At 59.9% G+C, this 50,860-nt stretch carries 43 protein-coding genes and 4 pseudogenes; 19 read left to right on the top strand and 28 right to left on the bottom strand.

Translation table 11 applies throughout. From position 1 onward, the window contains the following. Window positions 1-408 (top strand): annotated as a pseudogene (locus AB4Z52_RS29980) (acetate/propionate family kinase); the annotation flags it as partial. A 451-nt stretch (window positions 409-859) separates the two neighbouring features. On the opposite strand, the gene AB4Z52_RS29975 reads toward AB4Z52_RS29980, so the two are convergent. The 5 genes from AB4Z52_RS29975 to AB4Z52_RS29955 all read right to left on the bottom strand — a co-directional run bounded on the left by AB4Z52_RS29975 (window position 860) and on the right by AB4Z52_RS29955 (window position 7,161). Beyond that, window positions 860-2,668: a methyl-accepting chemotaxis protein gene (locus tag AB4Z52_RS29975; RefSeq protein WP_442221523.1), complete on the bottom strand. Its 1,809-nt coding sequence runs from the start codon at window positions 2,666-2,668 to the stop codon at window positions 860-862. Between the two features lie 11 nt (window positions 2,669-2,679). Continuing rightward, window positions 2,680-3,669 carry a cytochrome-c peroxidase gene (locus AB4Z52_RS29970; protein ID WP_442221522.1) on the bottom strand — a complete coding sequence of 330 codons (990 nt, stop codon included), beginning with the start codon at window positions 3,667-3,669 and terminating at the stop codon, window positions 2,680-2,682. A 600-nt stretch (window positions 3,670-4,269) separates the two neighbouring features. Then, window positions 4,270-5,301, bottom strand: a complete 1,032-nt coding sequence (locus AB4Z52_RS29965; protein ID WP_442221521.1) for an aldo/keto reductase — start codon at window positions 5,299-5,301, stop codon at window positions 4,270-4,272. An 81-nt stretch (window positions 5,302-5,382) separates the two neighbouring features. After that, window positions 5,383-6,207: an aldo/keto reductase gene (locus AB4Z52_RS29960; protein WP_442221520.1), complete on the bottom strand. Its 825-nt coding sequence runs from the start codon at window positions 6,205-6,207 to the stop codon at window positions 5,383-5,385. 57 nt (window positions 6,208-6,264) lie between these two features. Continuing rightward, window positions 6,265-7,161, bottom strand: a complete 897-nt coding sequence (locus AB4Z52_RS29955) for an NAD-dependent epimerase/dehydratase family protein (protein WP_442221519.1) — start codon at window positions 7,159-7,161, stop codon at window positions 6,265-6,267. On the opposite strand from AB4Z52_RS29955, the gene AB4Z52_RS29950 reads away from it, so the two are divergent. Next, window positions 7,154-7,321 (top strand): hypothetical protein, encoded by a 168-nt coding sequence (locus AB4Z52_RS29950; RefSeq protein ID WP_442221518.1) that lies wholly within the window; start codon window positions 7,154-7,156, stop codon window positions 7,319-7,321. The genes AB4Z52_RS29955 and AB4Z52_RS29950 overlap by 8 nt on opposite strands. Before the next feature lie 81 nt (window positions 7,322-7,402). Here AB4Z52_RS29950 and AB4Z52_RS29945 read toward each other — a convergent pair whose 3' ends face one another. The 3 genes from AB4Z52_RS29945 to AB4Z52_RS29935 form a co-directional block, all read right to left on the bottom strand. Then, complete coding sequence (locus tag AB4Z52_RS29945; protein WP_442221517.1) at window positions 7,403-8,308, bottom strand: LysR family transcriptional regulator; 906 nt, start codon at window positions 8,306-8,308, stop codon at window positions 7,403-7,405. 297 nt (window positions 8,309-8,605) lie between these two features. Next, a complete protein-coding gene (locus AB4Z52_RS29940; protein ID WP_442221516.1) occupies window positions 8,606-9,991 on the bottom strand; it encodes a sensor histidine kinase in 1,386 nt (461 codons plus the stop codon). After that, entirely contained in the window at window positions 9,969-10,652 is a 684-nt protein-coding gene (locus AB4Z52_RS29935; RefSeq protein WP_442221515.1) for a response regulator transcription factor, read from the bottom strand. Before AB4Z52_RS29935 ends, AB4Z52_RS29940 begins: the two co-directional genes overlap by 23 nt. Window positions 10,653-10,898: 246 nt before the next feature. On the opposite strand from AB4Z52_RS29935, the gene AB4Z52_RS29930 reads away from it, so the two are divergent. The 10 genes and pseudogenes from AB4Z52_RS29930 to AB4Z52_RS29885 form a co-directional block, all read left to right on the top strand. Then, window positions 10,899-11,588 (top strand): response regulator transcription factor, encoded by a 690-nt coding sequence (locus tag AB4Z52_RS29930; protein ID WP_442221514.1) that lies wholly within the window; start codon window positions 10,899-10,901, stop codon window positions 11,586-11,588. 194 nt (window positions 11,589-11,782) lie between these two features. Continuing rightward, entirely contained in the window at window positions 11,783-12,925 is a 1,143-nt protein-coding gene (locus tag AB4Z52_RS29925) for an efflux RND transporter periplasmic adaptor subunit (protein WP_442221513.1), read from the top strand. Further along, window positions 12,922-16,086: an efflux RND transporter permease subunit gene (locus tag AB4Z52_RS29920; RefSeq protein ID WP_442221512.1), complete on the top strand. Its 3,165-nt coding sequence runs from the start codon at window positions 12,922-12,924 to the stop codon at window positions 16,084-16,086. The genes AB4Z52_RS29925 and AB4Z52_RS29920 overlap by 4 nt, the downstream gene beginning before the upstream one ends. Next, entirely contained in the window at window positions 16,070-17,512 is a 1,443-nt protein-coding gene (locus tag AB4Z52_RS29915) for a hypothetical protein (protein WP_442221511.1), read from the top strand. The genes AB4Z52_RS29920 and AB4Z52_RS29915 overlap by 17 nt, the downstream gene beginning before the upstream one ends. Then, entirely contained in the window at window positions 17,509-18,240 is a 732-nt protein-coding gene (locus AB4Z52_RS29910) for an ABC transporter ATP-binding protein (RefSeq protein ID WP_442221510.1), read from the top strand. Before AB4Z52_RS29915 ends, AB4Z52_RS29910 begins: the two co-directional genes overlap by 4 nt. A gap of 188 nt (window positions 18,241-18,428) precedes the next feature. Further along, window positions 18,429-19,031 carry a hypothetical protein gene (locus AB4Z52_RS29905; protein WP_442221509.1) on the top strand — a complete coding sequence of 201 codons (603 nt, stop codon included), beginning with the start codon at window positions 18,429-18,431 and terminating at the stop codon, window positions 19,029-19,031. A 1-nt stretch (window position 19,032) separates the two neighbouring features. Further along, on the top strand, window positions 19,033-19,695 hold the full coding sequence (locus AB4Z52_RS29900) for an ABC transporter ATP-binding protein (protein ID WP_442221508.1): 663 nt from the start codon (window positions 19,033-19,035) through the stop codon (window positions 19,693-19,695). Continuing rightward, window positions 19,688-20,359, top strand: coding sequence for an ABC transporter ATP-binding protein (locus tag AB4Z52_RS29895; RefSeq protein WP_442221507.1), 672 nt, complete (start codon window positions 19,688-19,690; stop codon window positions 20,357-20,359). Before AB4Z52_RS29900 ends, AB4Z52_RS29895 begins: the two co-directional genes overlap by 8 nt. Then, complete coding sequence (locus tag AB4Z52_RS29890) at window positions 20,356-23,010, top strand: FtsX-like permease family protein (protein WP_442221506.1); 2,655 nt, start codon at window positions 20,356-20,358, stop codon at window positions 23,008-23,010. Before AB4Z52_RS29895 ends, AB4Z52_RS29890 begins: the two co-directional genes overlap by 4 nt. 612 nt (window positions 23,011-23,622) lie before the next feature. Continuing rightward, window positions 23,623-23,802, top strand: a pseudogene (locus tag AB4Z52_RS29885) (hypothetical protein); the annotation flags it as partial. Window positions 23,803-23,998: 196 nt separating this feature from the next. Here AB4Z52_RS29885 and AB4Z52_RS29880 read toward each other — a convergent pair. After that, a complete protein-coding gene (locus AB4Z52_RS29880) occupies window positions 23,999-25,324 on the bottom strand; it encodes an NAD(P)/FAD-dependent oxidoreductase (protein WP_442221505.1) in 1,326 nt (441 codons plus the stop codon). A 238-nt stretch (window positions 25,325-25,562) separates the two neighbouring features. Between AB4Z52_RS29880 and AB4Z52_RS29875 the strand changes: the two genes are divergently transcribed. Then, window positions 25,563-26,039, top strand: coding sequence for an Lrp/AsnC family transcriptional regulator (locus tag AB4Z52_RS29875; RefSeq protein WP_442221504.1), 477 nt, complete (start codon window positions 25,563-25,565; stop codon window positions 26,037-26,039). 18 nt (window positions 26,040-26,057) lie between these two features. Here the strand turns inward: AB4Z52_RS29875 and AB4Z52_RS29870 are convergent, their stop codons facing one another. The 7 genes from AB4Z52_RS29870 to AB4Z52_RS29840 all read right to left on the bottom strand — a co-directional run bounded on the left by AB4Z52_RS29870 (window position 26,058) and on the right by AB4Z52_RS29840 (window position 34,492). After that, a complete protein-coding gene (locus AB4Z52_RS29870) occupies window positions 26,058-27,719 on the bottom strand; it encodes an ABC transporter ATP-binding protein (protein ID WP_442221503.1) in 1,662 nt (553 codons plus the stop codon). Further along, a complete protein-coding gene (locus AB4Z52_RS29865; protein ID WP_442221502.1) occupies window positions 27,719-28,561 on the bottom strand; it encodes an ABC transporter permease in 843 nt (280 codons plus the stop codon). The genes AB4Z52_RS29870 and AB4Z52_RS29865 overlap by 1 nt, the downstream gene beginning before the upstream one ends. A gap of 2 nt (window positions 28,562-28,563) precedes the next feature. Next, window positions 28,564-29,514 (bottom strand): ABC transporter permease, encoded by a 951-nt coding sequence (locus AB4Z52_RS29860; RefSeq protein ID WP_442221501.1) that lies wholly within the window; start codon window positions 29,512-29,514, stop codon window positions 28,564-28,566. A gap of 94 nt (window positions 29,515-29,608) precedes the next feature. Beyond that, on the bottom strand, window positions 29,609-31,222 hold the full coding sequence (locus tag AB4Z52_RS29855; RefSeq protein ID WP_442221500.1) for an ABC transporter substrate-binding protein: 1,614 nt from the start codon (window positions 31,220-31,222) through the stop codon (window positions 29,609-29,611). Between the two features lie 66 nt (window positions 31,223-31,288). Next, entirely contained in the window at window positions 31,289-32,035 is a 747-nt protein-coding gene (locus AB4Z52_RS29850; protein ID WP_442221499.1) for an HAD-IA family hydrolase, read from the bottom strand. 235 nt (window positions 32,036-32,270) lie between these two features. After that, window positions 32,271-33,644, bottom strand: coding sequence for an aspartate aminotransferase family protein (locus AB4Z52_RS29845; RefSeq protein WP_442221498.1), 1,374 nt, complete (start codon window positions 33,642-33,644; stop codon window positions 32,271-32,273). A gap of 14 nt (window positions 33,645-33,658) precedes the next feature. Next, a complete protein-coding gene (locus AB4Z52_RS29840; protein ID WP_442221497.1) occupies window positions 33,659-34,492 on the bottom strand; it encodes a GNAT family N-acetyltransferase in 834 nt (277 codons plus the stop codon). A 334-nt stretch (window positions 34,493-34,826) separates the two neighbouring features. Between AB4Z52_RS29840 and AB4Z52_RS29835 the strand changes: the two genes are divergently transcribed. Further along, window positions 34,827-35,495: a haloacid dehalogenase type II gene (locus AB4Z52_RS29835; RefSeq protein ID WP_442221496.1), complete on the top strand. Its 669-nt coding sequence runs from the start codon at window positions 34,827-34,829 to the stop codon at window positions 35,493-35,495. A gap of 12 nt (window positions 35,496-35,507) precedes the next feature. Next, a complete protein-coding gene (locus AB4Z52_RS29830; RefSeq protein ID WP_442221526.1) occupies window positions 35,508-36,785 on the top strand; it encodes an NAD(P)/FAD-dependent oxidoreductase in 1,278 nt (425 codons plus the stop codon). A gap of 70 nt (window positions 36,786-36,855) precedes the next feature. Here AB4Z52_RS29830 and AB4Z52_RS29825 read toward each other — a convergent pair whose 3' ends face one another. The 10 genes from AB4Z52_RS29825 to AB4Z52_RS29780 form a co-directional block, all read right to left on the bottom strand. Next, complete coding sequence (locus tag AB4Z52_RS29825) at window positions 36,856-38,313, bottom strand: NAD-dependent succinate-semialdehyde dehydrogenase (RefSeq protein ID WP_442221495.1); 1,458 nt, start codon at window positions 38,311-38,313, stop codon at window positions 36,856-36,858. A gap of 16 nt (window positions 38,314-38,329) precedes the next feature. Next, on the bottom strand, window positions 38,330-39,373 hold the full coding sequence (locus tag AB4Z52_RS29820) for a tartrate dehydrogenase (RefSeq protein WP_442221494.1): 1,044 nt from the start codon (window positions 39,371-39,373) through the stop codon (window positions 38,330-38,332). 11 nt (window positions 39,374-39,384) lie between these two features. Next, window positions 39,385-40,848: an aldehyde dehydrogenase family protein gene (locus AB4Z52_RS29815; protein WP_442221493.1), complete on the bottom strand. Its 1,464-nt coding sequence runs from the start codon at window positions 40,846-40,848 to the stop codon at window positions 39,385-39,387. Window positions 40,849-40,978: 130 nt separating this feature from the next. Beyond that, window positions 40,979-41,851 carry a LysR family transcriptional regulator gene (locus tag AB4Z52_RS29810; RefSeq protein ID WP_442221492.1) on the bottom strand — a complete coding sequence of 291 codons (873 nt, stop codon included), beginning with the start codon at window positions 41,849-41,851 and terminating at the stop codon, window positions 40,979-40,981. A 29-nt stretch (window positions 41,852-41,880) separates the two neighbouring features. After that, a complete protein-coding gene (locus tag AB4Z52_RS29805; RefSeq protein ID WP_442221491.1) occupies window positions 41,881-42,039 on the bottom strand; it encodes a hypothetical protein in 159 nt (52 codons plus the stop codon). A 60-nt stretch (window positions 42,040-42,099) separates the two neighbouring features. Continuing rightward, a complete protein-coding gene (locus AB4Z52_RS29800; protein WP_442221490.1) occupies window positions 42,100-42,564 on the bottom strand; it encodes a GNAT family N-acetyltransferase in 465 nt (154 codons plus the stop codon). A 5-nt stretch (window positions 42,565-42,569) separates the two neighbouring features. Continuing rightward, the gene (locus AB4Z52_RS29795) at window positions 42,570-42,923 is read right to left on the bottom strand and encodes a cupin domain-containing protein (protein ID WP_442221489.1); all 354 of its coding nucleotides are present in this window, start codon (window positions 42,921-42,923) and stop codon (window positions 42,570-42,572) included. A 24-nt stretch (window positions 42,924-42,947) separates the two neighbouring features. Further along, window positions 42,948-43,871 carry a 2-hydroxyacid dehydrogenase gene (locus AB4Z52_RS29790; protein WP_442221488.1) on the bottom strand — a complete coding sequence of 308 codons (924 nt, stop codon included), beginning with the start codon at window positions 43,869-43,871 and terminating at the stop codon, window positions 42,948-42,950. 111 nt (window positions 43,872-43,982) lie between these two features. Beyond that, window positions 43,983-45,116: an acetylornithine deacetylase gene (argE, locus tag AB4Z52_RS29785; protein ID WP_442221525.1), complete on the bottom strand. Its 1,134-nt coding sequence runs from the start codon at window positions 45,114-45,116 to the stop codon at window positions 43,983-43,985. 9 nt (window positions 45,117-45,125) lie between these two features. After that, window positions 45,126-46,454, bottom strand: coding sequence for an NAD(P)/FAD-dependent oxidoreductase (locus AB4Z52_RS29780; RefSeq protein ID WP_442221487.1), 1,329 nt, complete (start codon window positions 46,452-46,454; stop codon window positions 45,126-45,128). A gap of 281 nt (window positions 46,455-46,735) precedes the next feature. Between AB4Z52_RS29780 and AB4Z52_RS29775 the strand changes: the two genes are divergently transcribed. Further along, entirely contained in the window at window positions 46,736-47,632 is an 897-nt protein-coding gene (locus AB4Z52_RS29775; protein WP_442221524.1) for a GNAT family N-acetyltransferase, read from the top strand. A gap of 232 nt (window positions 47,633-47,864) precedes the next feature. On the opposite strand, the pseudogene AB4Z52_RS29770 reads toward AB4Z52_RS29775, so the two are convergent. Together AB4Z52_RS29770 and AB4Z52_RS29765 are read right to left on the bottom strand one after the other, a co-directional pair. Then, window positions 47,865-47,964 (bottom strand): annotated as a pseudogene (locus tag AB4Z52_RS29770) (LysR family transcriptional regulator); the annotation flags it as partial. A gap of 142 nt (window positions 47,965-48,106) precedes the next feature. Beyond that, the gene (locus AB4Z52_RS29765) at window positions 48,107-48,862 is read right to left on the bottom strand and encodes an IclR family transcriptional regulator domain-containing protein (RefSeq protein WP_442221486.1); all 756 of its coding nucleotides are present in this window, start codon (window positions 48,860-48,862) and stop codon (window positions 48,107-48,109) included. 129 nt (window positions 48,863-48,991) lie between these two features. On the opposite strand from AB4Z52_RS29765, the gene AB4Z52_RS29760 reads away from it, so the two are divergent. The 3 genes and pseudogenes from AB4Z52_RS29760 to AB4Z52_RS29750 form a co-directional block, all read left to right on the top strand. Continuing rightward, window positions 48,992-49,843, top strand: a complete 852-nt coding sequence (locus AB4Z52_RS29760) for a CoA transferase subunit A (protein ID WP_442221485.1) — start codon at window positions 48,992-48,994, stop codon at window positions 49,841-49,843. 1 nt (window position 49,844) lies between these two features. Next, entirely contained in the window at window positions 49,845-50,615 is a 771-nt protein-coding gene (locus AB4Z52_RS29755) for a CoA-transferase subunit beta (RefSeq protein WP_442221484.1), read from the top strand. Further along, a pseudogene (locus tag AB4Z52_RS29750) lies at window positions 50,615-50,860 on the top strand (3-oxoadipyl-CoA thiolase); the annotation flags it as partial. The gene AB4Z52_RS29755 and the pseudogene AB4Z52_RS29750, both read left to right, overlap by 1 nt.

Genomic DNA, 50,860 nt, shown 5'->3' with positions numbered 1-50,860 from the left:
ACGCTGCAAAGCGTGGAGGATATGCTCTACCACCGCTCCGGTCTGCTTGGTGTTTCTGGCATCAGCGCCGATACCCGCGATCTGCTGATGAGCCAACGACCGGAAGCGCGAGAGGCGGTCGACCTTTTCGTTTTGCGCATTGCCGGCGAGATCGGCCGCATGACGATGACGCTCGGCGGCCTTGCCGCCGTCGTCTTCACCGCTGGGATAGGCGAGCACCAGTCGGACATACGCGCCGCCATCTGCAACCGCCTGCAATGGCTCGGCCTTTCCATCGACGGCAGTGCGAATGCCGCCAATGCGCCTGTCATCAGCACATCGGCAAGTGCCATCACAGCCTTCGTCATTCCAACCGACGAGGAGCAGGTGATCGCCGATGAAGCCCTAGCGATTTTGGCCGGCGAGTGATTGAGATCACAATCACCCCGCTCCATCGGCGCTAGTCTCACAGTCAACCACATCAAATTGGAGCGGTCTCATGGAAAAGGCGGCAGATGTGATTGACCTTTTCCGCAACAAACTTGAGGAACATTACGCTATGTCCGCCAATATGGCGAGGACATGCCGGAAATCAGCAAGTGAAAATGGCCCTATAACAGCAATGGGTACCGCTTGCCCTGAACATTGTCTTGTCCAGTATGCGGTCGCGTAACCGGCCTTCATATCAGGACTAGCCCGACAATCAGCACCCAACGTGCCTTCATATTCAAGCCCAAACCGGCTCTTTTGCGCACAACGTGACCCCGGAGAAATTACCGGCATCCAAATTCTTTAAAAAAACGACCAGAGGAGTCTCATGATCAAATGCAAAACGACACCATTCGGGTTGAGCGCCTTAAGTCAACAGCCGTCGACCTTTTTAGGCGGCAGTACGCAATGCGGCTCTCCTGGGAGCCGCAGGGCTTGCCAATTCGAACTGTGAAACTAGTTCGCGCAGTCGCTCTGCCTCGCTTGCGAGTGTTCCGCTTGCTGCCGTCGTTTCCTCGACCATGGCCGCGTTCTGTTGCGTCACCTGATCCATCTGGTGCATCGCCTGATTGACCTCCGAGAGATTAGCTGACTGTTCGCGGGAGGATGCAGCGAGCTCATCCATGAATTTATTGATATCCACGACATATCTGCCGATATCGCCAAGGGCCACGCCGGTTTGATTGACGAGTTGGACGCCGCTTACGACCTTGCCCGAAGAGCTGCCGATGAGCTCCTTGATTTCCTTGGCGGCTTGAGCAGAGCGCTGGGCAAGTTCACGGACTTCCTGCGCAACGACTGCAAAACCCTTGCCTGCCTCACCGGCGCGGGCGGCCTCCACGCCTGCATTGAGCGCCAGAAGGTTCGTCTGAAAGGCGATCTGGTCGATCACGCCGATGATATTGTTGATCTGCTTGGAGGACTCCTCGATCTCCCCCATCGCAACGACGGTTTGGGCGACCACTTTGCCGGACGTCTCTGCGCTGCGGTTAGCCTGATCGGCGACCGCGCGAGCCTCATCAGCGATTTGGGAGGATTGGGCAACCTTGGCGGTCACCGCACTCAAGGAGGCGGCGGTTTCCTCAAGTGTTGCTGCCTGGCGTTCCGTTCGAGCGGACAACTCGTTCGAGCCGAGGCTGATCTCACGCGTTCGCGAATTGATGGTCGCAACGCTTGCGGACACGGACAGCAGCGTGTTTGCGAGTTGATCGACGGAGCTGTTGAAGTCGTGCCGCAACGGCTCGAATTCCGGCGCGAACTGCTCTTGGAGATTGACTGCGAGATCGCCGGCAGCGAGGCGCTTCAGCCCGGCTGCAAGACCTGATGTCGCGATGGTCAGCCGCTCCGCAGCATTTCGCTCGCCGCGCTCCTGATCGGCGATCCGATTTGCCTCAGCTGTGATCCGGCCGTTTTCCGCCTCGATTTCGAGTGTGAACCGCGCGATCGCATTGTGGCGGAACACGTCGACGGAAGCCGCCATCTTACCTATCTCGTCACCCCGTCCAGCATAGGGGATGGCCTTGTCGGTTTCGCCGGCAGCAAGCTGCTGCATCGATTGCGTGATCCGCTGGATCGGTTGGGAAATACGCCCGGCGATCATCGTCAGAATGAACAGGCCGATTACTGCGGCAACGCCGGCAAAGGCAAGCTCCGTTTCGATCTTCGATGTCAGGGCGCGTCCTGCAGCGGTGACACTGCCTGTCGCGACCTTGTCAACGATCTGGTTCAGGTCAGCGATCTGACTGATGATTGCGTGCTGGGAGCGGGCAAGCTTTTCGCTGGTCGGGATTTCGGGGTCTTGCAGCAATCCAAGGCTGATCTGGACATCCCTGGCCCAGATTGCATGTTTATCGACCAGTGCCACGACACTGTCCGTCAGCGACGCTGAAAGCTTGTTGGCCGAGAGCTCTTTCAGCGTCTCCTCCAATGCGCTATTCGCCTGCTCGAACTGCTGCTTTACTTCGCCCGCCGGGACAAAGTCGGTCATGGCCAGAACACGATCTGCGACCGACATCGCATCCTTGAACTGCTGTTCAGTGCGGGCCGAGAGCATCTTGGCGCCGATCGCCTCCTGAACGACGGCTTCGACCTCGTCCTGGCCGATCATCGCCTGATAGCCGACAAGGGATGCACTGCCGAAGCCAACGATGATTGTGGCCACCAAAGGAATGAGAATTTGAAAGCGTATGGACAGATTCATCGTAAGGTTCCTTAATTCGGCAGGGTTGGGATGGGGATATCCTGCTTCTCGGCGGTTAAGGTACCAAGGAAGGCGATCAGGTCCTTGCGGTCCTGTTCGGTTAGCGACAGAGGAAAGAGTTCGGAAGCGAGCGAAGGACGGTCGATCCCGCCGCTTTCGTAGTGGCTTATCACTTCGTCCATTGTCTTCAGGCTGCCGTCATGCATATAGGGACCGCGATAGAGCGTGTTACGCAGGCCTGGGGTCTTGAATGCGAACTTGGCTTTCGGATTGTCGGGCTCCAGTTTGGCGCGTCCCATATCCTGGCTTGGAAGTCCGATGTCATGGAATTTGTTGTCAGTGAAGTTCCAGCCCGAATGGCAGGCGGAACAGCCTGCACTGCCCGTGAACAGTCCGAAACCGCGTTTGGCGCTATCGGATACGGCGGTCTCGTCTCCGTCGACCCAGCGGTCGAACGGTGACCAGTTCGATACGACCGTCCGCTCATAAGTCGCAATGGCGATCAGCATATTGTCTTTGGTGATGCCCTGATTGGGAAACACCTGGCCGAACCACTTCTCGTAATCCGCTATGTTCTTCATTTCCACGACGATATCATCGAGATTGCCGTTCATTTCGGCCGGCGCGCCGATCGGTCCCGCTGCTTGCGCTTCAAGGCTCGGCGCCCGGCCATCCCAGAAGTTCGGCGTCACCCAGGCTGCATTGAGGACGGTTGGCGCCTGACGCGCGAGGTGGGTATTTGCGGCTCCTACAGGCGTTTCGACCGGCGTTTCAAAGCCGAAGGACGGGTTGTGACATGTCGCGCATGTCATATTCTTGTTGCCGGATAGCCTAGGATCGAAGAACAACATCTTGCCAAGTGTGGCAAGTTGCGGCGAATAAGCCGTGACCTTGTTGAATGGGATCGTCAAAGGTCTTTTGAAAGCTGTCAGATCAGTGGCCACGGTCGGCTGTACAGCCAGCAGTGTGAATGCGAGAGCTGAAAGCAGAGACCGCGCCATCGTGCCAGAATCCAAAGAGAGATAATGATTTGCCGGAAAGGATTGAGCCGTCCGACGCGATATCTAAAAATAGCATTTCATGGTTAACTGCTAGTAAACGCTAATTTTTACTTGACTGAGATAACTATTGCTACCGATGGTGGAGTGATTCAACTGAGCAATAGATATTATAGATGGAATTTTCGCAGTAGCGCAGTTCAGTTATTGTAGGCAATGAGAAATTGAAGAACGGACGATAGGTTATACTGAAAGCCTAAAAATGAACTGAATAGCCCAACCGGTCCCCGTCACAGCGTTGCAGGCCGCGCTTGGATAAGCGCTGACTGTTGACTGAGTTATCGAGCCAGTTCTGATGTGGATTCCACCAGCCTTTGTCGCAAAACTCTTTGCAGGGATCTAGGATTGCAGGGCCCCTCTCCGAAGTGTGATCGGCCAGAGTTCCCCTGACCTTTCGTCGTCCGATATGCGATGGGCGCGATGCCCGTTTCCTGACGAATGCGATCGCTGTCTTCATTTATGCAAGGCAGGATTCGTTGTTCTTTTTGCCCAGCCGGACGCAGCCGGCCCCGCCCATTTCGTGCAATGAAAGACGCAGGATCGCTAGCGGCCGCCTTCGATCTTCCGGTGGCGTTGGTTGGTGCCTGCCTTGCCGTAGGGATAGTCCGGCGGCTGAGGTGCGCTGACGTTGTTCAGTCGTGTTGTTTCGTCCTCGGAAAGCGTGAGCTTTGCTGCACCGAGATTGTCTGCGAGCTGTTCGGGCGTGCGAGCGCCGAGGATGACGGAGGTGACGGCAGGTCGCGCTGCCGTCCAGGCTAGGGCCACTTGTGCCATGCTCACGCCGCGCGCGGTGGCGATCTCGTCGACCGCCGAAATGATCGCCCAGACGCGGTCTTGCGCATTGCGCTGCGCGTAGGATTCGCTGCCGCGGTTGGGGTTCTCTCCAAGCCGCGTGGCGCCAGTTGGCATTTGGTCGCGCTTATATTTACCGGTCAACCACCCTCCGCCCAACGGCGACCAGGGAAGCAAGCCCATACCAGCGTCCTGGCAAGCAGCGACGATCTCCAGCTCGATGTCGCGGACCAGCAGACTGTATTGCGGCTGCAATGTGACCGGGCGGCTATAGGCGTTTGCCTTGGCGATCTCGGCAGCTTTCGCGATTTGCCAACCGACATAGTTGGAAAAGCCATAATAGCCGATTTTTCCAGCCGTGACAGCGTCATCGAGGAAGCGCAGAGTTTCCTCGATCGGCGTCAATGCATCCCAGGCATGCATCTGATAAAGATCGACCTGATCGACGCCGAGGCGCTTGAGCGAATCGTTGAGCGCCTGGCCAAGATGCCGTCGTGACAGACCGATATCATTCGGGCCGTTGCCCATCGGGAATCGTGCTTTTGTGGCTATGACAGCCTGACGCGCTTCGATCGGCCGCGCCTTGAGCCAGCGCCCGATTATCTCTTCGGACTGACCGGCGCTGTAAACGTCGGCAGTATCGATGAAGTTTCCTCCCCAGGCGAAATAGTCGTCTAGCAACCTATGAGATGCTGCCTCGTCGGCTTCGGCGCCGAAGGTCATGGTGCCGAGGCAATATGCCGTGACGATGGTCCCGCTGGCCCCGAGCTTGCGATAGTCCATTTCTGCCTCCTGATGTCATGCGGGCGCCAATATGGTCATCGTCCGCCAAGTCGAATTCCTCGATGTTCCCAGATCTGTCTTCTAGCTATCCCAGACCGGGCACCAATCTCCGTTCACGAGACGCATTCCCTTTTCCAGGCTTTCGAGCCGCTTAACGTCGGTTGGCGTCAACGTGATCTTGCCCGCTTCGAAGTTTGACGCGATGCGATCCTTTTTTGCTGACGACGGGATCACGACCAGACCCTTAGCGATGAGAAAGGCGAGAGCTATTTGCTCGCCGCTGGCATCATGGGACTTCCCAATCTCTTCAAGCAGTGCGTCGCCTACGACCGCGCCGCGCGCAAGCGGCGAGTAGGCGGTCACCGGGATGCCCAGTTTTTCGCAATGGTCGATGATCGGTCTGTTCTGCATGTAGACATGACATTCGACCTGATTGGTGGAGATCTTGCGATCGCCGAACAACCGGATCGTCTCGTCAATCAGCGCCTTTGTGAAGTTTGAAACGCCGATGCGCTTGGTGAGACCTGTATCAAGGGCTTCTACAAATTGGCTGACATAGTCCTGCAGCGCGTATTTGTTGTGCGGCGAGGGCCAATGCAGCAGAAGCAGGTCGACTTGGTCGACCTGCAGCTTATCGAGGCTTTCCTTTATGGACTGCACAACCTCGCCCGGACCGAAATTGTCTGGCTTGACCTTCGTCGTGATAAAAATTTCGCCGCGCCCTATGCCTGCGTCCTTGATGCCGCGCCCGACATCCTGCTCGTTGTTATAGCCCTGGGCAGTGTCAATGTGGCGGCATCCAGCTTCCAATGCCCAGACGACGCCCTGATAGGCTTCGTGCGCGGGACGGTTCCAAGTGCCATAACCCATCTGCGGGATGCCCGCGACCGTCGATTCAGTCGTCATTTTGCTTTTCCGTCAATCGATTATCGAGCGGTGTCATGTTTGATCGGGCGTCTCGCATCATAATTTTGAAACGTATTTGCGCCAGTTGTGCTCTTCCTTGAAGCCCAGGACTTCGCGTATTTTCCGATTGGAAAGTGGCGCCTCGAATTCGCCAAGCTCGCGATGGATCGGCGTGTTCGGTGCCCAGCGCTTTAGAAAATCGCGGGTAGGCTGGTTGGCCGTGATTGTGTCGTTGACGGCGTTGAACACCTGAAAGCCCAGGCCGTCCTTCTCAATACAGAGATGAACGATTTGGCCGAGGTCGCGGGCGTCGATATAGCTCCAGGCATTGCGCCTGCGGGATGGTGGATCGGCAAGAAAGCCCGGAAAACGGTCGTATTCATGCGGCTCGATCACGTTACCGATGCGAAGGGCGTAGATGTCGGAGCCAGTGCGCATCGCAAAGGCGCGGGCGGTTTTTTCGTTGACGACCTTCGACAGTCCGTAGCTGTCCATCGGGTCGATGTCGTAGTCCTCCTCAAGCGGAAAGGAATGAAAATCCTTGTCACCTTCGGCGAAGCAGACGCCGTATGTCGTCTCGCTCGAGGCGATTATGACCTTGCGAATACCAAGCTTCAGTGCCGCCTCCAAAACATTGTAAGTCGAGATGACATTGACCTCGAAAGTCTTGTTATCCGGCTTCAGCAGCAGGCTGGGAATTGCGGCGAAATGAACCACGGCGTCGACAGGGGCGGGACCTGCACCCGTGTTCAGCCCTTCGGAACCGAAATGCATCGACAGCGCGTTGAAAGTTTCTCCGCTGTCCGTGAGATCAGTGATCAAGGTGTTGACCCCTGGGCACTCCAACGGGACGAGATCGAGATTGCGAACCTCGTAGCCCCTCTTGACCAGATAGGGAACAGAGTGGCGACCGGCTTTGCCGCTGCCGCCGGTAAAGATAACTCGCTTGCTCATTGATCCATCTTTCTCGATTGTGATGCTGGCCTTATTTCATGGTTATTCACGGCCTCATGTGGCCGCCGTTGACCTTAACAGCCTGTCCGATAATGCAGCCAGTTTAGCCGTCGCCAACGCAACTCTCTGCCTGATCGCCGCAGCCAAGCGTTATGGGTAGGCGGGGTTGAAGGATGAATCAATAGCGGAAAGGTCACTGGATCAATGAGTGCCGCTCATCGATTGGGCACCGTGACGGGTGCTATCCCATCGGACTAAGCTCGCGTATGACTTGAATAAGGGCATCGACGCCGAAAGGGAGTTGTCGTCGGCTGGAATAATAGATTGAAAGAGGCGGGCCGAAAGAAGCCCAATCAGACAGAACGACTTCCAAGCGGCCTGCTGCGAGGTGAGGGCGGGCCAGCTGCTCTAAACAATAGGACAACCCAGCTCCACCGATCGCGGCGCTGATCGCCAGATCAGACTCGCCGGAAATAAGCGCACCTGGAACATCGATCTCGCTTCGTTCCTCTCCGCGTTCAAATTCCCATTTGTAAATCTGCCCTCTGCCGGTGCGGATCCGAATGCAGTCATGGGAATGCAGATCTTTTGGCAATTCCGGACGACCGTGACGATCAAGGTAGTCAGGTGAGCCAACCGCCACCCATTTGAGCGGCGGCGATAAGGGGACAGCGATCATGTCTTCAGGAATTGTTCCGCCATACCTCAATCCGGCATCGAACCCTTCCGCGGTGACATCGACGAAATGGTCATCGACAGCAATCTCAAGTTCAATGTTCGGGAAGCGCTGCAGAAAGACAGGCAAAACGGGCCTGAGAAGCAAGCTGGCGGCATCCCGTAGGACGTTAATACGGATACTCCCTGCTGCGCCTCGGTGATGACCATTCAGCTCGTCCAGGCCGGAATTTATGAGATCGAGTCCCGCGGAAATCTTTTCCGCGAGGGCCTTGCCCGCAGCAGTGGGCGCGACACTGCGGCTCGTCCGGTTAAGAAGCCGCACACCCAGCCTCGCCTCCAGCGCCTTGATGCTGTGGCTCAGCGCGGAAGCTGTCAATTCCAGATGATCCGCAGCTTTGCGGAAGCTTCTATATTGGACGATCACGAGAAAGATCGATAACTCATGAATTTCTCCTCGTTTAAGCGGCATATTTCTCTCTGGCATAGGTTCGAGGACAGTGGCGACTTTTGCTGACCATTCCTGACTACTTATAGCGTGCCAATAGTATCGACGCTCGCCTCAAGCGTACACGGGCAGTTCTCAAATCGTGAACAGCTTCGCGCGAAATGAAGACGCGCTGAGAAGACGAATGACAACAGTGTGTCGCTTTCTTCGATCATTCACCAGCAACGCTCGAGATCTGTATTGAGCGAGAGCCTGTACCGCGCCGCTCGTAAGCGGAATTGAGACGGCTACCGTCGGACGACGTCGAGGCTACGATGCACCTTATGCCGTCGGGCGTGCAGCATCTTTCGTCTCGTAGCGCAGCGAGACGGATGCGCCGGTGTCTGGCTGGTCGATGATGATGACCATGGAGTGAAGACGGGCGACTGCGGCAACGAGGCTAAGACCAAGCCCGTTGCCAGGCGTATGACGGCTTCGCTCGGTCCGGTAGAAACGCCGGAGTATGGTTTCACTTTCGTCAGGCGGGATCCCCGGTCCCGTGTCCGAGACTGTAAGGTCGGTCCCCCTAGGACCTCCCTTTATCCGCACCGACACTGCTCCGCCCTCCGGCGTGAACTTGATGGCGTTGTCGAGGAGATTTCCAATTGCCTCGAACAGCAAACTCGGTTCGCCGGGAATAGACAGAATGGGCGTGCCCTCCACGGCAACAGTCATGACGATGGACTTCTCTTCGGCGGCCGGTTCGTAAAAATCGACCGCATCCGTTACAATTGCCGCGAGGTCCACGGATTGGAATCCCGACCGCCGGACGCCGTCTTCTATCTCGGAGATGCGGAGCAAGGCGCTGAAGGTTCTAAGTGCTGCTTGCGTCTCGGTTATGGCTTCGTCAACGCCCTGACGATAGTCCTCTGCCGACGACGCACGTCGCTGGACACGCTCAAGTCCCGCCAAGAGACGGGTCAGAGGCGTCCTCAGATCGTGAGCAATGTTGTCGCAGACGCCCTTCACCTCGTGCATCAGCCGCTCGATCTCGGCGAGCATCTTGTTGACGACCCCTGCCAATTTATCGACGTCTCCGGAATTGCCTCTGGTTGGCAATCGCTTCGACAGGTCGCCGGCGATGATGTCCTGCGTCGTGCGCGTAATGCCGTCGATTTGCCTGACTGCTCCGGCGCCGACGATTGCGGCTCCGGCAAGGCCAAGCACGGCGATAATCGCTCCTGCCAGGGCCATCGCGCCGGTGAGCACCTCATCGAACTCGCGCAACTCGCCAATGTCCTGGGCGATGAGCAGCCTGTCTCCGGAGCTCAGGGTGTGAACGATGCCCCGAAAGTGAGTATGTCCCGGTATTCCTGCCAGTTTGAAATTGAACGGGCCAACGGTGTCGGGAATTGAAGCGGGCAGCGATATGGCGGTGCCGGCGACACGGGCGCCCGACTTGTCGAACAACGCCATCGATCGCTCGGCATCGGCTTCGCCGATGGTCCTGTCCTTCAATCGGCGCAGAATGTCGTCGACCGGCCGGCGAGCGAGCTCCTGTTCCTCTCGCTGGACCCATTCATCGACCTTGTTTTGCATGAAATTCTTCACTTCGCCGTACATGAAGCCGAACAGCACGAGCGATGCCAGTCCAAACAGCGCGAGAAACAACATCGCCAAGCGAAAGCTTGTTGTCCGGCAGACGTCACTTAGGCGCTGCAAGAACATAACCGGAGCCCCTGACGGTTTGGATTAAGGAAGTAGCTTGCGCTTGATCGATTTTGCGACGCAGCTTGCTGACATGCACATCGATCAGGTTTGTCGGTTCGTCGTAGCGATAGTGCCAGACTTCCTCGAACAGCATCGTTCGCGTCACGATCTGCCCTGCATGCTGCATCAGATATTCCAAAAGGCGATATTCCCGCGGCAGGAGGTCGATGACATTGCCTGCGCGACGTACCACATGTTTCAAAAGATCCAACTCGAGATCTCCCGCCCGCAGAATTGTCTCGACGACTGGGCCAGTTCGCCGTCTCATCAGAACATCCAATCGCGCGGTCAGTTCCAGGAACTCAAACGGCTTAGTCAGATAGTCGTCGCCTCCGGCCTTCAGACCGCGCACGCGTTCGTCGACTGCCGAAAGCGCGCTGAGGATCAGGACGGGCGTGTGTACACCTGCGGCTCGAAGGGAGGCAAGGACTCCCAGTCCATCAATGTCGCCCGGCAGCATCCGATCCAGGATGATCGCGTCGAACGTCTCGGCCATGGCCCGCACGATACTTTCACGACCCGTCGCCACCCGCTCGACGCTATGGCCGTGATCAGAGAGTGCCGCCTCGATCTCGGCGGATGTTCGCTCGTCGTCTTCGACCACCAGGATTCGTGGCATCCAATATCTCCGGCGCTCATTCGCCTTCTTCCGGTCGTAAAGCTCATCACATGCTGCATGCCTGCATCATCACTATCTCATTACATGCCGAGCCTGCACTTCGCGCAAACATGAAATCGAATTAATCTAAGACTGTGTCCGGTGTAATCCTTGGGAGGTGAAATTGCACCGAGGTCCAAAACAGCTGGCAGAGCCGGAAAAAATGGCTCTCGCCTTGTTACAAATCACATTGGGGTGCCAGGGCCGATGCGTATCTTGATCGTCGAAGACGATGATAAGACAGCGAATTATTTGACAAGAGGATTGTCCGAAAGTGGATACATCGTCGATCGGGCCGACGACGGCGAAACCGGTCTTACCCAGGCACTTGAAGGAATTTACGACTTTCTTATCCTCGACAGACGGCTCCCCGGCGTGGACGGGCTGGAATTGGTGCGGCGTTTGCGTGAACGGCAGCTCACAATTCCCATTCTGATGATCAGCGGCCTTGCTTCCACTGCAGATCGCGTTGAAGGCCTGCAGGCCGGCTGCGATGATTACCTTGCCAAGCCCTATGCGTTCTCTGAGCTTCTGGCCCGCATCGAAGCCTTGCGCCGTCGAGCCGCTCGCGGCCGGGAAATGGGCACATTGCGGGTCGGCGACCTTGAACTCGACCTGCAGCTTCGCAGGGCTGCGCGCGCCGATCGGCCAATCACGCTTCAATATCGCGAATTCCTCTTGCTCCAGACGTTGATGAGGCACGCCGGCCAGATCGTCACCCGCTCGATGTTGCTCGAGGCGGCGTGGAATTACGACTTCGAACCGCGCGGCAATATTATCGACATGCATATCCATCGCTTGCGCCGGAAGCTCGATACAGGCTTCGACATGCAGATGATTCAGACCGTGCCGGGCGCAGGCTACATGATCGCTCCCCCGATTCTGAAGGCAACATAGTTGCCATCCTGAACAGGATTTCATGTTCACGAGAGACCCGCTCCATTGTAGAGCGGCCATGATGATCGTGTCCTGCGGCGGACCAGCCAGGCTGACGATGCCAGGCGGGCGGCCGCCGCGCCGAGATCACGACGGAGTTAACTGTGAAAGACGGAGAAGAATTTCGACCGCCGCGAAGGACGCGCTGGTTTCGAGTGGCTGGTTTGATCACAGCCGTTGCCTTACTCGGCGCGGGCGGCAAGGTCATGCTGGAGACCAAGGCCGGCGGCCACGCTGCCCCGCCGGCTCCGCCGACGGCCATACCGGTCACAGCCACCAAAGTATCGACACGGGACTTGCCGATCGAGCGATCCGGGCTTGGAACGGTGACGTCCCTCAACGCCATCGACGTCAAATTCCGTGCAGATGGTCAGCTGCAAAACATTGCCTTCACGGAAGGGCGCGATGTCAGAGCTGGTGATGTCCTCGCGCAGATCGATCGGCGGCCCTATGAGGCGCAACTTGCCCAGGCACAGGCGGCTTTCCAGAAGGATCAGGCATCTCTCGACAATGCCAAATCCGACGAGGCACGCGCCGGCAAGCTCAATTCCTCCGGCGCCGGGACGACCCAGGCAATCGACACGGCCAAGGCCCAGGTCGCTGTGTTCACGGCGGCGCTTGCCGGCGACCAGGCAGCAATCGACACCGCCAGGCTCAATCTCGAATTCACGACCGTGAAGGCACCCATCAGCGGTCGCGTCGGCCTGCGTCAGATCGACGAAGGCGCCATCGTCCACGCAAGCGATTCGACCGGCATGGTCAGTATCACCCAGATGGCTCCGATCTCGGTGCGTTTTTCTCTTCCGCAAGACGATTTGCCGGCGCTGATTGCGGGTCAGGGGCAGGGGGATCTCTCTGTCACGGTCTACAGCCGCGATAGCGCCCAACATCTTGCCGACGGCAAACTTGCGGTCATCGACAGCCAGGTCGACACCTCCACCGGCATGATCCGCCTCAAGGCTGTTTTCCCCAATGGCGACAGGGCTCTCTGGCCAGGAGAGCTTGTGACGGCGCGCATCCTCATCAGCACTGATCGCAACGCCACGGTCGTTCCTGCAGCCGCGGTGCAGAACGGGCAGGGCGGCTCCTATGTCTTCACCGTCAAACCGGACAGGACCGTCGTGGCAACGCCGGTCACGACCGGTCCGACGGTCGGCGGATATACGGCTTTGCTATCGGGTGTCTCCCCCGGCCAGGACATCGTTCTCGGCGGACAATCGAGACTGACCAACGGTAGTTTGGTCGCTCCGAAAATGCAGGCCACAGACAGCAACCAGGCGCCGGGATCTCCAACATGAGCATTTCCGAAGTCTTTATCCGGCGCCGGATCGGCACCTGTCTCCTGGCGCTCGCAGTCGTCCTGCTCGGCACGGTCGCCTATTTCATGTTGCCGGTAGCACCGCTGCCGCAGGTGGATTTCCCCACGATCCAGATCCAGACGAACCTGCCCGGCGCCAACGCGGATACGATGGCGACATCGGTTGCGACGCCCCTTGAAAATCAGCTGTCGAATGTCTCCGGTATCACGCAGATGACCTCGACGAGTTCGTCCGGTCAGACGAACATTACGCTGCAATTCGACCTGTCGCGTGACATCAACAGCGCTGCCCAGGACGTCCAGGCCGCCATCAATGCTGCAGCCGGCAATCTGCCGAAAGATCTGCCAAATCCGCCGACCTACGAAAAGACCAATCCTGCCGAAGCAACCCTTCTGACCGTGGCCCTGTCGTCCGATCTGCTTCCGCTGACCGAACTCGATCACTACGCCGAAGACGTGATCGCACAGCAGATCTCCCAGATGACCGGCGTTGGACTGGTAGATTTCCACGGCCCGCAACGGCCCTCGGTGCGCGTGCGTCTCGATCCAGACAGGCTGGCTTCGCACGGCCTTTCCCTGGAAGACATCAGAAGCGTCATCAACGCCCAGACCGTCAATGCACCCAAGGGCTCGCTAAGCGGCGCCGATCGCGCCGTGGTTCTCGACGCGACCGACCAGATCATCGACGTCCCATCCTATCAATCCATGATCGTCGCCTACAGGAACGGAGCGCCGATACGGTTGCAGGACCTCGGAACGATCATCACCGGACCACTCGATTCTCATCAGGCGGCGTGGCTTCAATCGAAGCGCGCCGTCATGATCGACATCCACAAGCAGCCAGGCTTTAACGTCATCGACACCATTCAGCGGATCAAGGACAGACTGCCGGCGCTTGAAGCCGGGCTACCGGCGGCGGTGAAACTCTCCGTCGTTGGAGATCGCACGCAAACGATCGATGCATCGGTCAAGGATGTCGAGATAACGATGCTGATTACCATCGGCCTTGTCATCATGGTGATTTTCGCGTTTCTGCGGAACCTGTGGGCAACCCTGATCCCGAGCATTACCATCCCGCTCTCCCTGCTGGGCACGTTCTGCGTCATGTATCTGCTAGGCGACAGTCTTGATAACCTGTCGCTCATGGGGTTGACGATCGCTGCCGGCTTCGTCGTTGACGATGCCATCGTCGTGATCGAGAACATCATTCGTCACGTCGAGGCAGGCAAACCCAGGCTCCAGGCGGCCATCGACGGTTCTCGCGAGGTCGGCTTCACGATCGTATCGATGACCGCATCGCTCATTGCGGTGTTCATACCCATCCTGCTGATGGGCGGCGTGGTCGGCCGCCTTTTCCGGGAATTTGCCGTCACCGTCAGTGTTGCGATCCTGATGTCAGGCCTGGTTTCCCTGACCGTGACTCCAATGCTGTGTGGCTGGCTGATCCGCCACGAGCACGACAGGCCACATGGCAGGCTCTATCGCTGGTCAGAGCAGGCCTTCGAGGCGGTCGCGCAAGCTTATGGGGTTGGCCTCGATTTCGTTTTGCGCTTCCGGCTGGCAACGCTTGCAGTGACGTTCTTGACGCTGATTGCGACGCTCTGGCTCTATACCGTGGTTCCAAAGGGCTTTCTGCCCCAACAGGATACAGGCTTCATCCAAGGGCGAGCGCAGGCCGCAACCGACATCTCATTTGCCGCCATGTCAACGCGCATGCAAGAGCTCGGCAAGATCATCACGGCCGACCCCGATGTCGACAACGTCGCATATTGGATCAACCCCAGCCCGTCTTCGGCCGTAGGTCAGCTTCAAATCAATCTCAAGCAGTTTGGGGAGCGCCGCGCGACCGCTGCACAGGTGATGGCCCGGGTAAAGAAGGCAACGGCCGGGATAGAGGGTCTGACCCTTGGCATGCAGATCCGGCAAGATATTCAGGTCGGCGGCCGCCCGTCCGCGACACAATATCAATACACGTTGCAGGATGGCGACACCGGCGAACTGGCCAAGTGGTCGGACGCGATGCAAAAGGCATTGTCCTCGCTTCCGCAAATTCAGGACGTGACTTCCGACCTGCAGGCAGCGGCCACCAGTGCGACCCTGGTCATCGATCGGCCAACGGCGTCGCGGCTCGGCGTCAGCGTTCAGGCGATCGACAATGTGATCTATGACGCTTTTGGGCAGCGTCAGGTTGCCACACTGTTCACGCAGGTCAGCCAATACCACGTCGTCGAAGAGCTCCAACCGTCTTTCCAGTTCTCGACCGGAGCGCTCGATCACCTGTTCGTCCGCTCCTCCACGACTGACGCCTTGGTGCCGTTGCGTGTTTTGGCATCCGTGCGCACTGGGGTGATGCCCGTCACGATCAATCATCAAGGATCATTGCCGGCCACAACCCTGTCCTTCAACCTGACCCCGGGGACGTCGCTCGGCACAGCCGTTGAAGCCGTCCACACGGCGGAGCTGCGGGTAGGCATGCCGATTACAGTGCAAAGTACCTTCCAGGGCACGGCGCGGGCATTTCAGGATTCGCTGAGCAGCCAGCCCTGGCTCATCCTGGCAGCCGTCATCGCTGTCTATATCGTGCTTGGAATTCTCTACGAGAGCGTCATTCATCCGTTGACAATCATCTCGACCTTGCCGTCGGCCGGCCTCGGGGCACTGCTGGCTCTTCTCCTCTCCGGGCAAGATCTTTCGATCATGGGAATGATCGGCATCATCCTCTTGATCGGCATCGTGAAGAAGAACGCCATCATGATGATCGACTTCGCGCTTGATGCCGAACGCGCCCAGGGTCTCCCGCCGGCCGCCGCCATCCGGCAGGCCTGCCTTCTGCGCTTCAGGCCGATCATGATGACGACATTTGCCGCCCTGTTTGGAGCGCTGCCGCTGGCGCTCGGTACCGGACCTGGATCGGAACTTCGCATGCCGCTCGGCGTCGCGATCGTAGGCGGGCTGGTGATCTCTCAGGTCCTGACCTTGTTTACGACTCCGGTGGTTTACCTTGCCTTTGCGGGTATCGTGTCTCCGCGCAAGCGGAAACGTCGCGCGCCAGAGGCCGAGGATGCCCCGCTTCAGGAAGCTGCGGCGGACGGGGATTCGCGCGAGGTGAGGAGACGTCGAGGACATGTTAACGCTCTATAGGGAAGAGCTTCGGGCATTGATGCGAGGGCGCTTTGCCTGGCTGGGCGCGGCCGTTGTCTTGATCGGTCTCGGCGGCCTCGCCGCGGTAGCGACGCAGGACAGCTGGCTCGACGGCTATGGTGTGATAGGCTATTTTCTGGCGCCTGTCTGTTTCCTGCCACTGGCCGCCGGGACGATCGCAAGTCCCCGCGCCAACCGTTTCGTCGAAAGCGTCTTTACCGCACCAGTGGATCGGCAGGATTGGCTGGTCGCAAAAGTCCTCGTCGTTTTAACGCTCGCCGCTGCCTACTATCTCGCCGTTGCACCCTTGGCCGGGGTCTATGTCGCCAATGTCGGAATGCCCTTTCTGCTCGCCATGTACCTGATTTGGACGCCGGGCATCCTTCTCGTTAGTATTGCCGTCGGCACGCTGATCGGCGTTTTGTTCATCGGACGAAGCGTGGCGCCGCCGGTTGCGACCGGTGTAGGCGTCATGTTGATTTACGCTGTGTTGGTGCCGCTGCAAGAGCTGTTGGTGACACGGGGCTACGGAGCGACAGCGACGGGTCACGTGGCGCTGATCAGTCCTTTGGTGCTGCTGAAGAACGGGTTGGGGTTCACGATTGCAACCAGCGCCATACCGGCCACGACGATCATGACATGGATTTGCCTGGTGCTGATCGTTGTCGGTTCGTTTGCCATGGCAGCATGGATATTTCTGCGAACACAAGGCGTTGAATCCTGGGAAGCCACCCCAGCCCAGCGCAGGATGATCCCGCTCGGTATTTTTGTCCTCCTGTTGGTGCCAGTTCTCCTCGGCGACACGAATTATATCCGGGATGCGCCGGCCCAGAACAATGCGCCGTCCATACCGGGACTGTTCTTGCGGGGTGGTGGCACGCTTGCGCTTGTCGATCCACACGCACAGCCCCCGGCGATCTGCTGTGATACCCTCCTCAATCGCGACAAATGGCCCTCGCTTCCGACTGGCGAGACAACCAGCCAAGATCTGCTGCTGTTTCTTCCTGTCGGCATAAAGCAACGAATTACACAGCTGGACATTCATGTTACCGGACAGAGTGGCCTCGACGTTCGGGTCTCGCCGACGGCCGTCGCCAACATATTGAATAGTCTGGAGACCCGAGCCTACGCGCCAGGTATGGGTCCGGCGGATGCGGAAGGACGACACATAGAGGCGGGATGGATCGCGCGGCTGCCGGTCGATCTCATTCCAAACAGGCCATGGGACATTGGCGGCGTGCGCTACCCGATCGACGTCAGTGCGACCTACACCACAGAGAGCCGCCCGCAACCGAACACGCTGAACGCAAGGGCGGCGGTCGAGGCGCATGTACCAAACGCGCTTGCCGAGATGGCCGCCATAGGCGCCATCCTGCCGCTCCTTTGTCTCTTTGCAATGTCTGCTCGTTGGAGACGAACACGATGACCGACCTTGCCATCGAGACGACTGGCCTCACGCGTAGCTTTGGATCTCTCGTTGCGGTCGACGGGATCAGCCTCCGGGTCGCAAAGGGACAGCTATACGGCTTCCTCGGCCTCAACGGAGCCGGGAAGACAACCACTATCCGAATGCTGACGACCTTGCTTCCGCCGACCCATGGCAGTGCCAAACTATGGGGCTATGACGTCGCGTCGGAACCGCTCGCCGTTCGCAGACTTATCGGTCTCGTCAGCGACGAGACGAGCGAAAGCCAATCGGATTGGACGGCTCGCGAATACCTGACCTATTTCGCACGCATTCGGGGGATCACGAATGCCCCTGAGGTTGGAGAACGCTGTTTGACCAGCGTCGGGTTGGCAGAGGCATTTCGCGGCAAGCTGATCGGAACCTACAGCACCGGCATGAAGCGTCGCGTCGAAATCGCGCGCGCACTGCTGGGAGATCCGAAAGTACTGTTCCTTGACGAACCGACCCGCGGCCTCGATTTGCCAGCGAAGCGCGAGACATGGAGGCTTCTTCAGGACCTTGCCGCCCGAGAGAACGTCACGACGTTTCTCAGTAGCCATGATGCCCAGGAAATTCGAACATTATGTACCCAGATTAGCGTCATCGCCACCGGCAAGGTGGTATTCACCGGCAACACGAAGGATCTCGGCAGCGATCTCGACACGTTCGAGGACAGCCTGATCGATCTGCTCACCTCGCGCGGATAGGCACGCGCCGAGCCTAGTCGCGGCTTTATCGCAACAGGGGATCCAGGCGGCAGGCTCAACGACAAATAGTACCTCGACGAGGTGCGCCGCGTTATTGCCCGAGCTTACCGATCCGTATGATTGCAGCGAACCGCCGGTAAAGTGGCCGTCCTACCATTGGCGTCACCTCACTTGGAAGGATCGCATCGATGGGAAACATCGCCACCAACAGGCCGCAGAAGGCTCTTGCGACCGTCCTTTTCTCGCTTGCCTGCCTCAGCCCCATTTTCATCCTTGCCCACAGTTCGCCGGCCCTTGCCGCCGAAAAGGCTGTTCCGGCGGAAATCAACCCTCCCGGCGATATTCCGGATACGCAGGTCTTCATCGACTACCTGTCTCCGCTCGGGTTCACGATGAAGGTCCCCGAAGGCTGGGCGCGCTCTGACCGCGCCGACGGCGCGAGTTTCGTCGACAAGCTGGATGGAGTGATCGTGTCGGTCTCTAAGGCCGCGTCCGCGCCGACCGTCGAGAGTGTCAAGTCAACCGCCATGTCTGACCTCAAGACCGCCGAGCGGGCGGTAACGGTCGCGTCCGTCAAGGCCGTGAAGCTGCCTGCCGGGCCGGTGATCCGTGTCGTCTATACGTCGAACTCGGAACCGAATGCGGTGACCAACAAACAGATTCGGCTTGAGAACGAGCGCTACCTCTATTTCAAGGACGGAAAGCTGGTCACGCTCGAATTGTACGCGCCGAAGGGCGCCGACAATGTCGACCAGTGGCAATTGATGTCCGGGTCGTTCCGGTGGAACTGACATGACCGCCCTCGTCGCGCACGAACTCTACCGGTTCTTCCACATCGGCGAGGACGAGACGTTTGCTCTGCGCGGCGTTAGCCTATGCCTGGCGCCAGGCGAGTTCGTTGCCTTGATGGGACCTTCCGGCAGCGGCAAGTCCACGCTGCTGTCATGCCTGACGGGATTGGACGAGCCCGATGGCGGCCACGTCCTGGTGGACGGCATGCGCCTGACCCGGCGATCCGAAGCCGCGCGGGCGCGCATCCGCGTCACAAATTTTGGCATCCTGCTTCAATCTGGCAATCTGTTCCGACATCTCAGCGTGGAGCAGAACGTCCGCTTCCAGCTGTGTCTGGCCGGAAAGACTGACGACGCCCGCGTTCATCAACTTATCGAAATGGTAGGGTTGTCGCATCGGGCGCATGCCTTCGCCACGCAGCTTTCCGGCGGTGAGACGGCGCGCGCCGGTCTTGCGGTTGCACTTGCCGTTAATCCGCCGATCCTCGTTGCCGATGAGCCCACTGCCGAGGTCGACGCCGACACCGAATCACGACTGATCGATCATTTCGACACCAGGCGCCGCGCCGGTCTCACGACTTTGTTGGCAACACACAGCGCGGCCTTGGCTCGAAAGGCCGACAGGATCATCCGGCTGCACGACGGGAGGGTCGAGGATGAATGACCTCCTGACGGTTTGCCGGAAGGTTGGCCGGAGATTCTCCAGCGGCAACGAGCATGCGCCCGTGCTGTATGACGTAGACTGCGAGATCCGGAAAGGTGATCGCATTGTCGTTGCCGGCCCTTCCGGCTCGGGCAAGACAACATTGCTGCATATCCTTGGCGGGCTGGACCGTCCGACCAGCGGTGAGATCGAATGGCCGTCCTTGGGTAGTATCGGGCAGCTTCGCCCCCGCCAGATCGGCTTCGTATTCCAGTCGCCGAGCCTGTTTCCAGCCTTGACGGCAGCACAGAACGTCGATCTGCCGGCGATCCTTGCCGGCTCGGATGCAGTATCCGTCGACAGCGGTGCTTTCCTGTCCTCCTTCGGTCTTGGTGAGCTTGCGGACAAACTGCCCGAGGAATTGTCAGGCGGCCAGGCGCAGAGGGTCGCGATGGTGCGTGCCTTGGCCCTTCGGCCGAAACTCGTCCTGGCGGACGAGCCGACTGGACAGTTGGACAGTGTCACGGCGCAGCTCTTCATGAATGCGGTGCTCGAGCATCTTGAAGGGATTGGCGCAGCCCTGGTCGTCGCCACCCATGACGAAGCGATCGCCGCCCGGATGGCTACTCGCTGGACGATAGATCATGGGCGGCTGACGCGCGGCGGAATGAAAGTTGTGGCATGATGCTCATTCTGTGGATCCGAGGCGCCCTTGTTCATCGGCGAGGCCGCGTCGCGGGTTCAGTGGCGGGCATCGCGCTCTGCGTAGCGCTCCTTGCCATGTTGGCCCTGTTTCTGGTCGGTGCGCAGGCTTCCATGACCTCCCGGGCGATATCGGCGGTGCCCATCGACTGGCAGGTCCAACTCGTGCCGGATGTCGATCAGAATGCGATGCGAAAGGCATTGGATAACACGGCACTTGTCCAGTTCGCGCATCAGACAAGTTATGCCGATGTCGCCGGGTTCGAAGCGAGCACCGGAGGCACTGTCCAGACGACCGGGCCGGGCCAGGTGATCGCCTTTGATGACAACTATCTGGGCGATTTTCCACTGGAAGTTCGATTCCTTACCGGAAATCGCGACGGCGTCCTCATCGCGCAGCAGACCGCAGCCAATCTGCATGTCGGGCCTGGAGACAGCGTAACGGTCAATCGGATAGACCTGTCGCCGCTGACGGTGACAATCGCCGGCATAATCGACCTCCCCGACGCGGATTCGCTGTTCCAGGCCGTCGGCCTGCCGCCCCAGGCCGCGCCGCAGGCGCCCCCGGACAACGTGCTCGTGCTGCCACAGGCCGAATGGCGGCAAGCCTTCGAGCCGCAAGCTAAGGTGCGTCCCGGCACCATCCGCCAGCAGTTGCATGCCAGGCTCATTCACGACGCCCTGCCGCCGGATCCCGAATCGGCCTTCACACTCGTCACCGGCGCTGCCAGGAATCTGGAAGCGAAAGTCGCGGGACAAGCGCTGGTCGCGGACAATCTGGGTTCTCGCCTTGGCGCGGTACGTGAGGACGCACGATATGCGTCCTTGCTCTTCCTGTTTCTCGGTTTACCGGGTGTTGCATTGTCTTTGGCTCTCACCTTCGCTGTAACGTCGACAGGTGCTGCGCGCCGTCGCATCGAGCAGGCGCTGCTGCGCGTTCGCGGCGCCAGCCCCCGAACGATCCTCACTTTGTCCGCCGCCGAGGCAACGGTGGCCACGACCGCCGGTACGGTGCTCGGACTTGCAGCTGCGTTATGGCTAGGGCCCTTGGTGCCGGGGCTGGGCGTGGTACCGGGAATGAGCGCACCAATCTTCGGCCTCGTGGCCACTGCGGGTTCCGTCGCGGGCTTTGCCGCCTATCTCTATCCTGCCTGGTGCGACATGCGCCTGACCACGGTCAACGCGGCGCGGCGCGCTGTAGACCGGGCCGGACAGCCGCTTTGGCAGCGTCTCTGGTTGGACATGCTGCTGCTTGCGGCGGCAGGTCTGCTCTTCTGGCAATCAGCAGCCACCGGATACCAGATCGTGCTCGCGCCGGAGGGCGTCGCTGCGACGGCCGTGGACTACAAAGCGTTCATTGTGCCCGCCTTGTTCTGGCTTGGGTTGTCATTGCTGGCGCTGCGGTTGTCGAACGTCCTGATCGCGAGCAACGGTTCGCTTCTTCGAGCTCTCATAAGGCCGGCCTGCGGTGCGCTCGCGCCGATCGTGGCCGCCGCGTTGTCCAGGCAAGCCCGCCGGCTCACTGCTGGCATCGCCATGACCGCGCTGGCAATCTCGTTCGCTGTTTCGACAGCCATCTTCAATGCCACCTACGAGGCCCAGTCGCGGGTTGACGCGGAGCTCACCAATGGAGCCGACGTGACCGCATTCGGCACATCCGAAAAGCCTGCAGATGCATATCTGGCCGCGCTCGCCGCCTTGCCGGATGCAGCCGCCGCCGAACCAATGCAGCATCGCTTTGCCTATGTCGGAGCTGACCTTCAGGATCTCTACGGCATCGATCCTGTACGCATCGGGCAGGCAACGAGCCTCTCGGATGCCTATTTCAGCGGCGGCAATGCTAGAGCCATGCTCGCCCGGCTGGCCGCGACGCCAGACGGCGTGTTGGTGTCACAGGAGACGGTTCAGGATTTCCAGCTCCAACAGGGCGACACAATCAACTTGCGACTGATGAGCGTCCGGGACCATCAATATCATCCAGTATCCTTCAAATTTATCGGTGTCGCCCGCGAGTTTCCGACCGCGCCGAAGGACTCATTCCTCGTCGCCAGTGCCCGCTACGTTGCCGAAAAGACCGGCTCGCCAGCTTCGGAATATGTGCTGATGCGCGCCAAGGGCGACCCAGCAAGACTGGCCGCACAAGCGTCGTCCGTCATTGCACACGATCCATCGATGAAAATCACCGACATCGGTCAGGCCGCCCACCTGATCGGTTCGAGCCTGACCGCCGTTGATCTGGCCGGCCTGACGACGATAGAGCTGGTATTTGCCGTGATGATGGCCGCCGCGGCGGGCGGGTTGATGCTGGCGCTTGGCCTCATAGAGCGCCGCAGGAATTTTGCCATTCTGAGCGCTATCGGCGCTACCCGACAGCAATTGTCGGCTTTTCTGTGGAGTGAAGGCCTTCTCGTTATTGTCGGAGGTGTCGCGTTCGGCATGCTGTCCGGAGTAGCGACGGCCTGGATGCTGGTAAAGTTACTGACCGGCGTGTTCGATCCGCCACCCGACGCCCTGTCGATACCATGGGTCTATCTCGGTATCGTCTTGCTTTTGATGATAGCGGCGGTTGTCGCGGCAGTGCTCGCAGCGAGACCGCCACATGGACATGACGCTGAATATTTGAGGGATTTCTGAGTGTCTGAGTGTCTGAGTGTCTGAGCGTCTGATGGTGTGCTGGGTCCCTTTGCCGGTGCTGGCGCACCCTTTAATTGCTTGGTTCCATGAAATGCGCCGGTAAACAGCATGCCTTCGGGTTTGGGAGCGCTCACAGGCCCGTCAGGCTCGGCTTTATTTCCGCTTCCGTCATTATCCCTGCTTCTTGCGCATTCTCATTCGTCCCGTGACCTTGCGAATCGGCAAACCGTCATTGGGCAACGGCTGGTCGGAGATGGCATCCAGCCGATCCGACCAATGATCCTGGCTGCCAGGGCGCTCGTTGACAATACCCTTCCAGAAGGTGTCCTCCTGGGCCCTTCCGGGTCCAGCGACACGCTTGGCACTCTCGAAGTCGAGTCCGAACAGTTCAGAAGTCGAATTTGTACGAGTCTACATCCAGAATCCATGATGGCGATGTTTCCGGGGGCATGACATCCGGATCGTACGTGTTATCCGCAGGCATGTGGCCCCAACGAACGGCGACCGCTCCCTCATTTGTGTCCGCTTCCAACTCCGAGAGGGCATGCTTGGTCACGCCAACGACATCCCTGACGCCTGCCATCTCGGGGCGAAGCATGTCCTTTATGCTCTCGCCGTCCTGAAGCAGGCGTCGTCGAGCCACTCGAGGACGGTTGGCGCGAAACGGGCGATATCGCCGCGATTGACGATGACAGGTTCGTCAAAATCCGCGGTCGTGCCAAGCGACTTGCCAAGATCGGAGGGGAGATGGTGTCGCTTGCTGCCATCAGTCCGGGCGCGGGCCCTCCCTGGCTCAAGCAGTATTTCCTCGACCAGACCAAGGTTCGGCGGAAACTGGAAATCAGGCCAAAAACCATGCGCGGAGACGGCGAGTGGAAAGCGACTGCGTTTACGATCGACAAGGCTTTGGTTACGACCCTCTAATATCAGCCAAACATCTGACCAACAGTCAACCTGACATGGCCCATGATGCTCTTGCCTATCATGCTCAAAACTCAGCGACTTTACCCCACACAGATTTGCTTAGACGCTCCGGGTGATAAGGTATGGGGTCAACGATTGGCGTTGTCCCGGCTATGATATCTGCGACCAGATGACCGACGCCGGGTCCAATGCCGAAACCGTGGCCGCTCAGCCCAGCAGCGAGGATCAATCCGGGAAGGCTCGCGACCTCACCGATTGCCGGAACGCCGTCCGGCGTGCTGTCTATATAGCCGGCCCATGCGCTTTCCTGCCTGATCTCCTTCAGCGCAGGCAGCAGGATGCGGGCGCGTCGCAGTGTTTCATCGATCTGTGACTGATCGGGCCGGGGGTCGAGGACGCGGTTCTTCTCCATCGGCGTCGGTGCGTCGAGCCGCCATTTGGCGAGCGTCTCGTGGAGGGCCTTCCAGCCGTCAAGGCCGCCAAGCGCCAGACTGCGCCTGCGCTTGGCAAACATCGGGATGAATTCCCGCGAGAAACGCAACTGCTGTGGTGTCGGGTCGATGCGTGCGCGCCCGCTGATGGCCAGCGTGTAGCCACCGTTGCCCCTGCGGGTGACCGAGACCTCGGCAGTATGCAGAGCGTCGGGAAGGCCCTCCGCGCCGGGAGCAACTGACAGGATCGATGATCTGACGGAGGCCTGTGGAAAGCGGATGCCGAGTTGATGGCAAAAGGAGGATGCCCAGGCGCCTCCCGCAAGCACCACCGCCTTCGTTTTGATGGTGCCGGCCTCGGTGATCACGCCGCTGACGTGACCGGCTTCTGTCTCGATGCCACGCGCGGCGCACATCTGATGGACGGAGCCGCCTGCCTTCATAATACCGCGTGCCACGATCGGCGCGACAATTTCCGGGTCGGCGATTCCGTCGGTCGGCGACAAGACGCCACCCTTCCAGCGCTTGCCGGAAGCCTGCCCGCGCCGGGTTGCCTCATCTGCGCTCAGCATCTGGGTCGTAACTCCCACAGTTGCCGCCAAATCGCGCCAGCGTGCCCACCCCTCTATTTCGGCTGCGTTGTCGCTAAGATAAAGCAAGCCGCAGCGCCGAAAGCCGAGATCCTCGCCAAGTTCGCCGGCCAGTCGATCCCATAGAGCCAGGCTTTTGGTGGCCATCGGCAATTCGCGGGCATCGCGATTCTGCTGGCGGCACCAGCCCCAATTCCGGCTTGATTGCTCGGCTCCGACAAAGCCTTTTTCAACCAAGGCAACCCGAAAGCCGCGCCGCGCAAGATAATATGCTGAGAAAACACCGACAACGCCGCCACCGATGACCACGACATCGGCCTCGTTGGGCAAATCGGGCGTTGTTTCAATCCTCAAGAGCGGAGCCGGCATTTGTTTTCTCCAATGAAGACAGGATTCTAGCAAGACATTGCCGGAGAGGCTTGCTGCAGAGGGTGGGCATTCGGCATTTCATGCGGCACCGACCTTCTGCCGAAGACTATTCTGCTTAACTCCGGACTTGCCGGTTTCATAGCTCCGGAATTGTCATTTGCGGCTTGCTGCTTTAGCCGTTCCGCATAATATGCTGCAAACGCTGCGGCGCCTGAGCGCCGATACTCAGGGGGCGCGGATGAAACTCGACCGGATCGATATCAAGATTCTCTCCGAACTGCAGAAAAACGGCCGTATCACCAATGTGGAGCTGGCCGAGCTCGTCAATCTGTCTCCCAGTCCCTGCCTGATGCGAGTGAAGAAGCTGCAGACCGAGGGCTACATCGTCAGCTATTCGGCGCAAATCAATGTCGCCAAGCTGGGGCAGACACTGACAGTTTTTACGGAAATTACCCTGAAAAACCATCGACAGATCGACTTTGCCCGTTTTCTGGCGGCGATCGAGAAGGTGGATTCAGTGATCGAATGCCACCTCATATCGGGCGGCTACGACTATTTGATCAAGTTCGTTACTGGCAGCATCGTCGAATACCAGACCATTATGGAGCGCCTTATCGATATCGACATCGGTATCGACAAATATTTCAGCTTTGTGGTGCTGAAGTCACCAATCGTCAAACCGCATATGCCGCTGACCAGCCTTTTTCCGCTGTAGCCTTCAAAAGAAGCGACGTCACCGCTTGGCAAAGGCGCTTACAAGTTCGGGATCGCGTTCCAGGCCGTCTAGCCAGCCGGCATTGAGTTTCGGAACGGACGAATAAAGCAGTCGAGAGTAGGGATGACCTTCGGGACTGCCGAAGTTCGATGGGGTCATCTGTTCAACTTTCTCGCCGGAATACATGACCGCGATCTCGTCGCAGATCGCCTGCACGACGGAAAGATCATGGCTGATGAAAATGTAGGAGAGGCCAAGTTCGCGCTGCAGCTCTTTCAGGAGATCGATGATGGCCGCTGCAACGACAGTATCGAGTGCAGAGGTAATCTCGTCGCAGAGAATGAGCTTCGGTTCGGCTGCGAGTGCGCGCGCCAGGTTGACGCGCTGCTTCTGACCACCGGAAAGCTCTCCGGGGCGCCGGTATTTGACTGCGCGCGGCAGGTGGACCATGTCGAGCAACTGGTCGATCCGCGCCTGGCGTTGCGACCTTGCCATGCCGTGATAGAAGGTAAGTGGTCGCTCCAGAATGTCGGCGATGGATTTGGACGGATTGAGTGCCGTATCGGCAAACTGGAAAACGATCTGCAGCTTTCGAAGTTCGTCGCGCTGGCGCGCGTGCACGCTGGGCTCGAGTTGCTTGCCGTCGAAGATGATATGGCCCGAAGCCGGCGGCAGGATGCCGGCGATGGCGCGGGCCAATGTGGACTTTCCGCAGCCGGACTCGCCAATAATGCCCAGGTTCTGGCCGTATTCCAGCCGGATATCGACGGATTTGACCGCTAGTGCCAACGGCATGCCGTTCGCCTGAGACGGGCCGTAACCGGCGGAAAGACCGTGGACCTCAAGCAGCGGCTGTCGGGTCACCTCTTCCGTCGGGTTTGGCGTGACGCGTAGCGATGGCTTGAAGGCGGCGACCAGTTGCTGCGTGTAGGGATGCACGGGGGAGGTCAGGATTTGCGTCGTTTCGCCGATCTCCTGAATTTCACCGCCCTTGAGGACGACAATCCGGTCGGCGATCTGGGCGACGACCGCAAGATCGTGCGAGACGTAGACGCCGGAAAGGCCGCCCTTCTTCATCACCGACTTGAAGGCGCGCAGCACCTCGATCTGGGTGGTTACGTCGAGCGCTGTCGTAGGTTCGTCGAAAATCACAAGCTTTGGATTGCCTATCAGCGCCATGGCCGCGGAAAGGCGTTGCAACTGGCCGCCCGAGACCTGGTGCGGATAGCGCAAGCCGATGGTTTCAGCGTTGGGCAGTGCAAGGGCGCGGAAGAGCTCCACTGCCCTGGTGCGGGCCTCCTTGATGGGCATCAGCTTATGAATGCGGACCACCTCGATCACCTGATCCATGATGGTTTGCGCGGGGTTAAAGGCAGCGGCCGCACTTTGCGGCACATAGGCAACTTCAGTTCCGCGCAGGGCGGCAAGGTTCTTTTCAGGCAGGCTCGCCATATCGTTGCCGGCAAGCGTGACGGAGCCGCCGCTGATGCTACATCCGGGGCGAGTGTGGCCCATCATCGTAAGTGCGATGGTGGTCTTTCCCGAGCCGCTCTCGCCGATCAACGCGACGATCTCGCCTTCGGCTATATCAAAGCTGACGTCGCGAATGATCTCGAGCCTGCGATCGGCATCCGTCCTTGCCTGGACCTTGAGGTTCCTGATCTCGACGAGATTTGCCATCAAGCGCTCCGGTCACGAATTTTCTGAGGAAGATTGTCGATCAGCAGATTGACGCTGATCGTCAGGCTGGCGATGGCGATTGATGGAAACATCACCGCTGCTGCGCCAAATGGCAGCCCGCCGATGTTCTCGCGCACGAGCGCGCCCCAGTCCGCATTTGGCGGCTGGACGCCGAGCCCGAGAAACGACAGGCCGGAGAGCAGAAGCACTATGAAGACGAAACGCAGGCCGAGATCGGCAAGAACGGGACCCAGAATATTCGGCAGGATCTCGGAACGGATGAGATAGCTGGTCTTCTCTCCGCGCGCTGTTGCGACCGTGACATAGTCCATCGTGTTGATGTTGACGGCAAGGGCGCGGCTAAAACGATAGGCGCCCGGCGTGTAGATCACCGCCAGTGTCAGGATCAGGACCGGAATGGACGAGCCGACCGCCGCGACAACCACCAGGCCGAACAGTTTGCTCGGGATCGAGTTCAAAGCGTCAAGGAAGCGCGACAGACAGGTGTCGAACCAGCCGCCTGCGACTGCGGCACTCATGCCAAGTGCTACGCCAGTCACGCAGGCAATGGCGACGGCGCCAAGCGAAATGCCGACCGTATAGCGCGCGCCCATCAGAATGCGGGACAGCATGTCGCGCCCGAGATAGTCGGTACCCATCAAGAACTTCGCCGATACTGGCCCGAAATAGTCGTAGTCGACAATCGCGCCGATCGGATAGGGCGTGACCAGCGGCGCGAAAACCGCGACCAGAGCCCAGATGAGAATGATCGCGAAGCCGAGGATGCCGACGAGATTGAAACGATAGCCGAGCTTTCGGGGAGACAGAGCAAAATAAGCCATGGTCAGCGCAGCCTCGGATTGGACAGGATGGCAATGATGTCGGCGATGGTGATCAGGATCAGGTAGGCGACGCAGAAGATCATCGAGCAGGTCTGGATCAGTGGCAGGTCGCGGGTCGCGACGGCATCGACCATGAGTTTGGCGATACCCGGATAGTTGAAGATAGTCTCGACGATGATGACGCCGCCCAGCAGATAGGAGAGCGACAAGGCGACCGCGTTAACGATCGGGCCAAGCGCATTGGGCAGCGCGTGCTTGAGCACTATCCGCGAAGGCGAGGCGCCCTTGAGAAGCGCCATTTCTATGTAGGGCGTGCCAAGTGTCTCGATAACCGCGGCGCGGGTCATGCGGATCATCTGCGCCGAGATCACGAAGCTCAAGGTAATCACCGGCATCGCAAAGACGCGTAGCAACTGGCCGAAAGAATGGACCTCGTTGGCGAATGACAGGGCTGGAAGCCATTTCAGGTAGACTGCAAAGAAAAGGACGGCCGCGGTGGCGACCATGAATTCCGGCACTGAAATGACGGCGATGGTAACGGTTGTGACGATCCGGTCGTAGAGGGAGCCGCGCAGAATAGCCGCCGTGATGCCGAGCACCATCGCGACGGGAACCGAGAACAGGGCTGTTGCAGCGGCGAGCTGAAGAGAGCTGAGGAAACGCGGGCCGATGAGCTGTGCTATCGGCATATTGTTGGCATAGGAGACCCCGAGATTGCCGGTGGCAAGCCCGCCCAGCCACCTGATGAACCGCAATAAGGCGGGATCGTTAAGATGCATCGCGGCCCTGAGGCCGGCCACGGCTTCGGGCGTGGCCGATTGTCCCAGGAGAATCTGTGCGACATCCCCCGGCAGCAACTCGGTGGCGGCAAAGACCGTGAAGGAAACGATCAGCAGTGTGATGAGGGCGACAAACAGTCTATTCATCACCAGCATGAGGACGTGAATGTTCATGGGTGCTCCCGCCGCGCGATCGGCCGTCGAGGCAGAGTAACATGGAGTAGGGCCGAGGACATTACCTTGTCCCCGGCCTGTCTCATGATGGATGTCAGGCTTCAAGCCATACATATTCGGCAAAGGCATAGCCCATCATTCCGCCGAGCGGATTGGCGTCCAGTCCCTTAAGCTTCGAGGAAATCGCGTCGACGTTGGAGATGAAGGCGGGGATCGCCGTACCGGCTTCTTCGGAGATCATCACCTGCATCTGGCCGTAGATTTCCTTGCGTTTGGCCTGATCGAGCATGCCGCGAGCCTCGATCATCATCTTGTCGAATTTCTCCGACTTGAACTGGCTTTCGTTCCACGGTGCGTCGGATGCATAGAGCAGCGAGAACAGGATATCCGGTGTCGGCCGTGGATTGATGTTGCCGAAATGGACCGGCGCCTTCAGCCAGTAATTGGACCAGTAGCCATCCGAGGGCACGCGCTGAACATCGAGCTTCATGCCGATGTCGGCGCCGGCAGCCTGGATGACCATCGCCATGTCGATCGACGAGGTAGCAGCATCCGATGCGATGATCGGGACGGACTGTCCAAGCAGACCTGCCTTTTGGAAATGGAACTTGGCCTTATCTGGATCGAAGGCTTTCGGCTTCAGATCGGCATTGTGGTAGACGCTCGCTGCGGGGACCGGCTGGTCGTTGGCGATTTCTGCAAGGCCGCGCAGCACAGACTTCTGGATCTGCTCGCGGTTGATCAGGTATTTCATGCCTTGCACGAAGTCGGCCTTGTTGCCGGGGCTCAGGTCCAGCCGCATGTTGAGGTTCGTGTAGTTGCCCGACGTCGACTGAGACAGCACGAACGCCGGCTGGTTTTCGAGCAGACGCATGGATCGTGGATTGATCGACGCGGCAAGCTGGATGTCGCCAGACAGCAGCGCGTTAACGCGAGCCGAGTCGTCGGAGATTGCAAAGAACTCGAACGAATCGAGATGTGGGCCGCCTTCCTTCCAGTAATTCTTGTTCTTGACGGCGATCGAGCGAACGCCGGGCTCGAAGGTTTCGCAGACGAAGGCGCCTGTTCCATTCGCCTTGGAAAAATCGGTCGTGCCGTCGGCCAGGATCATGAAATGATGCATGGCAAGGATGGTGGGAAGGTCGGCGTTCGGATTGGCGAGCGTGATCTCGACGGTCAGATCGTCAAGCGCCTTGATGCCGGTCATCTGCTTGGCAATGGAATTGACCTTGGAGCCGACAGCCGGATCCAGATGCCGATTGAGCGAATAAACGACGTCGGAGGCCTTCAGCGTCTTGCCGTCATGGAAGGTAACGCCGCTGCGCAGCTTGACGGTCCAGACCTTGGCGTCAGCGCTTTCGACGCTCTTGGCAAGTTCCATCTGCGTGACGCCGTTTTTATCGAGGAACGTCAGGCGATTATAGAAGGCGCAGCAACGCACGTAGTCAGTCGATAGCGAGGCCTTCGCCGGATCGAGTGTATCGGCGTTTGATGAAGACCAGCCAGCCGCCTTGAGCGCGCCGCCGGCGATCGGCGTTGCAGCAACAGCACGGCCCGCGCGTCCAAGAATTGTCGTCCCGGCCGCAGCAGCAATGCCTCCAGCCATCAGCATTTTCAGAAGGTCACGGCGGCTCGCGCCGCGGCGGATGGCGTTTTCGACCGCGGCATCATCGGCCTTGGTCCAGTTGATGAAGGTATTGTCAGACATGCGCTTCCCCTTTTTTTGGTTGTGATGAAGGCGTTACTGCGAGCGACCTGAAGGTAGAAGTCCCAGTCAGGCAGCTTTCGTCTGCTCCACGGCATCGGCAAGCGCGGCCATGGAGGTGAAATGGAAATCCGGCGTCGTGAAATTGTCAGGCTCTATCGTTCCGCCGTAGCCCTTCTGGGCATGGCGGCGTTCGATCCAGCAATTTGTCAGCCCGAGCTTTCTGGAAATCCCGATGTCGTGGTACTGGCTCTGCGCGACATGCAGGATGTCGTCGCGTGTGTCACCTTGCTTCTCGATGAAGGCGAAGACCTTTTCAAAGAAGGCCGGGTCCGGCTTTTCCGTACCGGTATCGTCTGCCGTGAAGCTCGCGTAGAAGGGATTGTCCAGTTCTTTCGAAAAGCATTCGAAAGCCCAGCGCTGGGCATTGGTCATGGCGATCAAGCGGTAGCGTTTCGCAAGACGCGCCATTGCCTCGGCGCTGTCGGAGAACCCCCGCCAGGTCCTGGCGGAATCGCGCAGTTGCTCAGCGAACCGTCGTTCCACCGGCAGCCCGAGCTTGGGTGCGATCTGCAGGTAGACCCGCACCAGATCGTCGGGAAAGAGGCCGACATCGGGCATGTAACGCGCCTGCCTGTAGAAGGCGAGGGCGGCTTCGCCATCGATCTCGACACCAGCCTCAGCGCCGATCTTCTTCAGGCAGCCCACCAGGCCGCTTTCGAAATCGATCAGCGTGCCGACAACGTCGAATGTCAGATATTTGAAATCCTCGAAAGTCCTTGCCACTTCGCTTTCCTCTTTAGAACGGACTGTCATTTTCCGCCGCATATCGCCTGACGACAGAATGATATGCTGAGCCTTGTATCCTCAGTCCGGTTGTTCCCGCGGTGGGCGATCACCCAGTCTCTTATGCTTTTCGCCAGATTTCATATGAGTGTCTCAAGAAACGGTCGCCGGATTCTCTGAATGACGAAGGCCCGGCGGCAGAAAGTTTCGAATATGCGGGCCAGGCGGAATATCGCGTCCGACTTGGGCTGGCTCGTACCGGCCATCACGCCATGGCGGCGCGAACGTCCGGGTCCTCGAGGGTCTGGTCGAGCGTCTTGCGCGTGCGCTCGATAATCGCATCGATTTCCTGTGGCGTGCAGCAGAGCGGCGGCGCGTAGCCGAGCACGCCGCTGCCGAAGGCACGCACGACCAGACCGTTGTCCCAGGCACGGTCGAAGATGCGCCGCGACGGGTCGGCGGCGGCCGGCAGAGGCGTCTTGCGCTCCTTGTCGGTAACAAGTTCGATCGCCGCCAGCATTCCGCGACCCCTGATATCGCCGACCAGCGGATGGCTCGACAGACCCTGCAGGCCTTGCATCAGTTGTGCGCCAGCTTTGCGGCCGTTTTCGAGCAAGCCGCCTTCATAGAGGCGCAGAACCTCAAGACCGACGGCCGCGCTGACCGGATGTGCCGAGTAGGTGTAACCGTGACCGACCGCCGCGGTGCCGGCGCCGTCGGCGATGGTGTTGTAGATCTTGTCCGACATGAAAACGGCGCCCATCGGCACGTAGCCCGATGTCAGGCCTTTGGCTGTCGTCATGAAATCCGGGACGATGTCGTCGTCGGAGCAGGCAAACAACGGCCCGGTCCTGCCAAAGCCGGTGATCACCTCGTCTGCAACGAAGAGAATGTCGAGTTCGGTGCACAGATTGCGCATGGCCTTCATCCATCCGGGCGGCGGCACCAGCACGCCGCCGGATCCCTGGATGGGCTCGACGTAGAAAGCCGCTACTCGATCGCCGCCGAGTTCCTCCACCTTTTTGCGCAGGGCTGCGGTGGAGGCGGCGATGATTGCCCCTGGGTCGGTGCCAACCGGATTGCGGTAGGCGTAGTGCGACGGAATTTTATGCTGCCAGTCGAATGGCACACCAAAGCCGGCGTGAAAGGAGGGCAGGGCTGTAAGGCCGGCGCCGACAGTCGATGAACCATGATAGCCCTGCTCCACGGAAATGAACTGGCCTTTCTCAGGCGTGCCCTTGGCGTGGTAGTAGTAGCGAATGAAGCGGACGGTACTGTCGACGGCGTCCGATCCGCCCAGCGTGAAATAGACGTGGTTGAGATCGCCCGGCGACCGGTCGGCAAGTTCGGAGGCGAGCCGAATAGCCGATTCTGAGCCCAGGCCGAAATAGGCAGTGGCGTAAGGCAGTTCGCGCATCTGCTTTGCGGCGGCCTCGACGATGCTTTCATGACCATAGCCGGCATTGACGCACCAAAGCCCAGCAAAGCCGTCGATCAGCTGATGACCGGATGCATCGGTGACCGTCGCCCCCTTGGCGGACTTGATCACGCGCACGCCGACCTTTTCGTGGCTACGATAGGAGGCAACCGGATGCACCAGATGGGCGCGGTCGAGTTCGATCAGAGAGTTGCTCAGCATGTCTATCTCCAGGTTCAGCCAAGGGCCTGGCTGGCCAGTGCGAAGGTTTGGAAGGGGGATGTGCCTTGTGCCTGAGGGCCGTCCTTGCACATGGTGATGCCGCCGCCGACATGGGCAAGCCCCTGATCGGCGAGCCACGGAGCAAGTCCGGTTATTTCGCTGGTATCCACCCGCATGAAAGCCCCTGGACGGGCGGCGAAAAGGAAGGAGAGAAGATGCTTTGCGTCTTGCGCGCTTGGCGCAACCACCGGTCCTGCGACTTCGCCGCGACCGAAGGCACGCAGGCCGGCAAAAGCCACGATGTTGTCGTTCCTGCGCAGCGTGGCGATGCTGCCCTCATCCATAAGCCTGGCAATCAGCCGCGTGCGGTCGAGACCCGACGCTTTGCGGTCCATGGCGATGCATTCGGCGATGTCGGCAGCGGTTGCCCAGGTGGCGTTTTCGACAGGTGGGTGTGCGCCTAGAACGCCTTGGTGTTGCCGGATGATGCCCGTCTTCTCGAAGCCAAGCTTGGTGTAGAGAGGCAGGCCTTCCTGCGTTGCCACCAGACGGCATTCCCGGCCTTTGCATTCAGCGAGCGCCAGGTCCATCAGGCCACGGCCGATGCCTCGTCCACGCATCGCTTCGTCGACGATGACCATATTGATCGTGGCGGCCCTACCATAATCGGTCACGAGGATGGTGCCGGCAACCTGGCCATGATCGAGAGCGACGACGCCGGTGCTGAGCGACAGAACCATCGCCCAATCCTCAAGGCGATGGGGCCACCCCGCCTGACGTGATAGCGTCACTGCGCCCTCGAGATGGTCGGGTGAAAATTCTACGAGCTCGATCTGGCCTGCCTGCATCGCCCCTTACCTGGTAAACCCTTGTCTCCTTCAATTGATAGCGCTCATGGGAGAGTAGATCGTCCCGACGTTCGAAACTGTGCGACATGTTTGAGCTGTCTTGAGCCTTGGGTGCCGCATCTTATGCCGCGCAAGTCCGCCTCGGGGCGGGAGGAAGTCGACAGATGGAAGCGTGCAGCACAACTCTCTGCCAAACGGCCGCCGCGATACGCAACAATCTGCTTTCAGTCGCGGCAATTGCGGTGAACGCAGATGATCTGCATGGTTATGATCGTTGTGAGGAGAGCGCTCGCTTCATGCGCTGATATCCATAACCCGCGAGGAATTCGAGGATATGCCCCAGTTTCGGCCCAAATACATTACCTTTGACTGCTACGGCACGCTGACCAATTTCCAAATGGCCGAGGCAGCCCAGAAGATCTATGGCGCGCATCTGGACGAGCCGAAAATGAGACAGTTCGTCAAGAACTTCGCCGCCTACCGCCTCGACGAAATCCTGGGTGACTGGAAGCCATATAACGAAGTGCTGCACAATGCGGTCGAGCGGACCTGCAAGAGAAACGGCATTGCCTTCCGCGACGAAGATGCTCGCGCGATCTACGATACCGTTCCAAGCTGGGGTCCACATGCCGATGTGCCGGCGGGCCTTGCCAAGGTCGCCAGGGAAATTCCGCTGGTAATCCTGTCCAACGCCATGAACGAGCAGATCATGTCGAACGTCGAAAAACTCGGAGCACCGTTCCACGCCGTCTACACCGCCCAGCAGGCCAACGCCTACAAGCCGCGCTTCCAGGCGTTCGAATACATGTTCGACATGCTTGGCTGCGGTCCGCAAGACATTCTCCATTGCTCGTCCTCCTTCCGTTACGATCTGATGTCCGCCTATGATCTCGGCATCAAGAACAAGGTCTGGGTCAACCGCGGCCATGAGCCGGCCAATCCATTTTACGAATATACCGAGATCAAGGACATTTCCGGCCTGCCCGGCGTCGTGGGGCTCTGACGGTCAATGGCGATGCAGTTCAAGTCCTATTGGCACGATACCGCGGCCGTCTTCGGGCAAGCTGCAAAGGGACCCGTCGAGGGGCACTATGATGTGGCCGTCATCGGCGGCGGCTTCAGCGGATTGTCGGCTGCCAGGCATCTGGCGAAATCGGGCGTTAGGGTCGCGGTTTTGGAAGCCCACCATGTCGGCGCAGGGGCTTCGGGGCGAAACGGCGGGCATCTGAACAATGGCATCGCACACAGCTTTCTCTCGGCAAAGAACGAACTGGGCGTGGAGCGCGCCAAGGCGCTCTACCGTGCCTTCGACGATTCAGTCGACACCATCGAGCGGATCGTCGCGGAGGAGGGGATCGACTGCAACTTCCGCCGTTCGGGCAAGCTCAAACTTGCTTCCAAGCCGGCTCATTTCAAATCCATCGCCGCAAATTTCGAGGCAGTGAACCGCGAGATCGATCCCGACACGGCTCTCTTGACGGCAGGCGACCTTGTCGGGGAGATCGGCTCGTCGTCGTTCCACGGCGCCATGCTGTCGAAGAAAAGCGCGATGATGCATATGGGCCGGTTTGTAACCGGGCTGGCCGATGCGGCTGTGCGCCATGGAGCGGTCGTCTTCGAAAACGCTGCGGTGATCGACCGAAAGATTGCCAACAGCAGGCACACGCTGACGACCACGCGTGGAAGCCTGACGGCAGACACGGTCTTCGTGGCGACCGGCGCCTATACATCGGGCCCCTTCAGCTATTTCCGCCGTCGCATCGTATCCGTTGGAAGCTTCATCCTTGCCACCCAACCGCTCACCGATGCGGAAGTGGAAGGCGCAATGGCGGGGAACCGCACCTGTGTAACCTCGCTCAATATCGGCAATTATTTCCGTTTGTCACCGGACAACCGGTTGATCTTCGGCGGCAGGGCGCGGTTCTCCGCGACCTGCAATCAACGCTCCGATGAGAAGAGCGGCGCGATCCTGAAGGCCGGATTGCGGGAGATTTTCCCGCAGCTTGCCAATGTCGGGATCGAATATTGCTGGGGCGGTCTGGTCGATATGACAAAGGACCGTTTTCCGCGCGCCGGTTTCGCCGATGGTGTCTGGTTCGCGATGGGCTATTCCGGCCATGGGGCGCAGATGTCGACGCATATGGGCATCATCATCGCCGATGCGATCATGGGAAAAGCCGACCGCAACCCGGTATCCGGCCTCGAGTGGCCGGCGATCGCCGGTCACTACGGCAAGCCGTGGTTCCTGCCGATGGTCGGCTTCTATTACAAGACGCTCGATCGCTTCCAGTAAGTGAAATGCTGTCGATAAAGGGCGCGGTGAGGGTGTCTCCGCGCGCTCTTGTGTTGCGTCCCGACAGGCCTCAGCTCAGTCCGCCGATGTGGAAACTCTTCATTTCCAGATATTCTTCGATGCCGCATTGCGCCCCTTCGCGGCCGAGGCCTGATTGCTTGACGCCGCCGAACGGGGCGACTTCGGTCGAGACTAAGCCGGTGTTCAGCCCCACCATGCCGAATTCCAGCGCTTCTGCCACGCGCCATGACCGTTTCAGGCTTTCGGTATAGAAATACGCGGCAAGGCCGAACGGGGTGGCATTGGCGATTTTAATGGCGTCAGCTTCGGTTTCGAACCGGAACAGCGGTGCGACGGGCCCGAATGTCTCCTCGCTCGCCAGCAGCATCTCGGTCGTCGCCCCGCCGAGTACCAGCGGTACCGCATACTGCTTGCCCTTTGGCATCGCCGGCCGGTTGGAAAGGATACGGGCGCCCTTGGCCAGGGCGTCTTCGACATGGCGATCGATTTTGTCGATGGCGGCTGCGTTGATCATCGGCCCGATATCGACCGGGTCACCGGCGCCGGGGCCAACTGTCATGGCGGAGACACGCTTGGAGAGTTTTGCCGCAAAAGCGTCGTAGACACCCGATTGGACCAGGATGCGGTTGGAGCAGACGCAGGTCTGGCCGCCGTTGCGGAACTTCGAGGCAATGGCGCCTTCAATGGCAAGGTCGATATCGGCATCGTCGAACACGATGAACGGCGCATTGCCGCCAAGTTCCAGGCTGAGGCGCTTGATGCTGTCGGCTGCGCCGCGCATCAGCAGCGAGCCGACACGTGTCGATCCGGTGAAGGATATCTTGCGCACGGTCTCATTGGCCATCAGCTCGGTGCCGATACCGGCCGGCATGCCGGTGATGATGTTGATGACGCCGGCAGGGATGCCTGCGCGCTCGGCCAGAACACCGAGTGCAAGCGCCGAAAACGGGGTGAACTCGGACGGCTTCACGACCACGGTGCAGCCGGCTGCAAGTGCTGGGGCGACCTTGCGGGTGATCATCGCATTCGGGAAATTCCAGGGTGTGATGATGGCGCAGACGCCGACGGCTTCCTTCAAAACCACAATCCTGCGGTCCCGTGTCGGCGAGGGTATTGTGGTTCCGCCGATACGGCGCGCCTCTTCGGCGAACCACTTGACGAAGGATGCGCCGTAGCGGATTTCGCCGACCGCCTCAGCCAGCGGCTTGCCCTGTTCGATCGTCAGGATCATGGCCAGATCCTGTTCGTGTTCGAGCATCAGCCGATGCCAGGCTTCCAGCAGGGCGGCGCGCTCGGCATGGGTCTTTGCCTTCCAAGGCGCGAACGCTGCACGGGCCGCCTCGATCGCTTCGCGCGTTTCGTGGCCGCTGACATCAGGCACATGGCCGATGACATGCTGGGTTGCCGGATCGGTCACCGGCAAGGATGCGCCGGACGCGGCGTTGCGCCAGCTGCCGGCGATCAGGCATTGCTGCTGGAAAAGGTTTTTGTCCTTCAAGCTGTCCATGGGTGATCCTTTCTGTTCAGGCGAGGGCTGAAAGCACGGCGGCCGTTATGGCATCCGTTTTGTCGTTACCAGGTCTGGTGCCGATGCCGCGCGCCGTTGCAGCTTCGATGGCCTTGATGATGTCGCTAGCCGCGGCTGATTCGCCGAGATGATCGAGCATCATCGCGGCCGACCAGATCGCGGCAATGGGATTGGCGATGCCGAGATGGGCGATATCGGGTGCCGAGCCGTGGACCGGTTCGAACATTGACGGGGCGGTGCGATCGGGGTTGATGTTGGCGGATGCGGCAAAGCCGAGCCCGCCCTGGATGGCGGCACCGAGATCGGTGAGGATATCGCCGAAGAGATTGGATGCGACGACGACGTCGAGGCTCTCAGGCGCCATCACCATGCGCGCGGCCATGGCGTCGATGTGGTAGCTCTTCACTTCGACGTCTGGATATTCGGCCGAAAGCTTGTCGGCAACCTCGTCCCAGAACACCATGGAATATTTCTGAGCATTCGATTTGGTCACCGACGCCAGCTTATTGCGGCGCAGTCGCGCCTGTTCGAAGCCGAACCGGAGGATGCGCTCGACACCCTTGCGGGTGAAGATCGAGGTTTCCACTGCCACCTCGTCCGGGGTGCCGACATGCACGCGTCCACCCGCGCCGGAATATTCGCCCTCGGTGTTTTCGCGGATGCAGAGGATATCGAAGCCTGCGGCTCTCAATGGGCCCTCGACGCCGGGCAAAAGCCGGTGAGGGCGGATATTGGCATATTGTACGAAGGCCTTGCGGATCGGCAGCAGCAGGCCATGCAGCGAAACCGAATCCGGCACTTGCGCCGGCCAGCCGACGGCGCCAAGAAGAATGGCGTCATGGCCCCGCAGGATTTCGATTCCGTCTGCCGGCATCATCGCGCCGGTCTTCTTGTAAAAAGCGCAGGACCAGGGGAAGCTTTCGGCCTTGAGCTTGAAGTTCGCGCGCGTCGCGGCGGCTTCCAGCACCTGCCAGGCTGCGTCTATCACCGGAACGCCAATACCGTCACCGGGGATGAGCACGATGGAATAGGTCTTCATGATGTTCCCCTTCAAAGATCGATCAATACGCTCTTGGATTTCCGGTTGGCCAGATAGGCTTCGCGCCCGAGATCCTTGCCGATGCCGGAGCTTTTGTAGCCGCCCGTTGGCAGGATATGGTCGCGGGAGCGTCCGTAGCGGTTTACCCAGATCGTGCCGGCCTGCAGCGTCTTCGTCACCCGGATGGCGCGCGACAGGTCTGCGGTGAAGACTCCGGCGGCAAGGCCATAGGTCGGGTGATCGGCAAGTGCCAGCGCCTCTTCTTCCTCGACGAAAGTCTGGATGGTCAGTACCGGGCCAAAGATCTCCTGCGTGATGGCCGGTGAGGACGCTGTCACGCCACCGATCAGTGTCGGTGCATAGAAATAGCCGCCGCGATCGAGCATCCTGCCGCCGGCGAGGCATTCGCCACCGGCTGCAACCGATGCCTTGACGATGCTGTCGATGCGATTGATCTGGCGTTCGGAAATGATCGGCGAGTATTGGGTGGCCTCGTTCCAGGTCGGTCCAGGGCAAATGTCGGCCATGATGGCGGTGATCGCATCCACCAGTGGCAGGGCAATGGCGTGCGCGACGATGAGGCGCGATCCGGCAACGCAGGCCTGTCCGGCATTCGACAGGATGCCCTGGGCCACGGCCTTTGCGGTGCGGGCGATGTCGGCGTCGGCAAAGACGAGTTGCGGGCTCTTGCCGCCGAGTTCGAGCGTCATCGGCTTGATGCCAGTGCGGGCGATGTTTTCCATGATTGCCATGCCGGCGGCCGTCGAGCCGGTAAAGCTAATCTTGCCGATCTCCGGATGGCCGGTGATGGCTGTTCCGGTCGTCTGGCCATCGCCGAGAACGATGTTGATCAGGCCGGCGGGTATGCCGGCGCGGACAGAAAGTTCGGCAATATAAACGGTCGAGAACGGTGTCAGCTCGGATGGTTTCAGGACCACGGCATTTCCAGCCGCAAGGGCTGGGGCGAGTTTCCAGCCTGCCATCGATAACGGAAAATTCCATGGGGTGATTGCGCCGACGACACCGTAGGGCTCGGTCATGATCATGCCGAGGCTGTCCCGGCTGGTCGGCACGAGATCGCTGCCATCCTTGTCGGCGAACTCCGCAAAGAAGCGGATCTGTTCGGAAGTGATGGCGATGTCGCCTTGGATGAGTTGGCCGACCGGGCGCGTGGACGACACTGCTTCCAGCCGCGCAAGCGTTTCAGCCTCCGCCTCGATCAGATCAGCCCAGCGATGCATGAGGCGTACGCGTTCGCGAGGGCGAATGTCGGCCCAGCCACTTTCCTTTAGGGCGCGTTTGCCAGCCTGAACGGCTTGATCCACCAGATCCGCGTCGGCAATCGGACAATCGGCAAAAGCGACACCGTCGGACGGGCGCTGCATGGCAAGCGCGCCTTTGGCCGCAATCATCCGGCCGTCGATGAAATGGCCTTGGGGCAGCACGACGGTGTTGGGATCGAAGCTAAGCGACATGAGGTTTCCTTCGGCGTTCAGACGCAAGCCGAACCTAGTCTCTATCCCCACGCAGTTTGCTTTGACTGTGACGCTTGACGCGACGGAATATCCCGTTTGCCTGCGTCTTGGCAGCGCAATCTTCGGCCACTTAGATAACCGTGCGCAGCGGGGCGAGAAAAGGTTGGAGGAAGCGGGACTCCGGCCGGGCGTCGTTGATGGAGACCGCGACCTGCATATCGACATGCGGGCAAAACGGGCGCGCGGCCAATCCCTCGAAGCCATGCCAGGCCACCAGCCCATCGACGAGAGCGATGCCGAGGCCTTCGCGCACCAGCGGTGCCGCGCCGACGGATGAGGCGATTTGGATGGCGATGTCGCGCTTTCGACCTGCGGCGGCAAAAGCGTCGTCGAGAGCGGCCCCGACTTGCGCATGCGATCCATAGGAAATCAGGGGTCGTTCATCGAGATCCTCGGGTCTTACCGCCTCCAGGTCGGCCAACGGGTCATCCTTGCGCATCACTGCGACGATAGCGACCGTCGTCAGCAGCTGGCTGCGGACGGTCGGTGCTGAGATCGGCGACAGCGTGATCGCCACGTCGATGTCGCCGACGATCAGGGCCTCGATGATCTCGCGCTTGGGCAAGGTATGAAGATGAATCTTCACTTCGGGATGACGTTTGCGAAACGCGCCGAGGACCGGCGGAAGCAGCGAGTAGGTGACGGGCAGGCTGGCGCCGATCCTCAAAAGACCGATCTTTTGTGCCCCGATAGTTCCGGCGAGCGTCTTCAGCGCCTCGATGTGCTTGAACACCCGATCGGCATCGGCAAACAGCAGGTTGGCCTCCATCGTCGGAACCAGCCGCCCGGCAATCCGGTCGAACAGCGCATAGCCGAGCTGCTGTTCCAGATGCATCAGGACTTTGCTCAGGGCCGGTTGGGAGACGCCGAGCGAGTTGGCAGCAGCGGTGATGGTGCCGTCGCGCATGATCGCCCGAAACACTTCCAGTTGCCGCGCTTTCATTGGCCGTTGCCCGTTCTAAGCTGCCTCGATCACAGGTGATAGCGCTCCCGCATGCGCCCGAAAAGATCATGCATCTGAACTGCGAGCGGAATTGTCTCGGTTCGCGACGCTTCGACTTCCTCGAAAATGCGTTGCTTGAGGAAAAAGCGCCAGCCGCCCGGCGTTTCAGCCAGAAATTCGCTCAGCATATCGTAGCGTTCGTGGGTCCAGACCCGCCGCCAAGAATATTCCGAAGCAAGTCCATAGCCTCAGGTTATGGTCCCCCGGTCTGGCTTTGGCACGCTCATATAATACTCAGGATGCGGAACGCGCTTGTATCCGGCGCGCTCGTAGACTGTATGGGCATCGCGGGTGGCCAGCATCCAGGTGGAGACCGTCTGCATCTGCGGATGCTGGCGGATGGTGGTCGCAAGCCATGTCGCCAAACCCTTGCCGCGATGGGCGGGAAGGGTGAAGACATCGCGCAGATACGCAAACACGGCATAGTCGGTGACAACGCGGGCGAACGCCGCCATTCGGCCGTCCGGCGCGTATATGCCGATCACCAAAGACCGAGCGAGTGCCCGGTCGAGCTGCTCCAGGGTGATATTCGCCGCCCAGTAGGATTCGTCACGGAAAAAGGCGTGGATCGCGGCGGTATCGAGTCGCAGACGGTCCGTGCTCAGGACGTAGCCATCCTTTTCCTGTTCGAAAGGTGCGAAATCCTCCAGCATGGTTGTCAGTTGATCGTCACGTAGATCTTCCGGACGGTCTCGATCGTGCGCCAGATGCCGACAAAACCGGGCTTCATTACGAAGCTGTCGCCAGCGCGGTAGGTAACGGTCTCGCCTCCCTTCTCGGTCAGTTCGATGATGCCCGATATGATATGGCAGAATTCGAAAGTCGTGCCCTTGATCGAATGGGTTTCGCCGGGTGTCGCTTCCCAGACGCCCGTGCGAACGCTGTCGTCGCACGAGGCGTCCTGCGGCCAGGTCTTAAACGACGGATCGCCGGCGATGAGACGCTCCGCCGTGGGTTTCGATTCCCGCGGGGCGGTCTGCGGATTGGTGTCGATAAGCTTGAGGCGGGACATGGATGTGCTCTTCCTGCTGGTTGGTCAGTATCCGAGGCTGCGCTCGACGAGGCCGATCGGGTCTTGCCCGGCTTCGTGGCGAAGAATGTTGGCGATCACCGCCTTTGCAGCGGTTTCCGGCTGGGTGACGCTGGCGATGTGGGGCGTGAGGATGACTTTTGGATGCCGCCAGAGGGCATGGTCGGCCGGCAACGGTTCGGGATCGACAACATCGAGAACAGCGCCAGCAAGATGGCCGCTGTCGAGCGCTTCGATCAGGGCCTTCTGATCAAGTTGCTGCCCGCGGCCGGCGTGAACCAGGGATGCGCCTGCGGGAAGTCTTGCGAGTAGCCCGGCGTTCAGGAAGCCGCGGGTTTCCGCCGTCAGCGGCAAAAGACAGATGAGAATATCGGTGCCTGCCAGAAAATCATCGAGCTGCGCTTCTCCATGAAAACAGGCGGCGCCGGCAATCTCGTGTGGCGACCGGCTCCAGCCCGACAGCGGAAAGCCGAAGGGCCTGAGGCGCTCGAGTGCGGCCTGGCCCAGCATTCCAAGACCGAGCACGCCGACACGCCGCGCCGACACTTGGCAGACAGTGCGCGACTTCCAGATGCCCAGCTTCTGCTGATTGAGATAGCCGGGAAGATCGCGGTGCAGGCAGAGGACTGCGAGCGTCACATATTCCTGCATCATGCGAACGATGCCATCTTCGACCATGCGCACGAGCTTGACGGCATCGGGCAACGCGCCTGTGTCGAATTGATCGACGCCGGCGCCGATCGAGAAGAGGATTTCGAGATTGCGGTAGCGGGCGATGTCTGGCGGTGCCGTCCACGTCAGGAGATAGCGGACATCTGCCGGATCAACCGTCTGCGGGTCGGTCACAAACGGCAGCTGCGGCAGCTCGCGCTTGAACTCGGCGGCAAATATCCTGGCGCGCTCTGGGTCGGAGTTGAACAGAAATGCCATGTGACGGTCCCAATTCTTCTTGTCCCCATTTTCGATCACGCGGCAAAGCAGGATGCGCTGAAACAAATTGGAAGTGCGGCAGATCGAACTGATTTTTTCGTCGGTTTCCGATCACGCTTGCCAGTTAAGCAACCGCTTGCCGAGATCCTCAATCATTGTCCGGCATGCGCAGAGTTCTGCCGGTTCGATATATTCATCCGGTTTGTGGGCTCGGGCGATATCGCCGGGACCGCAGATGATGGCGTCCATTCCGGCTGCCTGATAGAGCCCGGCTTCCGTCCCGTAGCTAATGGCGGCCAGTGGCTCTTGTCCGGTCAATTCCTCCAGCAGAATCGCAAGCGGCGACCCGGCGGCAAGCGAGAGGGCAGGGTATTGGCTGAGAAGCTCCCAGCGCGTGTCGAAACCGTGCGCCTTTAGTTGCGTCAGCGCGGCGCGTACCGGTTCCAGCAGGCCGGCCGGAGAGATGCCGGCGATGGCGCGCGCCTCAAGGTCTGCCGTGCAGAGGTCGGGAATGATGTTGACCGCCTGGCCGCCGCGGATGACGCCAACCTGGAGCGATGAATAGGGCGGCTCGAAGTTCCCATCGTATGGCCCGCTTGAAAGTGCCGATGCGGCGGCCACGGCCTCGCTCAGGATGGCCGCCATGGCATGGATGGCGTTCAATCCCTGATCGGGCCGGGAGGAATGCCCCGAACGGCCACGAATTTCGATGCGAGCGGCGGCCTTGCCCTTGTGGGCGCGGATCGCGCGCATGCCGCTTGGCTCGCCAATGATGCAGCCTTCCGGTCTGGCGCAGAGGTCGGGCAGCAGCCGGATCAGATGCGGCACACCCCGGCAGCCGGCCTCCTCGTCATAGGAGAAAGCCAGATGCACCGGTCGTGCAAGCGGCATGGCGGCAAGTGCCGGAAGTGCCGCAAGCGCGCAGGCGAGGAAGCCTTTCATGTCGCTGGTGCCGCGCCCATAGAGCCGTCCATCGTGCTCGCGCAAGGCGAAAGGATCGGATGTCCAACCCGGCTCTCCAGCCGGTACGACATCCATATGGCCGGACAGCAAGATGCCGGGCACCTCCTTCGGGCCGATCGTCGCAAACAGGTTGGCGCGATCACCCTCCGGCCCCATCGCCACGGTGACGTCAGCGCCGCAGTCTTGCGCATAGGCGCCAATCCACCCGACGATCTCATGGTTGGCGCTGCCCACGACCGAGGGGAAGGCGACGAGCCTTGCCAGGATTTCCTGTTCCGTCATCTTGCCCATTCACATCATTCCGGGTTTGCCGAGATCCGTGCCGTCAATCATACGTTCGTATCGGAATGGTGCCGGGTTGACACAAGGCCTGTCGCCGAGGATCAGATCGGCGGCCAGTCTCCCGGCTGCCGGGCCGATGCCGAAACCGTGGCCGCTGAAACCTGCCGAGACGAAAAGGCCCGGACGCGACTTGACGCTCGATATGACGGGAATGGCGTCCGGCGTCGAATCCACCATGCCGCCCCAGGTTTCGGACGGGCGAATGCCGGCAAGTTCGGGATAGGCGGCAACAAGGCGCATGATACCGCGCTCGATCAGGTGCAGGTCGGGGGCAGGGTCGAGCGTGCGGACCTGTTCAAAGGGCGAGGGGCCATCGGCTTTCCAGCGACGGATCGCTTCCGGACCGTTGAAAAACTGCCTGCCGATGCCGAATGTCAGGCCCTTGCGCCGCGTCTGGAAGGTGCGCCAGAAATCCGGCGCCTGCAGCAAGCCCCAGGGCGATATCTGCAGTTGCCCCTGTCCGGTGAGCCCGACGGTATAGCCGCCATCAAGCCGGCGTCGGATGGTCACGTTTTCCATCGCGATGCCGCCATCGGTTACAGCCTTTGCCGGCGACGTATAGAACGAGGTCGATTTCACCGAGGCTTGTAGAAAGCGCAATCCGTGGTGGCGCAGGAACATGCCGCTCCATGCACCGCCCGCGACCAGAACCGCGCCGCAGCGGATCGCTCCCTTCTCGGTCACGACCCCTGAAATCCTGCCGCCCTGGGTTTCAAGCTCCCGGGCCGCACAGTTTTCGAGGATCACGGCCCCAAACCTTCGCGCCCCTTTGGCAATTGCCGGCACCGCCAGTTCCGGCTCTGCGCGGCCGTCAGCGGGAGAGTGAACGCCGCCGCGCCATGTCCGGCTGTTGCCGGGTAGCAGGGCCGAGGTCCCGGCACCGGTCAACATTCGGGTATCCACGCCCAATGGCCTTGCAATCGATCCCCAGCGCTCCCAGGCGTTAAGATCGCCCTGGGTGGTCGTCGCGTAGACCAGCCCATTGCGGCGGAAACCGGTCTCGTCATCCAGTTCGGCGTTCAGGCCGTCCCAAATCCTCATCGCCAGCTGCGCGAGCGCAAGTTCCCTGACATCGCGGTTCTGCTGTCGGCACCAACCCCAATTGCGGCTGGATTGTTCGCCGGCGATCACGCCCTTTTCGACGAGGGCAACCGAAGTCCCGCGCTTTGCCAGTTCATAGGCTGTGGCGATCCCCGCCATGCCTCCACCGAGGATCACGACATCGGCCTGCACCGGCAGAATCTGATCGCATTCGACGCGGCGGAGGGGAGGAGACATGCGACGTCCTTCTCGGCAATTTCCTGACTGCAGCCTCCTCTGGCCGCCTTCGCCAATCATAGGGCGGTTCCCCGCGTCCGCTTGCTAAATGCCTGCCCGTTGCAGCGTAAAGTGCTGAAAGCGGTCTCCTCTGAAGAGAAATCTACGGTGGGAAATGCATGACTATCGCCAGCAGGAAGCCGGAGGCGGGAGTGGAAAAGCGATTGTCGCCCGATCCCAGGCTTGTCTATGTTTTGCCTGATGTGTCTGTGCTCTATGGCGTCGGCGGGGGAGAGAAAAATATGACCACGGAAGGATCGATGCGGCTTCAGTCGTTCGACCTGCGGCTTTTCGACATTGCGGATACCGATCTCGAAAAACTGCATGCGCTCTCGTTGACGGTGGGCTGGCCTCATCGACTGAAGGACTGGGAGATGCTGCGCGAAAGCGGATACGGCATCGTCGCGCAGGACGAGATCGGACGGGTTTTCGGCTCGGCCATGTGGTTTCCCTTCGCGGACGACTTCACAACGGTCGGCATGGTCATAACATCACCGCGCCTGCAGGCGCATGGTCATGGTCGCTGGCTGATGGAACATGTCCTGAAACAGACGGGATCGCGCCCGTTGCGATTGAATTCGACCCGGGCCGCCTACAGGCTCTATCTTTCCATGGGTTTCACGGCGGAAAAGACCGTCTATCAGCATCAGGGAACCGCCGTTCCATTGGTGGAACCTGAAGTTCCCCATGGCGCGGTTCTGCGCGAGATCTCAGTGGGCGATCTGAGCGAACTGGTTGCGCTGGATCGTATCGCCTATGGCACCGATCGGCAGGCATTGTTTGCTCGTCTGCTGCAGGTATCCACAGGCGTGGCACTGATACGCGACAAGCGGATTGCCGCATTTTCCCTGTGCCGCAGTTTCGGGCGAGGCACTGTCATTGGCCCGGTGGTCGCCTCTGACGATGCCGATGCGATCGCCGTCATCCATCCTCATGTCGTCGCCCATGCCGGAGACTTCCTGCGCCTCGACACACGCCAGAAGGTGGGCCCATTCGCGCAATTTCTGACGCGCTCGGGGATGCCCGTCTTCGACACGGTTACCAGCATGTCGCTCGGCGGCACCTGGTTTACGGACGGAGAGGTGCAAAAGCCCGGCTATCCGCTGACCTATGCGCTGGTGAGCCAGGCGCTAAGCTGATTGATTGGCGAAAGCGCGGGTGCCTCGAATGTGTTTCGTGGCCGTATCCTCACCCCCACGCGCTCGGGCGCGTAACAGCCAGGGCTTGCCGGGGGGACGATCGTTTTGTTCCGGTTCGCGGCGATGAATATGGGCGGGCACGACGCGGGCGGTTGCATTTCCCGGACCAAAGCCGCTCGTCGCAAGCAGACGGCCACCTGCGTCCAGGTGGGCGAGAATGAAAGCCTCCGCAGCTCATGGCCCCATGGGTGACATGCAACTCATCGCCGGCTTTCGACAGGCTCATTAGGCGCGGTCGCTTCAAAGGCCCGCAACGCATTCAATGGCGGCAAATGTCTTCCCCACTGGACCAGCCTTCTGCCTCAATCAACCAGTCGGCCACGAAGAGAGCGAACGGATTTCGATCCGAAATTGCGTCAAACGAACAGATAGAGCCGTGACGCGCTTCCATGAGACGATCAGCCGCGCTAGCTGTCAATGCAGGACTAGCCTCAGCGCCTTTTGCGTTTCCAGCAGCAACGGCAGATATCGCTGCGCCATTTCGGCCGCAGCGATGTGCGCCGCCGGTGCGCCGATATTGATCGCTGCAACCGTATGGCCGCGGCTATTTTCGACGGGAACGGCAATGGAGCAGAGGCCAATCTCCAACTCCTGATCGATGACGGCATAACCTTGCGCGCGCACGCGCTGAAATTCAGTCATTAGGAGGTTGGGGTCGGTCTTGGTGTTCGGCGTATTGGCTTTCAGATCCGTCCTTGAGAGCACGGCACGAGCTTCGCTTTCGGGCAGGGCGGCAAGCAGAACGCGGCCCATAGAAGCGCAGAACGCGGGAAGACGGCTTCCAGGCGTAAGATTGATCGACATCACCCGGCGTTGCGAGGCGCGGGCGATATAGACGATCTCCGTGCCGTCGAGCACGGAGGCCGATGCACTCTGTCCGGCTCTTTCCGACAGTTGGTCGAGATGCGGTTGAATGAGAGCCGGCAAGGGTGTTGCCGACAAGTAGGCGTGGCCGAGCCGCAGGATCTTTGGCGTCAGAGTGAAGAACTTGCCGTCATAGTCGGCATAGCCGAGATCCGCCAATGTCAGCAGCGAGCGGCGAACCGTCGCCCGGTCGAGACCGGTAAGCTTCGAGGTATCGGCAATCGACAGCCGCGGCCGTGTCTCACCGAAGGCCTCGATGACTTTCAATCCCCTGGCAAAGCCACTGACGAAATCGGTTCCGCGCATCTCGGGTCTCCGTTGAAGCTCATTTTGTGCGATATACGAACAAAAGTCAAATAACGCACAAAATATTTGACGTTCTTTTTGGGAGGGCGCTTATTTGCAACCTGTTGAGGCGGAATTGCAGGAGGCTCCATGGCGAGGATCGTAACACTCCACGAAGCGGTGGCGGAAAATGTGAGGGATGGCGATACCGTTGCCATGGAAGGGTTTACCCATCTCATCCCTTACGCTGCCGGACACGAGGTGATCCGCCAGGGCAAGAAGGACCTCTACCTGATCCGCATGACGCCGGACATTCTCTATGATCAATTGATCGGCGTCGGCGCTGCTCGCGGCATGAAATTTTCCTGGGGCGGCAATCCGGGCGTCGGGTCTCTGCACCGGTTTCGCGATGCCGTCGAAAACCAGTGGCCGCGGCCGTTGGAAATCGAAGAACACAGCCATGCTGCGATGGCGAATGCCTATGAGGCGGGTGCCGCAAACCTGCCGTTTGCCGTGTTCCGCGGCTATATCGGTGCGGACCTGGCCAAGGTCAATGCGAACATCAGATCCGTCACCTGCCCCTTCACGGGCGAGGTACTGGCTGCGGTTCCAGCGATCCGACCGGATGTGTCGATCATCCACGCATTGCGCGCCGACCGTAAGGGCAATGTGCTGATCGAAGGTATCATCGGGGTGCAGAAGGAAGCGGTGCTTGCGGCCAAGCGTTCGATCGTCACCGTCGAGGAGATTGTCGACGAATTGGTTCCGCCATCGCCCAATTCTGTCGTGCTACCGTCCTGGGCGGTCACAGCGGTGGCCGAGGTGCCCGGCGGGGCATTCCCCTCCTACGCCCAGGGTTACTACCCGCGCTCGAATGCATTTTACATCGCCTGGGACGAGATCGCCCGCGACCGGGATAGTTTTCAGGCTTGGATCGCGGAAAACGTGATGAATGCAAGCCCGGGAGACTTCGCCAGGCATGCCAGGAAGAGGGCTGCATGAGATGATGGATTTTACACCGACTGAAATGATGACCATCGCAGCGTCGCGTGCCCTGACCAATGACGACGTCTGTTTCGTCGGCATCGGCGCACCGTCGGCCGCCTGCAACGTCGCCCGGCTGACCCATGCGCCTGATATCACGCTGATCTACGAAAGCGGCACGGTCGGCACCCGGCCGGATGTACTGCCGCTGTCGATCGGCGACGGCGAGCTTTGCGATACGGCGCTCTTTACCGTCTCCGTGCCGGAGATGTTTCGCTACTGGCTGCAAGGTGGACGGATCACCACCGGCTTCCTCGGCGGCGCCCAGATCGACAGGTTCGCAAACCTCAATACAACGGTGGTCGGTCCCTATGACCATCCAAAGGTCCGCCTGCCCGGCGGCGGCGGGGCGCCGGAGATTGCCAGCAGTTGCGGCCAGATCTTCATAACTATGGCGCTCTCCAAACGCGGCTTCGTCGAGAGGCTGAACTTCGTCACCTCGATGGGCCATGGCGAGGGTGGCAACCACCGCCAGCGCCTCGGCATGAAAACCAGGGGGCCGACGCGGGTGATCACCGATCTTTGCATTATGGAGCCCGATCCACTCACAAAGGAGCTGACGGTGGTTTCCGTCCACCACGCCGTGACCCGAGAACAGATCGTCGAGAATTGCGGTTGGGCGATCAAATTCGCCGATCGGGTGATCGAAACGCCGGTACCGACGCAAACCGAATTGGCGACGTTACGTGATATCAACGCGCGCACCAAAAAAGCGCATGAGGCAGCCTGATGACCGAAGCCTTCATCTGCGACTATATCCGCACCCCGATCGGCCGGTTCGGCGGATCGCTGGCCGGCGTTCGCACCGACGATCTCGGTGCTGTGCCCTTGCAGGCGCTGGTGGCGCGCAACGGGTCTGTCGACTGGGAGGCGGTTGACGACGTGATCTATGGCTGCGCCAATCAGGCCGGCGAGGACAATCGCAATGTTGCGCGCATGGCGCTGCTTCTGGCCGGGCTGCCTGTGTCGGTGCCG

Source organism: Rhizobium sp. 2YAF20, from assembly GCF_052114685.1.
Taxonomy (GTDB): Bacteria; Pseudomonadota; Alphaproteobacteria; order Rhizobiales; family Rhizobiaceae; genus Rhizobium.
This window is presented reverse-complemented; position numbering and strand designations above follow the sequence as displayed.

What these genes read in the sequence shown, in the direction of transcription:
- AB4Z52_RS29975 (WP_442221523.1), bottom strand. Translation starts at nt 2,668, where the DNA reads ATGAATCTGTCCATACGCTTTCAAATTCTCATTCCTTTGGTGGCCACA.
- AB4Z52_RS29970 (WP_442221522.1), bottom strand. Translation starts at nt 3,669, where the DNA reads ATGGCGCGGTCTCTGCTTTCAGCTCTCGCATTCACACTGCTGGCTGTA.
- AB4Z52_RS29965 (WP_442221521.1), bottom strand. Translation starts at nt 5,301, where the DNA reads ATGGACTATCGCAAGCTCGGGGCCAGCGGGACCATCGTCACGGCATAT.
- AB4Z52_RS29960 (WP_442221520.1), bottom strand. Translation starts at nt 6,207, where the DNA reads ATGACGACTGAATCGACGGTCGCGGGCATCCCGCAGATGGGTTATGGC.
- AB4Z52_RS29955 (WP_442221519.1), bottom strand. Translation starts at nt 7,161, where the DNA reads ATGAGCAAGCGAGTTATCTTTACCGGCGGCAGCGGCAAAGCCGGTCGC.
- AB4Z52_RS29945 (WP_442221517.1), bottom strand. Translation starts at nt 8,308, where the DNA reads ATGCCGCTTAAACGAGGAGAAATTCATGAGTTATCGATCTTTCTCGTG.
- AB4Z52_RS29940 (WP_442221516.1), bottom strand. Translation starts at nt 9,991, where the DNA reads ATGTTCTTGCAGCGCCTAAGTGACGTCTGCCGGACAACAAGCTTTCGC.
- AB4Z52_RS29935 (WP_442221515.1), bottom strand. Translation starts at nt 10,652, where the DNA reads ATGCCACGAATCCTGGTGGTCGAAGACGACGAGCGAACATCCGCCGAG.
- AB4Z52_RS29930 (WP_442221514.1), top strand. Translation starts at nt 10,899, where the DNA reads ATGCGTATCTTGATCGTCGAAGACGATGATAAGACAGCGAATTATTTG.
- AB4Z52_RS29920 (WP_442221512.1), top strand. Translation starts at nt 12,922, where the DNA reads ATGAGCATTTCCGAAGTCTTTATCCGGCGCCGGATCGGCACCTGTCTC.
- AB4Z52_RS29915 (WP_442221511.1), top strand. Translation starts at nt 16,070, where the DNA reads ATGTTAACGCTCTATAGGGAAGAGCTTCGGGCATTGATGCGAGGGCGC.
- AB4Z52_RS29910 (WP_442221510.1), top strand. Translation starts at nt 17,509, where the DNA reads ATGACCGACCTTGCCATCGAGACGACTGGCCTCACGCGTAGCTTTGGA.
- AB4Z52_RS29905 (WP_442221509.1), top strand. Translation starts at nt 18,429, where the DNA reads ATGGGAAACATCGCCACCAACAGGCCGCAGAAGGCTCTTGCGACCGTC.
- AB4Z52_RS29900 (WP_442221508.1), top strand. Translation starts at nt 19,033, where the DNA reads ATGACCGCCCTCGTCGCGCACGAACTCTACCGGTTCTTCCACATCGGC.
- AB4Z52_RS29895 (WP_442221507.1), top strand. Translation starts at nt 19,688, where the DNA reads ATGAATGACCTCCTGACGGTTTGCCGGAAGGTTGGCCGGAGATTCTCC.
- AB4Z52_RS29890 (WP_442221506.1), top strand. Translation starts at nt 20,356, where the DNA reads ATGATGCTCATTCTGTGGATCCGAGGCGCCCTTGTTCATCGGCGAGGC.
- AB4Z52_RS29880 (WP_442221505.1), bottom strand. Translation starts at nt 25,324, where the DNA reads ATGCCGGCTCCGCTCTTGAGGATTGAAACAACGCCCGATTTGCCCAAC.
- AB4Z52_RS29875 (WP_442221504.1), top strand. Translation starts at nt 25,563, where the DNA reads ATGAAACTCGACCGGATCGATATCAAGATTCTCTCCGAACTGCAGAAA.
- AB4Z52_RS29870 (WP_442221503.1), bottom strand. Translation starts at nt 27,719, where the DNA reads ATGGCAAATCTCGTCGAGATCAGGAACCTCAAGGTCCAGGCAAGGACG.
- AB4Z52_RS29865 (WP_442221502.1), bottom strand. Translation starts at nt 28,561, where the DNA reads ATGGCTTATTTTGCTCTGTCTCCCCGAAAGCTCGGCTATCGTTTCAAT.
- AB4Z52_RS29860 (WP_442221501.1), bottom strand. Translation starts at nt 29,514, where the DNA reads ATGAACATTCACGTCCTCATGCTGGTGATGAATAGACTGTTTGTCGCC.
- AB4Z52_RS29855 (WP_442221500.1), bottom strand. Translation starts at nt 31,222, where the DNA reads ATGTCTGACAATACCTTCATCAACTGGACCAAGGCCGATGATGCCGCG.
- AB4Z52_RS29850 (WP_442221499.1), bottom strand. Translation starts at nt 32,035, where the DNA reads ATGACAGTCCGTTCTAAAGAGGAAAGCGAAGTGGCAAGGACTTTCGAG.
- AB4Z52_RS29845 (WP_442221498.1), bottom strand. Translation starts at nt 33,644, where the DNA reads ATGCTGAGCAACTCTCTGATCGAACTCGACCGCGCCCATCTGGTGCAT.
- AB4Z52_RS29840 (WP_442221497.1), bottom strand. Translation starts at nt 34,492, where the DNA reads ATGCAGGCAGGCCAGATCGAGCTCGTAGAATTTTCACCCGACCATCTC.
- AB4Z52_RS29835 (WP_442221496.1), top strand. Translation starts at nt 34,827, where the DNA reads ATGCCCCAGTTTCGGCCCAAATACATTACCTTTGACTGCTACGGCACG.
- AB4Z52_RS29830 (WP_442221526.1), top strand. Translation starts at nt 35,508, where the DNA reads ATGCAGTTCAAGTCCTATTGGCACGATACCGCGGCCGTCTTCGGGCAA.
- AB4Z52_RS29825 (WP_442221495.1), bottom strand. Translation starts at nt 38,313, where the DNA reads ATGGACAGCTTGAAGGACAAAAACCTTTTCCAGCAGCAATGCCTGATC.
- AB4Z52_RS29820 (WP_442221494.1), bottom strand. Translation starts at nt 39,373, where the DNA reads ATGAAGACCTATTCCATCGTGCTCATCCCCGGTGACGGTATTGGCGTT.
- AB4Z52_RS29815 (WP_442221493.1), bottom strand. Translation starts at nt 40,848, where the DNA reads ATGTCGCTTAGCTTCGATCCCAACACCGTCGTGCTGCCCCAAGGCCAT.
- AB4Z52_RS29810 (WP_442221492.1), bottom strand. Translation starts at nt 41,851, where the DNA reads ATGAAAGCGCGGCAACTGGAAGTGTTTCGGGCGATCATGCGCGACGGC.
- AB4Z52_RS29805 (WP_442221491.1), bottom strand. Translation starts at nt 42,039, where the DNA reads ATGCTGAGCGAATTTCTGGCTGAAACGCCGGGCGGCTGGCGCTTTTTC.
- AB4Z52_RS29800 (WP_442221490.1), bottom strand. Translation starts at nt 42,564, where the DNA reads ATGCTGGAGGATTTCGCACCTTTCGAACAGGAAAAGGATGGCTACGTC.
- AB4Z52_RS29795 (WP_442221489.1), bottom strand. Translation starts at nt 42,923, where the DNA reads ATGTCCCGCCTCAAGCTTATCGACACCAATCCGCAGACCGCCCCGCGG.
- AB4Z52_RS29790 (WP_442221488.1), bottom strand. Translation starts at nt 43,871, where the DNA reads ATGGCATTTCTGTTCAACTCCGACCCAGAGCGCGCCAGGATATTTGCC.
- argE (WP_442221525.1), bottom strand. Translation starts at nt 45,116, where the DNA reads ATGACGGAACAGGAAATCCTGGCAAGGCTCGTCGCCTTCCCCTCGGTC.
- AB4Z52_RS29780 (WP_442221487.1), bottom strand. Translation starts at nt 46,454, where the DNA reads ATGTCTCCTCCCCTCCGCCGCGTCGAATGCGATCAGATTCTGCCGGTG.
- AB4Z52_RS29775 (WP_442221524.1), top strand. Translation starts at nt 46,736, where the DNA reads ATGACCACGGAAGGATCGATGCGGCTTCAGTCGTTCGACCTGCGGCTT.
- AB4Z52_RS29765 (WP_442221486.1), bottom strand. Translation starts at nt 48,862, where the DNA reads ATGCGCGGAACCGATTTCGTCAGTGGCTTTGCCAGGGGATTGAAAGTC.
- AB4Z52_RS29760 (WP_442221485.1), top strand. Translation starts at nt 48,992, where the DNA reads ATGGCGAGGATCGTAACACTCCACGAAGCGGTGGCGGAAAATGTGAGG.
- AB4Z52_RS29755 (WP_442221484.1), top strand. Translation starts at nt 49,845, where the DNA reads ATGATGGATTTTACACCGACTGAAATGATGACCATCGCAGCGTCGCGT.